At 32.7% G+C, this 57,671-nt stretch carries 53 protein-coding genes and 1 other annotated feature (1 of these 54 running past the window's edge); of the genes, 8 read left to right on the top strand and 45 right to left on the bottom strand.

Annotated features, from left to right (window positions below; translation table 11 throughout):
* Positions 1-104 carry the 3' end of an ABC transporter ATP-binding protein gene (locus CN925_RS12365; protein WP_098846525.1) on the top strand. The gene continues 1,720 nt to the left of window position 1, outside the view, so 104 of the gene's 1,824 nt are visible here — the last part of the coding sequence; its start codon lies beyond the left edge, outside the window; the stop codon is at positions 102-104.
* Between the two features lie 41 nt (positions 105-145).
* Positions 146-1,138, top strand: a complete 993-nt coding sequence (locus CN925_RS12360) for a nucleotidyltransferase domain-containing protein (RefSeq protein ID WP_098846524.1) — start codon at positions 146-148, stop codon at positions 1,136-1,138.
* Between the two features lie 119 nt (positions 1,139-1,257).
* Here the strand turns inward: CN925_RS12360 and CN925_RS12355 are convergent, their stop codons facing one another.
* The 23 genes from CN925_RS12355 to CN925_RS12250 form a co-directional block, all read right to left on the bottom strand.
* Positions 1,258-3,672: a right-handed parallel beta-helix repeat-containing protein gene (locus CN925_RS12355; RefSeq protein WP_098846523.1), complete on the bottom strand. Its 2,415-nt coding sequence runs from the start codon at positions 3,670-3,672 to the stop codon at positions 1,258-1,260.
* Between the two features lie 172 nt (positions 3,673-3,844).
* Complete coding sequence (locus CN925_RS12350; protein ID WP_098846522.1) at positions 3,845-5,392, bottom strand: lipopolysaccharide biosynthesis protein; 1,548 nt, start codon at positions 5,390-5,392, stop codon at positions 3,845-3,847.
* Positions 5,393-5,473: 81 nt separating this feature from the next.
* A complete protein-coding gene (locus CN925_RS12345) occupies positions 5,474-6,658 on the bottom strand; it encodes a glycoside hydrolase family 88 protein (protein ID WP_098846521.1) in 1,185 nt (394 codons plus the stop codon).
* Positions 6,648-7,856, bottom strand: a complete 1,209-nt coding sequence (locus CN925_RS12340; RefSeq protein WP_098846520.1) for a glycosyltransferase — start codon at positions 7,854-7,856, stop codon at positions 6,648-6,650. The genes CN925_RS12345 and CN925_RS12340 overlap by 11 nt, the downstream gene beginning before the upstream one ends.
* Before the next feature lie 11 nt (positions 7,857-7,867).
* Positions 7,868-9,058, bottom strand: a complete 1,191-nt coding sequence (locus tag CN925_RS12335) for a glycosyltransferase (RefSeq protein ID WP_098846519.1) — start codon at positions 9,056-9,058, stop codon at positions 7,868-7,870.
* Positions 9,055-10,227 carry a polysaccharide pyruvyl transferase family protein gene (locus CN925_RS12330; protein WP_098846518.1) on the bottom strand — a complete coding sequence of 391 codons (1,173 nt, stop codon included), beginning with the start codon at positions 10,225-10,227 and terminating at the stop codon, positions 9,055-9,057. The genes CN925_RS12335 and CN925_RS12330 overlap by 4 nt, the downstream gene beginning before the upstream one ends.
* Before the next feature lie 18 nt (positions 10,228-10,245).
* Positions 10,246-11,280 carry a glycosyltransferase family 2 protein gene (locus tag CN925_RS12325; RefSeq protein WP_098846517.1) on the bottom strand — a complete coding sequence of 345 codons (1,035 nt, stop codon included), beginning with the start codon at positions 11,278-11,280 and terminating at the stop codon, positions 10,246-10,248.
* Positions 11,281-11,282: 2 nt separating this feature from the next.
* On the bottom strand, positions 11,283-12,527 hold the full coding sequence (locus CN925_RS12320) for a glycosyltransferase (RefSeq protein ID WP_098846516.1): 1,245 nt from the start codon (positions 12,525-12,527) through the stop codon (positions 11,283-11,285).
* A 12-nt stretch (positions 12,528-12,539) separates the two neighbouring features.
* Positions 12,540-13,277 carry a glycosyltransferase family 32 protein gene (locus CN925_RS12315; RefSeq protein ID WP_098846515.1) on the bottom strand — a complete coding sequence of 246 codons (738 nt, stop codon included), beginning with the start codon at positions 13,275-13,277 and terminating at the stop codon, positions 12,540-12,542.
* A gap of 31 nt (positions 13,278-13,308) precedes the next feature.
* Positions 13,309-13,650, bottom strand: coding sequence for a helix-turn-helix domain-containing protein (locus tag CN925_RS12310; RefSeq protein ID WP_098846514.1), 342 nt, complete (start codon positions 13,648-13,650; stop codon positions 13,309-13,311).
* A 22-nt stretch (positions 13,651-13,672) separates the two neighbouring features.
* A complete protein-coding gene (locus CN925_RS12305) occupies positions 13,673-14,806 on the bottom strand; it encodes a DegT/DnrJ/EryC1/StrS family aminotransferase (protein ID WP_098846544.1) in 1,134 nt (377 codons plus the stop codon).
* Positions 14,807-14,876: 70 nt separating this feature from the next.
* Positions 14,877-15,494 (bottom strand): acetyltransferase, encoded by a 618-nt coding sequence (locus CN925_RS12300; RefSeq protein ID WP_098846513.1) that lies wholly within the window; start codon positions 15,492-15,494, stop codon positions 14,877-14,879.
* Position 15,495: 1 nt separating this feature from the next.
* Positions 15,496-16,095, bottom strand: a complete 600-nt coding sequence (locus tag CN925_RS12295) for a sugar transferase (protein WP_098846512.1) — start codon at positions 16,093-16,095, stop codon at positions 15,496-15,498.
* A 20-nt stretch (positions 16,096-16,115) separates the two neighbouring features.
* Complete coding sequence (locus CN925_RS21770; protein ID WP_483295193.1) at positions 16,116-16,277, bottom strand: YwzD family small protein; 162 nt, start codon at positions 16,275-16,277, stop codon at positions 16,116-16,118.
* 2 nt (positions 16,278-16,279) lie between these two features.
* Positions 16,280-17,359 carry a UDP-glucose 4-epimerase GalE gene (galE, locus tag CN925_RS12290; protein WP_098846511.1) on the bottom strand — a complete coding sequence of 360 codons (1,080 nt, stop codon included), beginning with the start codon at positions 17,357-17,359 and terminating at the stop codon, positions 16,280-16,282.
* A gap of 67 nt (positions 17,360-17,426) precedes the next feature.
* The gene (locus CN925_RS12285) at positions 17,427-18,506 is read right to left on the bottom strand and encodes an EpsG family protein (RefSeq protein WP_098846510.1); all 1,080 of its coding nucleotides are present in this window, start codon (positions 18,504-18,506) and stop codon (positions 17,427-17,429) included.
* Positions 18,507-18,557: 51 nt separating this feature from the next.
* A complete protein-coding gene (locus tag CN925_RS12280) occupies positions 18,558-19,442 on the bottom strand; it encodes a glycosyltransferase family 2 protein (protein ID WP_098846509.1) in 885 nt (294 codons plus the stop codon).
* A gap of 3 nt (positions 19,443-19,445) precedes the next feature.
* Positions 19,446-20,555 (bottom strand): glycosyltransferase family 1 protein, encoded by a 1,110-nt coding sequence (locus tag CN925_RS12275; protein WP_098846508.1) that lies wholly within the window; start codon positions 20,553-20,555, stop codon positions 19,446-19,448.
* Positions 20,540-21,691 carry a glycosyltransferase family 4 protein gene (locus tag CN925_RS12270; protein WP_098846507.1) on the bottom strand — a complete coding sequence of 384 codons (1,152 nt, stop codon included), beginning with the start codon at positions 21,689-21,691 and terminating at the stop codon, positions 20,540-20,542. Before CN925_RS12270 ends, CN925_RS12275 begins: the two co-directional genes overlap by 16 nt.
* A 41-nt stretch (positions 21,692-21,732) precedes the next feature.
* Complete coding sequence (gene galU, locus CN925_RS12265) at positions 21,733-22,611, bottom strand: UTP--glucose-1-phosphate uridylyltransferase GalU (RefSeq protein ID WP_098846506.1); 879 nt, start codon at positions 22,609-22,611, stop codon at positions 21,733-21,735.
* Positions 22,612-22,639: 28 nt separating this feature from the next.
* A complete protein-coding gene (locus CN925_RS12260; protein WP_098846505.1) occupies positions 22,640-24,460 on the bottom strand; it encodes a polysaccharide biosynthesis protein in 1,821 nt (606 codons plus the stop codon).
* 445 nt (positions 24,461-24,905) lie between these two features.
* On the bottom strand, positions 24,906-25,562 hold the full coding sequence (locus tag CN925_RS12255) for a CpsD/CapB family tyrosine-protein kinase (RefSeq protein WP_098846504.1): 657 nt from the start codon (positions 25,560-25,562) through the stop codon (positions 24,906-24,908).
* The gene (locus CN925_RS12250) at positions 25,552-26,289 is read right to left on the bottom strand and encodes a YveK family protein (RefSeq protein ID WP_098846503.1); all 738 of its coding nucleotides are present in this window, start codon (positions 26,287-26,289) and stop codon (positions 25,552-25,554) included. The genes CN925_RS12255 and CN925_RS12250 overlap by 11 nt, the downstream gene beginning before the upstream one ends.
* 529 nt (positions 26,290-26,818) lie before the next feature.
* Between CN925_RS12250 and CN925_RS12245 the strand changes: the two genes are divergently transcribed.
* A complete protein-coding gene (locus tag CN925_RS12245) occupies positions 26,819-27,181 on the top strand; it encodes a group I truncated hemoglobin (RefSeq protein ID WP_098846502.1) in 363 nt (120 codons plus the stop codon).
* Positions 27,182-27,238: 57 nt separating this feature from the next.
* Here the strand turns inward: CN925_RS12245 and CN925_RS12240 are convergent, their stop codons facing one another.
* Positions 27,239-28,159, bottom strand: a complete 921-nt coding sequence (locus CN925_RS12240) for a lipase family protein (protein ID WP_098846501.1) — start codon at positions 28,157-28,159, stop codon at positions 27,239-27,241.
* A 193-nt stretch (positions 28,160-28,352) separates the two neighbouring features.
* On the opposite strand from CN925_RS12240, the gene CN925_RS12235 reads away from it, so the two are divergent.
* The gene (locus CN925_RS12235; RefSeq protein WP_286138336.1) at positions 28,353-28,838 is read left to right on the top strand and encodes a CarD family transcriptional regulator; all 486 of its coding nucleotides are present in this window, start codon (positions 28,353-28,355) and stop codon (positions 28,836-28,838) included.
* Positions 28,839-29,113: 275 nt separating this feature from the next.
* Here CN925_RS12235 and CN925_RS12230 read toward each other — a convergent pair whose 3' ends face one another.
* Complete coding sequence (locus tag CN925_RS12230) at positions 29,114-29,314, bottom strand: cold-shock protein (protein ID WP_056469390.1); 201 nt, start codon at positions 29,312-29,314, stop codon at positions 29,114-29,116.
* A 687-nt stretch (positions 29,315-30,001) separates the two neighbouring features.
* On the opposite strand from CN925_RS12230, the gene CN925_RS12225 reads away from it, so the two are divergent.
* Positions 30,002-31,633 carry a hypothetical protein gene (locus CN925_RS12225; RefSeq protein ID WP_098846500.1) on the top strand — a complete coding sequence of 544 codons (1,632 nt, stop codon included), beginning with the start codon at positions 30,002-30,004 and terminating at the stop codon, positions 31,631-31,633.
* The gene (locus tag CN925_RS12220) at positions 31,611-34,367 is read left to right on the top strand and encodes a DEAD/DEAH box helicase (RefSeq protein ID WP_098846499.1); all 2,757 of its coding nucleotides are present in this window, start codon (positions 31,611-31,613) and stop codon (positions 34,365-34,367) included. Before CN925_RS12225 ends, CN925_RS12220 begins: the two co-directional genes overlap by 23 nt.
* A 104-nt stretch (positions 34,368-34,471) precedes the next feature.
* Here CN925_RS12220 and fabZ read toward each other — a convergent pair whose 3' ends face one another.
* A complete protein-coding gene (gene fabZ / locus CN925_RS12215) occupies positions 34,472-34,894 on the bottom strand; it encodes a 3-hydroxyacyl-ACP dehydratase FabZ (protein WP_056469377.1) in 423 nt (140 codons plus the stop codon).
* A 350-nt stretch (positions 34,895-35,244) separates the two neighbouring features.
* On the opposite strand from fabZ, the gene CN925_RS12210 reads away from it, so the two are divergent.
* Positions 35,245-35,502, top strand: coding sequence for a hypothetical protein (locus CN925_RS12210; RefSeq protein ID WP_098846498.1), 258 nt, complete (start codon positions 35,245-35,247; stop codon positions 35,500-35,502).
* Positions 35,503-35,528: 26 nt separating this feature from the next.
* Here CN925_RS12210 and CN925_RS12205 read toward each other — a convergent pair whose 3' ends face one another.
* The 6 genes from CN925_RS12205 to spoIIQ all read right to left on the bottom strand — a co-directional run bounded on the left by CN925_RS12205 (position 35,529) and on the right by spoIIQ (position 42,180).
* Positions 35,529-36,641: a GerAB/ArcD/ProY family transporter gene (locus CN925_RS12205; protein ID WP_180232944.1), complete on the bottom strand. Its 1,113-nt coding sequence runs from the start codon at positions 36,639-36,641 to the stop codon at positions 35,529-35,531.
* A 17-nt stretch (positions 36,642-36,658) separates the two neighbouring features.
* Positions 36,659-37,840 (bottom strand): Ger(x)C family spore germination protein, encoded by a 1,182-nt coding sequence (locus CN925_RS12200; RefSeq protein ID WP_098846496.1) that lies wholly within the window; start codon positions 37,838-37,840, stop codon positions 36,659-36,661.
* A 2-nt stretch (positions 37,841-37,842) separates the two neighbouring features.
* Positions 37,843-39,366 (bottom strand): spore germination protein, encoded by a 1,524-nt coding sequence (locus CN925_RS12195; RefSeq protein ID WP_098846495.1) that lies wholly within the window; start codon positions 39,364-39,366, stop codon positions 37,843-37,845.
* A 311-nt stretch (positions 39,367-39,677) separates the two neighbouring features.
* Positions 39,678-40,679, bottom strand: a complete 1,002-nt coding sequence (mreB, locus tag CN925_RS12190; protein ID WP_025569003.1) for a rod shape-determining protein — start codon at positions 40,677-40,679, stop codon at positions 39,678-39,680.
* Positions 40,680-40,836: 157 nt separating this feature from the next.
* Positions 40,837-41,106 carry a sporulation transcriptional regulator SpoIIID gene (spoIIID, locus tag CN925_RS12185; protein ID WP_025569002.1) on the bottom strand — a complete coding sequence of 90 codons (270 nt, stop codon included), beginning with the start codon at positions 41,104-41,106 and terminating at the stop codon, positions 40,837-40,839.
* 279 nt (positions 41,107-41,385) lie between these two features.
* On the bottom strand, positions 41,386-42,180 hold the full coding sequence (gene spoIIQ / locus CN925_RS12180; protein WP_180232943.1) for a stage II sporulation protein SpoIIQ: 795 nt from the start codon (positions 42,178-42,180) through the stop codon (positions 41,386-41,388).
* 334 nt (positions 42,181-42,514) lie between these two features.
* Positions 42,515-42,811 (top strand) — a binding site (T-box leader).
* A 51-nt stretch (positions 42,812-42,862) separates the two neighbouring features.
* Here spoIIQ and CN925_RS12175 point away from each other — a divergent pair.
* Entirely contained in the window at positions 42,863-44,482 is a 1,620-nt protein-coding gene (locus CN925_RS12175; RefSeq protein ID WP_098846493.1) for a peptide ABC transporter substrate-binding protein, read from the top strand.
* 232 nt (positions 44,483-44,714) lie between these two features.
* Here CN925_RS12175 and spoIID read toward each other — a convergent pair whose 3' ends face one another.
* From spoIID to CN925_RS12110, 13 genes are all read right to left on the bottom strand, one after another.
* The gene (spoIID, locus tag CN925_RS12170; RefSeq protein WP_098846492.1) at positions 44,715-45,728 is read right to left on the bottom strand and encodes a stage II sporulation protein D; all 1,014 of its coding nucleotides are present in this window, start codon (positions 45,726-45,728) and stop codon (positions 44,715-44,717) included.
* Between the two features lie 278 nt (positions 45,729-46,006).
* Positions 46,007-47,311: a UDP-N-acetylglucosamine 1-carboxyvinyltransferase gene (gene murA, locus CN925_RS12165; RefSeq protein WP_098846491.1), complete on the bottom strand. Its 1,305-nt coding sequence runs from the start codon at positions 47,309-47,311 to the stop codon at positions 46,007-46,009.
* A gap of 32 nt (positions 47,312-47,343) precedes the next feature.
* The gene (locus tag CN925_RS12160; protein ID WP_098846490.1) at positions 47,344-48,063 is read right to left on the bottom strand and encodes a YwmB family TATA-box binding protein; all 720 of its coding nucleotides are present in this window, start codon (positions 48,061-48,063) and stop codon (positions 47,344-47,346) included.
* Positions 48,064-48,143: 80 nt separating this feature from the next.
* On the bottom strand, positions 48,144-48,380 hold the full coding sequence (locus CN925_RS12155) for a DUF1146 family protein (protein ID WP_025568971.1): 237 nt from the start codon (positions 48,378-48,380) through the stop codon (positions 48,144-48,146).
* A 155-nt stretch (positions 48,381-48,535) separates the two neighbouring features.
* Positions 48,536-50,032 (bottom strand): NADH-quinone oxidoreductase subunit NuoN, encoded by a 1,497-nt coding sequence (gene nuoN / locus CN925_RS12150; protein WP_098846489.1) that lies wholly within the window; start codon positions 50,030-50,032, stop codon positions 48,536-48,538.
* A 3-nt stretch (positions 50,033-50,035) separates the two neighbouring features.
* Positions 50,036-51,544, bottom strand: a complete 1,509-nt coding sequence (locus tag CN925_RS12145; protein ID WP_098846488.1) for a complex I subunit 4 family protein — start codon at positions 51,542-51,544, stop codon at positions 50,036-50,038.
* The gene (gene nuoL, locus CN925_RS12140) at positions 51,541-53,397 is read right to left on the bottom strand and encodes an NADH-quinone oxidoreductase subunit L (RefSeq protein ID WP_098846487.1); all 1,857 of its coding nucleotides are present in this window, start codon (positions 53,395-53,397) and stop codon (positions 51,541-51,543) included. Before nuoL ends, CN925_RS12145 begins: the two co-directional genes overlap by 4 nt.
* 17 nt (positions 53,398-53,414) lie before the next feature.
* Entirely contained in the window at positions 53,415-53,729 is a 315-nt protein-coding gene (gene nuoK / locus CN925_RS12135; RefSeq protein WP_025568976.1) for an NADH-quinone oxidoreductase subunit NuoK, read from the bottom strand.
* Entirely contained in the window at positions 53,726-54,244 is a 519-nt protein-coding gene (locus CN925_RS12130; protein ID WP_098846486.1) for an NADH-quinone oxidoreductase subunit J, read from the bottom strand. Before CN925_RS12130 ends, nuoK begins: the two co-directional genes overlap by 4 nt.
* On the bottom strand, positions 54,241-54,660 hold the full coding sequence (gene nuoI, locus CN925_RS12125) for an NADH-quinone oxidoreductase subunit NuoI (RefSeq protein WP_025568978.1): 420 nt from the start codon (positions 54,658-54,660) through the stop codon (positions 54,241-54,243). Before nuoI ends, CN925_RS12130 begins: the two co-directional genes overlap by 4 nt.
* Before the next feature lie 31 nt (positions 54,661-54,691).
* Positions 54,692-55,693, bottom strand: coding sequence for an NADH-quinone oxidoreductase subunit NuoH (nuoH, locus tag CN925_RS12120; RefSeq protein WP_098846485.1), 1,002 nt, complete (start codon positions 55,691-55,693; stop codon positions 54,692-54,694).
* Positions 55,693-56,793 carry an NADH-quinone oxidoreductase subunit D gene (locus tag CN925_RS12115; protein WP_098846484.1) on the bottom strand — a complete coding sequence of 367 codons (1,101 nt, stop codon included), beginning with the start codon at positions 56,791-56,793 and terminating at the stop codon, positions 55,693-55,695. The genes nuoH and CN925_RS12115 overlap by 1 nt, the downstream gene beginning before the upstream one ends.
* Positions 56,794-56,801: 8 nt before the next feature.
* The coding region (locus CN925_RS12110) for an NADH-quinone oxidoreductase subunit C (protein WP_180232942.1) at positions 56,802-57,671 on the bottom strand (870 nt) is incomplete at its 5' end.

Here is a 57,671-nt window from a genome sequence, read left to right as displayed (position 1 = left end):
ATGAACTTATTTCAGTAGAGGGACAATACCGCAAACTGCACGGTACAAAAATTAAACAAAAGCCTAGTGAAAAAAACACATTAAAAATGAAAGCTCAAGTTTAAATCAACATTTTGTATTTCACTATTGAAACGAGGGAATTACCTTGATAATAAAATTGTTAAAGTCAATATATAGCCAGACACCAACGCTACCTATTGAATCAATATCTTATGAACAACTACTAGAAGACATTGAATTTTTTTCAATTTCTGGACAAATCTATTATCTATTGAAAAAACATAATTTACTTGAACAAACACCACTTTTTTTCCAAGAAAGCCTTAAAAAGAACTACACAAAAGTGTTATATCAAAATATTTTTATTAAAAACGAATGGGAAAAAATTGCATCTTTATTTGATAAAAGTGGGATCATAACAATTCCTTTAAAAGGTGTAACATTTGCGGAAAAATACTTTGAAAATATAGGAGCCAGACCGACATCTGATATAGATATATTAATTAAGCCAAATAATATTAACCAGGCTATTGAACTAATAAAATCACTTGGATTTATTATTGATCAAGATCCTATTCCATCTCATTTTCACTGTAGTTTTAGTAAGAGGTTGCCAAATTCTCCGATCCCATTAACAGTAGAAATACATTGGAATATTATGAGGGAGGATACTTCGAGTATAGATATAGAAGACTTTTGGAATAATGCACAACCATTGCAAAACTATAATTATATATATGAGCTATCAGAATATCATACATTTTATATGATTTGTTTACATGGTTGGAGACATAATTTAGATTCTTTAAAGTATTTTCTTGATATTATGCAACTGATCTATATATTAGGCGAAAAGGTAGATTATGAGAAATTGTTTCAAGATGCTGCTTCACATGAGACACTGAAGAGAATGCTTCGTACACTGTCTATTGTTTATGGTTTGTTTCCTGAACTTGATAATATTAAGGAGTTAAAACTTAAAAGATCTACTACTTATTGGAGGTTTGATAATATTAGGTACCCTAAAAATAGAAGGCTAAGTAAGTATGTCGATTTTATTGATTATCAATTTTTTAGTTATGATAAGATTGGACATTCTTTTTTAGAAGTTCGTAATTTTGTATTTCAATCTAATTAAGAAGATATAATCACCTTAATTTAAATCATTTAAATAAGCTAAGGAATTAAGATATTCCTTAGCTTCATTACTCAGTTTTAGATTAGTAGAGATATATTAAGTCTGTTATTATCGTGTAGTTAAGTTAAATTTAAGTTTTCTATTAATACAGTACTTGAATTTGTATCAGTAACTACATTATTAAAAATATTTCTTACTATCGTAAAAGCTTTTACTTTGGTTAACCAGTGTAAGCTTATACTACTGTTTTCTAAATAACTATTGCTAATGGTAGACGTTGCATTATTATCAATTTTTCTAATAATAGTGTTAAAAAATGTACTTCGATTATTTAAAACATTACCGTTGTAATTTATACCAACATTTTGAAATAGACAATTGTCCAATATTATTTTTCTAGTATATTTCACATCGTTAGATCCTAAATTAATATCTCCCCCAATTATTCCAGTTTTAGCTCTTAGAAATTTACCATTACTTAAATTGCAACTTTCTAAGTTTACTCCACCTTCTATTACTGTTAATCCGTCTACTGATATAGGTCGTCCAACATAATTTTGAGGAGAGCGGATGCCTACTTCATAGTTTTTTACTGTTATATTCTTAACAACACCGCCGGTCAAAATAATAGAAAATCCATCCGTTAAAGTATTATTATTTCTCCAATCTCTTTCAACGTAAATATTAGAAATGCTACAACTTCCATAATCGTATCTACTAATATTAAATCCTGTTACACCTGCATCTGTTATTACAACCGGTGTCCCACCTTGCGTTTCTGACACTTTAAAACTATTTGATGTAACATTAGTAGTATAATAAAGTTTATCTATACTAATACCCGAAGGAACCTTTCCAACCCATTGTTCAAAACATATCTTTGCACCATTCCCCATTCCATGTGCAACATTATAAGTGAATGTTCCTGTGGCAATATCTACAGTAGGTGTTCCAAAATATCCGTAAACACTTGAACCATAGAATAATCCATTTTTAATCTTACAGTTATTGATCACTGCACCTTTTACATCAATTAATTTTATATTACCTTTATCAAATAAGGCACCATTAACAATATTGTCACCTTCAACCCATAGTTCACAACTAATGAAAGTATTTTCTAGGTATTTTACATACCAGTTATTCGGATAAGAACTTATCCCTCCTACATTATACCCTTCAAATATGTTGTTTTCTAACGTTACATAAATACCATCAGCATTTACAAAGTGACCTTTAGCGTTATTTAAAATGTGGTTGTTACAAATATAAATCCTTGTGTTTAATTCTAATCCAGGTTGATTTAGTTCTGGCCGCCATGTTGGTATATTACTTTCAGACCACATAGATTCAATATCTATCCCAAACATTGGTGCAGTTCCATCTATTGTCACACCGTCATCAGCATATCCAATTTGGTGTATTTTATTATTTAAAATACACACATCGTTTGACCCCGTTAGTGATATCCCCTGTCTTCGGCAATTGTGTAAGTTGCAGCCTTGTATTTTAATTTTTGATCCCATGTCCTCTTGAGTATAATCAGTAGAATTAGATTTATGCTCTAGCCAGCTAGTTAAAATTGCATCACCAGTGCAATCTTTTATTTCAATATTTTCTATTTCAATATTGTTTGAGCCTGCTATTTCTATACCGTGCCCCCATTCATGTGTATAATTTTGACTATCAACTTTTGCATTTATTTGAGCAATTTGAGAATCAGTTAAAGGTGAAGATGTAATATTGATTACGAATACCATCTTATTACAGTTCTCTATCACATCAAACCACCCTCTACCTGTTGAAGCCGCTGGTGCAAATTGACCATTCGTCCTAGAACCTACTAAAGTGCTATTAGATACACTATTTTTATATTGATAAAAACTATACCCAGTATTTGAAATACCTGGAATAGCCCACAATCTAAATGCTTTTAATAGTCCTGGATTATCATATCTATCAATAATTTCACTTCGTATAAAATTAGGGTTATCATTAAATGAACCATCAGTATTAATTCCTCCCCTTACAAACTTTACATCTAATTGATATATATGAGTTTTTTTATCACCAATAATTTTCCCACCGGTAATTTTTGCATTCTTTACCCCTTTCATTTGGAATACTCTATACCATGGTGAAGAATTAGTCTCCAGTTCCAATACACAATCATCCATCATTTCAAAATGTATACCACTTTGCATGACAATACATGAAAATGATGTACTATCAATGATTAACTTATATATCCCATTTGGGAGTACTATATGATTAAACCCATGTGATTTTGCCCAGACTAATGCATCATTTATTCCTTTTGTTGTAGAGGAAGCATTAGTCCCATCATTTTTAATATTCCATTTAGCTAATTCTATTACATATGAACTTGAATAGTTTTTTATATCAGGAAAAACAGGTGTTTTTGGAATCCATTTTGATTTAGAACTATCGTATGTCAACACATCATTTTCAGAGGGAACCTTTGTAGCGAAATCTAAATCATCAAGGTCTCCAAGCTTAGCATTAATTGCCATTTTTAAATTACACCTCTTATAACTTTCATATTTTATATTAATATAATGCAATAAAAGGTAAAAAAGTTTGGATTATTTAATAGTCAAAAGATACATTTTTTTATATTAATAAAGCTTATTAATAGAAAAAAGCCCACTCATTCAAGATAGAATGAGTGGGCTCTTCTTATTTTTACATCATTAATTTCTTATTTGCTCTATTACGCTCAAGTAGTAAACCTATAATATTTTTTAAAATATCAAGTAAATACTTAAATTCTTCTGATTTATAAAAAATAAAAATATAAACTAAATTAGGAACAACTATGCAAATAATAAGTTTTAATAACAAACTATATATATCGTTTAAAAAGATAAAACCGCATATAAAGTTTGTTAAAAAATATGTTCCAATACCAATGATTAAATAATATACATATTTTAAATAATAAATGTTAACTGATTTATTAAAAACTTTTGTAAAAACTAAATATGGAGTCGTCCAGAAAGGAACAAGCAAAACACTTATAAGCGTTCCAATAAAAACTCCTGCTATTCCCAAATACTTAACTAATATTATAGATGCAATGAGGTTTATAACAGCCTGACACAAAGGGGCATATCGATCTTCGTGAAAAACACCCGCAGTAGTTTTTACGGTTGTAATTGCATTCCTCAAACCTCTTTCATAAAAAATAATCATTAATATTATTAGTACACCTTTACTCATAAGATACTCAGAACCTATCCAAATTTTGATGAACGGTTCAATTACAATAAGTAATAAAATTGAAAAGAATGAATATAACCAAAAGTTTAGCATCATATATACTTTATAAATACTGTATATCCTCTCCACGTTTTCTATTGCTACTAAATTTCCAATACTATGATACATATTATTGAAAATTTGATAAGTAAAATTTCGACAAATTTCAATTAGTAAATTATAGTTGGAGTATAGTCCTACAGCTGCAACGCTAATAAAAGAAGAGATTATTATGTTATCTGTACCAATTACTAAATAATTCCCAATGTTTTGTAATACAATCGCCTTTATATTTTTGATAATTTTATTTTTCGTCTCAAAGTCTAACTTATTTAATACTTTATTTTTTAAGAATGGGTACATTTTATTAACTACATATGTTAATGCAACACTTGTAGTTATCGTAACAATACTATCAATAACCAAGTACAATATATAATTTTTTGTAAAGTAAAGTATACCAATCTTTAAACATGTAGATATAATTGAGGAGATCGTATAAGCGCCTGTTACAATATAACTTTTCTGACTAACATTTAAAAACGATGTCTTATGAAGATAGAAATAAGGTGCAACAGTATTAAGTAAAAATAAAAAATAAATGGTATTAACATTTTCGAGATTCGAATCCTTAATAAAGAACCCCAAAAACGGCATTAGTGAAAGTCCTAGGAGCAATACAATTAAAGCTATTATAAAATATGCTTTTTTGTATAGCTTCATTAGTACATTAATTTTTTCTTGATCATTTTCCGCTACTGGTTTATATAGACTATAAATAATACTAGCCCCTATGCCCGCCTCTGCTAGTGTTAACATTGAAAGTATATTTGTAAGAAGTCCATTTAATCCGAGATATTCAATCCCTAAACTATTTATAAACACCGTTCTTGAAATAAAACTTAAAAGTGTAATTACAATCTGATTTCCCAAACCAGCAAATATATTAATTATAGAATTTTTTATTCTCACTAATATCCTTCTCTCTAGTAAAACTATAAAATCATTAAAACCTAAATAATAATTTTAAGGCTTATTTGGGCCAGTAATTTTTCACGCAACCTTTTTATTATATAAATTTATCATTCTAGTACAAAATCCTTGAGTAAAAGGCAATATATTAAATAACATTGAATAAACGCCAATATCCTTCGTATCACCTTGGGAAAAATCTACTTCGCCATTTCTTCTTGTAACTTTCATTAAGTAGTTAATGGCCCTATCCGCACTGCTTAAACATTCTTTTGAAATTTCTTCGATTTTTCCTGCGTTTAGAATAAACCATCCTAACGTGGCCGTTGCAGAAGAATCAGATCTAGTTTCTTCTCTCGTAACAGTCCAATTCCAACTTCCATTCAATTGTTGATAACTTATTGCTGCTTTTGCAAACTTAATGACACTTTGTTCTAAGATGGTTTTATATTTACTTGTTACTGGTAGTTCATTCCAAGTATCAATTAGTCCAATTGCGAACCATCCAAGACCTCTGCCCCAGCCATATAATCCTAGCGGAGCTTTATTTTCCAACTTATAAGCATGAATTGGTACATACTGTTTTTCTAACATTCCATATTGTTCATACTCAGAAATTTGCTTAATTGCTAATTCTATACACTCAACCTTATTATATTTAGTACCATAGGATACTAAAAAAGGACATATGAAACCAATGGTATCTACATATCTGTAGTTTTCCATCGATTTCCTATATCCAACAGTACCGTCTGTTCCTATATGTTCTTGTATCATTTTCCAAGTAAAATCTAAAGCATTTTTATATTTATTAACATCTATAAACTCTATTTTCAATACCGCATAAGCTAAAATTGCAACATCAATATTAGCTGGTTTTTGTTTCCATTGGCCATTTTGATCGAATTTATCATTTAAATATTTTTTAATACTATTAACAACACTCTTGTCTGGATTAGTTTTTAAATACTCAACTAATCCTAATAATAAGGATGCTTCTTGCCAATGTTGGATAGTGTTTTTAGAATAATTTCCACTTAACATATCCAATACTACGAATCTCGTATTATCAGTGACCTTTATTTTAGGTGTATTATTCAGCCATTTTACACTCTTATTAGTAATTGATTCGCTCCACGTTTTTTTATCATTAAATCTTCCTATATGTATTCTACTTAGCCAATCCTGAAATAATGGTACAATATCTATTAAAATAATTAATATTATTATAGAAAACGTAAGTAAACAAATTAGTTTAAATAACATTGACTGATTCCTTTCTATCTTCTAACATTACATATAATTTTTCAATTTCTGATTCTGTGCCTAACCGCTCATTAGATAAATTATTAATTAATTTATTTCTTAAATTAGCATCGTCAATTAGTTTTTTTATACCATCTGATATCGATATTGCCTCCATCTTAACTATGATCCCATTCTCATAATTTCGAATTTGATCTTTTACAGTACTAAAATTAGTAACAACTATAGGCTTTCTTAAAATTTTCGCCTCATCTATTGCGATTGATTTCCCTTCAAACCTGGATGGTTGAATATATATATCTGCATTTCTAATATAGGGATAAGGATTTGTTTTAATACCCAGAAGTATAAAACTATCATGAAGTTTATGTTCCTCAATAAGTTTTTCTAACTTCTTTCTTTCTTCTCCCTCTCCAATAATATACCACTTAACTTTATATCCACTTTCAATTAAATTTTTACAGGCTTCTATTGCCATATCAAACCCTTTTTGATTGTTTAATCTTCCTATTGAAACCAGCGTTATTCCTTTGAAATTTAATTCAATTTCTTCATTAGACATCTCATTAATCATCTTTGGAGATACAATATTATGCATTACTTTAACTTTATTTTTATACATCGGAAATCTTTTCTTTAAAACATTACCGCACTCTGTTGATACTGTCACAATATTATCTAGCTTTTCAAAGTAATATTTATCAATTTCAGGGTTCATTCCAAGCTTGTCATAATCATTATGAATAAACCCTATTTTTTTTCTAGCAATTACTTTATCTATACAGAAATACACAGGATTATTTTCAAGATAACCTATTGCTACATCATATTGCTTATTTAAGGGAATAAATGCATTTGATAAGTATTTCCACACTCTTTGATCACATCTAACTCTATTTTTTTCAGTTTTAAAAATAAAGCCTGCCTTTATCCTTGAAAAGGCTAATTTATATTTTCCTAATTTAAAACATTCTTTGATAGCTTTTTTTAATGGCATTTCAAAGTACCTATACTCTGGCATTTCATTTATAATATTTACTTGATTTGGTACTTTTGAATAAAATATTCCCTCATGCTTAAATAATAATAAGTCAACACTATAATCTTTATAATTCATTGTTTCTAACAAAGAAATAAGGGCTTTTTCTGCTCCACCACAGTTTAAATTACTCATAATAAATAAAATATTTTTTTTCAAAAATTTCACCCCTATATCAGTTTGTACAATTTTTCTATCTCACCTTCAGTCCCTAAATCTTCTTGGGATAAGTTCTTTACAATCTTATTTTTTAATTCTACATTTTTAATTAGTTTTTCTATATTATCAGCGATTGAATCTGGATTCATCTCCGCTATAAGACCGTTTATTTTATTAGATATTTGGTCTTTTGCTGTACTATAATTTGTAACAACTATAGGTTTTTGTAGTATCTTAGCTTCATCAATCGCTATGGATTTTCCTTCGAACCTTGATGGTTGAACATAAATATCAGCTTGTTTTATATACGGGTATGGATTAGCCTTTAACCCTATTAATTTAAAATGCTCTTCTAGATTATTAAATTTTATGAGTTTTGTTAAATTCTCTCTTTCTTCTCCTTCTCCTATAATATTCCATTTAATCTTGTAACCTTTGTCGATCAATATTTTGCATGATTCAATAGCAAGTTCGAAACCTTTGGAATAATTTAATCTGCCAACCGATAGTATCTCAATTTCTCCTTCGTTTTTATCATATAATTTCCCACTATCATGACTAGCCATTTCATATATTGTTTTTGGAGATACAATATTGTATATGACTTTTACTTTATTCCTTTGACCCGGAAATCTTTTCTTTAAAACGCTTGCGCATTCTTCAGAAACAGTAACAATATTATCTAGATCATTAAAGTACTTAATATCAAAGTTCGGATTCATACCTAACTTGTCATAATCAGTATGAACCCAACCAATTTTTTTTAGAGCTCTTACTTTATCAATAACAAAATAGTTTGATGTTTTCTCTAAAAACCCTACTGCTGTATCATATGTTTTATCTATTGAAGCTATTGACTTAGACAAGTATTTCCAACTATATTGTTCTCCAACAGATGAATTACTACTGATTTTATTCATTATAGTGAACATAATTCTATTAAATACTAACGATATTTCTCTTTTAAATAATAGTTTCTGTATAGATTGAACAAGCGGTAATGAAAATAGATTATAGGTCTCTGATAATGGCAAAACTTTTACCTCACTAGGTAAAACTCCCATAAATATTCCCGTATGATTAAATAAAAAAAGATCCACGTTATATCTATCAAAATCAATTTGAGATAATAAATTTACTAAGCTTTTTTCTCCACCACCAGCAGATAGACCTGGCATAACAAATAGTAAGTTCTTCTTCATTTAGCACCTATTTTTATTACTTCATTAAGATACTCTACTGCTTTATATGACATTTTTTTTATGTTTGGGATGCTCTGTTTTAGTTGCTTTCTAATTTCATCTTCTTCATTTACCATTTGTTCAAAATTATTAATGAGTTTTTGACTATCTGACATTTCATTAAGTCCTAAAACTAATTTCTCTTCCCCAAATAGGTCCCTAGCAATCCCTTTTGATTTTATACTGTATCCTAAAACCATAGTTGGAACATAATTTGAATATGCGGCAATAGTTGCGTGTGTCCTTGCCCCTATAAAAAATCTCATACGAGCTATATAGCCTTTATACTGAATCGCATTTAAATTATCTGGTAATATGATTACTCTTTCGGTATGTTTAAATTCTTTATAGTAATTATATAAAATATCATAGTCATTATTCCCATCCTCAATTACATGAGGAGTAAGGGCAATCGTCATATCGGTTGTATCTAATATATGGTTTATTAGATTTCTTATTGAGAACTGGGAATCTTTATTTTTTGACCAGACAAGAGGGCTGAAATTAAGTCCAACTGTATTTCCTACTTGCCATCCTACGGGCAATTCCAATTCCTCTTTTTCCATTGTAAATGCTGGGTCCGCACAAAGTTTTACATTTTGAAGTCCATTCCTTTTAAGCATATTATACGTAAGTGTTTCGCGAGCCAATATTAAATCAAATAATTTTAAGTCTGCTAATTTTCTATCAGACATATCCTCTTCACCGATTGAACATCCCCATAAAACTAACTTCTTACCTTTCGCCTTAATTCTTCTATCTATTTCATACCATCCTGGCTGTTCCCCATAACAGTAATTATCTCCACCAATCGATAAACAAACATCGACATTATTTATATGCTTAATTATATTGTTGTGGATTTTTCCTAAGGCATAGGACTCATCATTAAAAAACTTAAATTTAAGTGAGGAAAGAATCCAATCATAAGAATATTTCTTAATACTTTGGCTAGAACCATCATATATTCCATCCAACATGGTAATTATTCGATCCGTTTCGGGCTTTCCAGATGCTAAGTAAACTTTAGATTGATTTATTCTTTCCTTAATTAGGTTAGTAGTTGAACGAACGATAGCCTCACATCCTCTGTTTAGGCTACCATCATGTGCAAACATCATAATTCTCACAATAATTCCCTCCCAAAATTATTTATTTCTGAATCTACTGTATGCTGTTAGTATATATAATCCAATAATTGACTTATTTTTAATTAGATTTAATATAAACTTTTCATATCTACCTAAGGAACAGTAATTATTGCTGTTAAGATATAGAGCTAGTGCACTTTTAAGGTCCTTATTATATACCATACTCTTTACGTATCTATATCTTTTTCCAATACTCATTTGTTTGGAAGGTGTAAAATATATATGTATGTATGAAAATACACTATTTACTAGTTTTATTGACTTTAGTTGCCAGATTTTTGCATTCTCTACTTTATCTGAATATATCTCTGGTAATTCGGATTGATATACTTCTAATGCACGTTTAAAATAATCTTTTTCTGATATATTTCTAGTAGCACTACCAATTACTTCTCTATAATAATATCCAGTATAATCAATATATTGCATAGTAGTTGCATTACTAAAAAAATGGATATTGAACATCCCATCTTCACCTAAAGCCATTTTTTCTGGGAACTTTACATTGTTTTGTTTTATTACTTTATTCTTATAGAGTTTATTAACTACACTATTCAGGTGTTCAGATTCAAGAAAAAAAGGCAATATTACCTCTTCAATATACTTTTGATCAAGAACAGTATTTATCAAAAATGGATATCTAATAATAATCCTCTTTCCCGTAATCTCACTTTCAAAATTAGATAATACAACATCACAGCCGCTTTTTTCTGCAGCGTTTAGCAATACTTCATACATATCATCTTTTACATAGTCATCAGCATCAACAAATCCTACATATTCACCAGTGGCCAATAACAACCCATTATTTCTAGCAATGCTTACTCCTTGATTCTCTTGGTTAATTAGTTTAATTCTGTCATCTAAAGATTGATAATTTTCAATTATTTTTCTACTATTATCTTGCGATCCATCATTTATAAAAATAAATTCACAATCTCTTAAAGTTTGTTGTAGAAGGGATTCAATACATTCGACAATATACCGTTCAGAATTATAGACAGGTATAATTATACTCACTCTAATACCCAAGATTAAATTGCTCCCTTACTAAAAAATTTCTGATTACTTATACTTGTCTCATTTTCATCAATAATTTTATATAACTTATTTAATTCAGCGTAATTGTTGTGCGTTTTTTTTGCACAATTTTTTACTAGTTCCGATCTAAGGACAGGGTCCCTGTAGAGACTCTCAATTCCTTGTGAGATTCCTTCAATTGTCATTTCACAAATAATTCCATCGACCCCATCAAATACTTGACTTTGTGCGGTCGGATAATTAGTTATCATGATAGGTTTTGATAGTACTTGGGCTTCTGTTACAGTTACTGCTTTACCTTCATATCTAGATGGCTGTACGTATAAATCACTGGCCTTAATAAAAGGGTATGGATTAGTTTGCTTACCTAATAATATAAAGCTATCTTCGAGTTTAAATTCTCTTATCAAATCTTTGACCATAGCCTCATCTCCGCCATATCCAACCACATACCAAGCGACATCTTTGTAGCCTTTATTTTTTAACAAATTTAAAGCTCTAACAGCATTATCAATACCTTTAGCATGTGATAATCTAGCTACTGTCACAACTTTAAATCTATTGTCACTTATCATTGGATTATCTAGATCAACTTCAGCCATTTTACGAATAAAATCTGGAGATGTGATATTTTCTATAACTATGACTTTATTTTTTAGAACACTATATTTTTTTAAAAATGATTCTTTACAAGCCTCTGATACAGCTACGATATAATCAAATTTATTCCACATCTTTACATCCATTTTAATATTTAGATCTATGGTAGAATAATCCGTATGAATCCAAGCTATTTTTTTCTTAGCCTTAACTTTTTCGGCTATAAAATAATGTGGCCATAGGTAACTAATGGCCACGTCATATTCTTCATTAATATTAGGTAAAAATGGTGCAGCATACTTCCACATTAATTGCATTTGGTAATATCCTGGTTCTACAATTCTTCTTATTCTTGCTACTATCTCAGTATTTACCTTAGATAATATTCTTGCAAGTCCTATACCATATTGTTTATCCTTTAGGGTCTCAGCAATAGATTTTCTAAATGTTGTGTATTGTAAAATTTCATCTAGCAACTTTACTTTACTGTTTACTAAATTCATAAAATCACCTTGGTGCTTATATAAAAACAAATCAATATTATTGTTTTCATAATCAAAGTTATCAAGCATACTTATAAGACTTCTTTCTACTCCACCAACTTCCATATCAAATGAGGCGATTAGTATATTTCTCATTCTTTTTGCCTCCTATGATCTTGATACCAATTTTCTTATTCTAGCTATATTTTCTCCACCAATCACTTTAGATGCAAAGAGTTTAATATTACCTTTAAGTCTCTGTTTACTCGGTAACCAACTTTTATAGAAATGATGCATAGCATAAGTGTTTTCAGTAATAAATTTTCTACAATTAATATAATCATAGGGGGAAAAATAGGTCTGAGGATAGAAAGCCCCCATGCCATCTAACTCCTGGTATTCTCCATTGGTTTTTAGCCCATTGTTTTTTAATAGATCAGTTACAATTGCAACATTCGTTAATTGATTCTGGCTACCATCTTCACTAATAAAACTTTTATCCATATACGAATCTAAAAATAATTTAATTAACGGATTATCTTTAACTGATCCAATCGTACTTGTAGCAATAAAGTTTTCTTGTTCAAATCCCCAAAAAGAGTCGTGATGTAACAAATCATTAAATGATTTAAAGACTTCTACATCTGTGTCTAAATAAATACCACCAATTTCATATAAGACATGTACTCTTACATAATCACTAACAAAAGCAAATTTTTTTGACTCATATGCTTGGCTAACATATTTATTGCAATTTATGTTAAAGTTTCTTTCATTCCACTCAATTATTTCATAATCGGGTAAAATAGTTTTCCAGCTTTTTATACATTTAATAACAATATCTGGCTTTTCTTTTCCACCAAACCAGCAGTAATGAATAATTTTTGGAATTTTTGTTTTACTCATCTTCAATTTTCTCCTTATGAATAAGCACTCATTATGAATCTTTCATATAACCATTCTGCCATTTAATAAATTCAAAAACCTTCCTATATTCATGAAGTTTTTCAATTTCTATCCCATAATTTTTTAGCTCTTTTACTAAATTTAGAGCCTCCTGATCTGGTAGAAATGGTACTTCTGACTTTGGTTCTAATAAAGCTTTCAAATCTACACCTAATACCTTCGTAATTTTTTCCATTACCTGTATTGATGGATTATCATTTAATTCACGCTCAATATTACTTAAATATGACTTAGAAATATTTGCCTGTTCAGCAAGTTCCGATAGCGTAAAGCCCTTTTCCTTGCGCAATTTATGTATATTTTTCCCAATCATCCAAATATACCTCACACTTCTGTCATACAATGCCTTCTTTACTCATGCTTTGATGAATTGCATGTTTCAGACAATTTATGACTCTATATTGTTCTTCTTCCGAAAGATTCGATCCAGATGGTAGACATAGTCCTGTTTGAAATAAGGACTCAGCTACATTCAAGTCCTCAGAGTGGGAATAATAGAGATTATCTTTGAATAGAGGCTGCAGATGAAGTGGTTTCCACACATGTCGGGCTTCAATATTATTCTCGTTTAATATTTCTAACAGTTTACTTACTGATATACCTGTTTCCTTTTCATTTATCGTAAGAGTAGTAAGCCATCGATTACTTCTTGTATTTTCTAGTTCAGGCATAAATTTAATTCCTGGTATTTCCGCCAATTCTCTGTAATACCGATCAAAAATTTGCCTTCTAATGTTTACGCGGTCCTCAATTACTTGTAGTTGAGCTCTGCCAACGCCTGCTAGTAGATTACTCATCCGATAATTATAGCCAGATACAGAATGTTGATAATACGGTGCCTGGTCTCTAGCCTGGGTTGCTAAAAATCTAGCCCTCTGAATTGCTTCAGTATTCTCAGAAATAAGCGCTCCTCCACCTGAAGTTGTAATTATTTTATTTCCATTAAAGGAGTAGATTCCAAAACTTCCAAAGGTTCCACTTGCTTTTCCCTTATAAGTAGAACCCAATGATTCAGCAGCATCTTCAATTATTGGAACGTTATATTTATTACAAATAGCAAGAAGTTCATCCATTTTTGCACTTTGACCATATAGATTTACTATAATTACTGCTTTAGGTAATTTCTGAGCAATATAAGCTTCCCGTAATGCTCTTTCTAGTGCACTTGGAGACATATTCCATGTATCTGGTTCTGAATCAATAAAAACTGCTTCAGCTCCTTGATAGATGATAGGATTTGCACTCGCAATAAAGGTAAGACTTGAACAAAACACTGTATCTCCTTTTTTTACATCTAATAAAGAAAGAGCCAAGTGAATCGCTGCCGTACCTGAATTTACGACAATAACTTCACTGGCTCCAACATATGAGGCAATTTCTTTTTCAAAGGCATCAACATTTGGGCCAAGTGGTGCAACCCAATTTGTATCAAATGCATCCTGTATATATTTTTGTTCGTTCCCACTCATATGAGGTGGAGATAGATAGATTCTGGATTGATTCACTTAATAACAACCTCCTTATCCATGTCATTTTTACTTACTTATTGAGAATTCTCGCAGGGCATCCAACAGCTTTTTTATATGGTGGTATTTGGTCAATGACCGTTGAACCTGCTCCAATAATTGACCAGTGCCCAACTTTAATACCTGGAATTATAGTTGCAGAAGCTCCAACATGTACACCTTCACCCAATGACACATTTCCTGTTAACGTTGCATTTGGTGATACATGTGTATAATTGTTAATCGTATTATCATGTTCAATGATAGCACCCGTATTGATAATACAATGTACCCCAATTTTTGCATTTGCGTTAATTACCGCCTTAGGCATAATAACCGTTCCATTACCTATATTAGCCGATGGGCTTACTATCGCTGAGGGATGTATCACTGATAGGTATCTTTCTATACTTATATTTATTGATTTAGAGATTTGATTTCTACTATTATTATCTCCAATACCTATTACAACCTTTGTACGATCATCTTGTAATCTATTAAGATATGATATAGGTGCATAAACTATACCATTTTCTATCATTTGCTCATTACATTTATCATCAAGTATTGCAATAATTTTATAATCTAATATCGTTAACATTTCTTGTATTACTTTACTATGTCCGCCATTTCCTATAACAATTACGTTCATGCTACATCACTTCATTTGATCCATTAAATTTTTCCATTGTTACCTGCCCTTGTTGAGAAATTCCTTCTTTTTTTGTAACCTTTATAGCTGTTAATGTTAAGATTTTTAAGTCTAAAAGTAGACTTTGGTTCTTAACATACCATATGTCCAAATTAAACTTCTCCTCCCATGTAATTGCATTCCTTCCGTTTACCTGAGCCCATCCGGTTATCCCAGGTTTAACATTGTGACGTTTCATTTGGTCCTCCGTATAAAGTGGCAAATATTCCATTAAAAATGGTCTAGGACCTACTAAGCTCATTTCTCCTTTTACTACATTAAGTAGCTGTGGAAACTCGTCTAAACTATATTTTCTTAGCAACTTACCAAACGATGTTAAACGTAATTCATCCGACAAGGGATTCCCTTGACTATCTCTTAAATCTTTCATGGTGCGAAATTTATAAAGATAAAAGGGCTCTCCATTTAATCCAGGTCTTTCTTGGGTAAAAAGAATTGGTGATCCCATTTTAAACCTTACTAATATGGCTAAAATAATTATTAAAGGGGATAATAATAATAAGGCAACTAAAGAAATAGTTAAATCTATTACTCGTTTCATAAGCCTTTACTCCTTATATTCTATTTAGAATTAATTGTATTAGTCTTACAAATTCCCTCAATAGATTGAATCATCTCTTTTACAAAATCTTTTGTTTTTATTTCAATATTCTCATTACCTTTTTTATAATGCATTTTTAGTATCTCCAATAGCTGTAATTGTGTTAAATTTAGTGTTTTCAAGGTTACACCTCACTTACCGCTATTGCATTTACTAGTTTTTCATGTTTAATATTACCGTTATTTTTAGTTTCTATTTGATAACCATTTGGGTTATTTTTCTGCCATCTCCAAGTATCTTCGCACATTTCTTCTATACTTCGACTAGCTTGCCAACCTAATTCCTTTTGTGCCTTAGTAACATCAGCAAAACAGATTGCAGCATCACCTTGACGTCTTTCTTTCACTTCATAAGGAACTTTTCGATTGGTTGCATCTTCAAATGCTTTCACTACCTCTAATACACTATATCCTCTACCTGTTCCAAGATTATAAGCATCTATGCCATGACTTTCCTGTACTCTTTCTAAGGCTCTCAGGTGTCCAATCGCTAGGTCCACAACATGTATATAATCTCTTATACCTGTTCCATCTATAGTAGGATAGTCGTTTCCAAACACACTTAAAATTGGTAATTTTCCAACAGCTACTTGTGATATATACGGCATAAGGTTATTTGGAATTCCTTTTGGATCTTCACCAATAAGTCCACTTTCATGAGCTCCGATTGGATTGAAATATCTTAATAAAGCAATACTCCAAGATGGATCAGAATGAGCTAAATCTCTTAATATTTCCTCAATCATTAGTTTCGTACGACCATATGGATTTACTGCCCCTAATTGGCTTTCTTCAATAATGGGAACTTGGTCTGTCGATCCATAAACTGTAGCAGACGAGCTAAATACAAGCTTTTTCACTTCATACTTCTTCATTATTTCACAAAGTATAAGAGTCCCGGTTATATTGTTATGGTAGTATTCAATTGGATACATCGTTGACTCACCAACTGCTTTATATCCAGCAAAATGGATTACTGAGTCAATATTATGATTAGTAAATACTTCTTCAAGATCATCTTTATTTAATAAATCGGTATTATAGTATTCAAATGATTTTCCAGTAATTTCAGCAACCCTTCTCAAGGCCTCTGGTTTACTGTTTGAAAAATTATCTATGACAATAATTTCATAACCTTTATTAATCAGTTCAACGCAAGTATGACTCCCAATATAACCTGCTCCTCCAGTAACAAGTACAGCCATTTCTTATTTCCTCACTTTCCTAATTAAATAAAAAAAGTAACTTTGGTCTTTACCAGAGTTACTTTTTTCAATTTAAGTAATTACTTTCATAGATAATATTTAAGCTGACTACGCTTTCGTAATAATAATATATAAAATAAAAAACGATTATTCCGTAGTAAATTAGTTTCTGATCTTTATCTTTAAATAACTTAATAATCCATGAGATTAAGATTAGTTGATACAGACTAAAATAAATAGAAAATCTTGCAAATATCCAGTTTTGAGTCGCTATTATCATAAAAATAAATCCGAGCAATGTCATATTTACAACTATATCGCTCTTTGGGAAAATTTCTCTTAAATAATCTCTGCCTAAATATGCTATAAGAAGAGGTACCGCATTCACAACCACTCTTATTGAACTAGCTCCACCCTCATTAAAGTTTTGATATCCTCCATATTGGGTTTCTTGTATTGCTGAGAATAATATTGAAGAAAATTGACTATAGCCAATTACAATTACAATTGACAAAAGTACTAAAGCAATTGTTATTTTCGACCATGCTTTAAAACGAACTATAAAATAAATTGGTATGAGGATCAATGCACTTTGATGAAATAATGAAGCTAGAAGAATTATGGGAATATACTTTTTCCAACTTCCCTCCATTAGAAACTTTATCCCTGTAAAGGCAATTGACGCTGCAAGAACTTGCCTAATACCATTCATTGATACTAGGAAAAGCCCACCAGTAATATAAACATACATACTGATTTCAAAAATTCTTGAATAATTGTACAAAACTGCAACAATCAATATATTGGTAATCATAGCTGTAATAAAAATCATAATCTGTGGATCATCTGAATAATGTTTTAAAACCATTTGAAATATACCAAATCCAATATCTTTTTGGCTTAATACGTAATCCCAAGTAAAATCGTACATTTTATAAATATGAGCATAAAAATATGTATCGCCAATATTTGATCTTAACCCTGAGATCAACACAAGTGACAATAGTGCACCAAATACTAATATCTTATTGGGTCTAATACTAACTGGCGTATATTTTAACTCATAAGAGAAATTTGGAATTGCAGCATACCTTGCAAAAAATGAAAAAACAAATACTAAAGCAAGATTAATCCATAAAGGAGTCATATTATATTTTTCCTTCCAGAAGAAAAACAATTTCAACTAAAAGTAGATAAATTATATAGTCTTTGTTTTTCTTATAATATAAAAATACAATGATATTCCTAAAGGTATAGCCAATATCGTTAAAATTTTCTTGGGTGTCTCTTTTAGGAAATTTTTATTTCTACTTATGAAACTACTAGATACATAGTGGATAGCTTGTCTAAATTTGAATGTGATACTAGCAAATGGTAATTTCATCATTTCCTTTCTATAAAAAGCAAATCCATTGGGATTTTTTTTATACTGATTTAACATATTATGCGAAGAACCATCCAGAAGATATTCAACGCAACACAGTACCTCATTCATTAATAACATTTCGTACTGTTTATCAAGCATATGATATTTGTACGCTAGCCCAACGTACCTCTCGTTTTCAAATAGTGGGTATGGAAATAACTTTGTTAGCTCAGTGCGATAAACTAGTTTTTTATCTCCTGTTACCCTATGTTTATTATATAAATCAAATAATCTTGATTGCTTCAAATTAACGGGCAATTTTGTACCAATCACTTTACCATCTGTATAAGAATCTAAACCTATGATTCCACTTACATTTTCATTACCATATTGATTCCAAAAACAAATAATTTTTTCTACTGCATCTAAGGGCATATAATCATCTGAATCAATGCACACATTTAATTCTGTATTAATTTGCTCGTAAGCAGTGTTATGAGCACCATGCATTCCCTGATTTTCTTGCCAAAAATACTTTATTTCAATTTCATTTTCTTCCATCCACCCTTCGACTAATGCTTTTGTTTCGTCAGATGAACCATCGTCAATTATTAACCAAATAAATTCTTTACAAGTTTGATTCTTTAAGCTCTCGTAACAGTTATGAAGGCAATATGCTCGATTGTAAGTTGGAGTAAATACAGTTAATTTCTTCATATCCTACCTCCCTAACGAGATATATGTCTTTTGCGTAATCTCCGCTGTTTTTCGAATATCATAACCTTTTTGGTACAAAGCACTTTCTGCATTTTTCCTAGGATAATTTTTTTGTGCCTCTTCTAAGATTTTCTCAATCCATCTTTCTTTATCAGATAAAGAGCAATACTGTACTAAGCCGATTTCCATATCTACTTCCTTTGTAATAGAATCTGAGATAATACATGTTAAACTGGCACCTTGTGCTTCAATTAAAGTTACAGGTAAGCCTTCATGCAAAGATGGAAATACAAATACGTCCATTGCCTGTAGAACTAAATGAATATCCTCTCTTATTCCGAGTAACTTTACGTTTTTCTCTATTTCTAGTTCTTTTATTTTAGCTTCAATTTTTGTTTGAAGTGCCCCACCACCGACCAAGATTAGAACTGCATTGGGCATCTTTTTTAATAGTCCAGCAAAAATCTCTAATAAGAAAAGATGATTTTTTTGATGGTTAAACCTTCCAATGTGACCAACTACAAATGATTTTTTAGCAATATTTAACTCTTCTCTAATTTTTTCTCTTGACTGCAGTGAAAAAAGAAACTTATCACTTTCAATTCCATTTTTTAGTAGGAGTGATTCATTTGTTCGTTTAGAAAACAACCACTTACTCGCAGCCTCCGAACAAGCAAATAAATGTGTGGCATTAGGTGTAATTTGTTTACCCGCATACCATTTATATAATTGTGAAGCGAACCCACCTTCACTTTTTGTATTATGACTATGTGCAATTCGCACAGGAATATTAGCTTTCTTTGCTGCTCTTAAAACTAGTCCACTCATTTTATCCATATGAGAATGAACTATTTTATAATTAGGATTTAACCTGAAAAATTTATCTAATTTTCTTATATAACCTAAGTGGCCAACATCAGTTACATAAGGGATCCGATGAATCTTTCCTCCCATAGCAACTATTTCAGCATCAAATACTCCTTCTTTACACGTTAAAAAGTCGAATTGTACTTTAGATCGATCAATATTACGATACAAGTTCATAATCAGTGTTTCAGCACCACCCCGGTTCATATTAACGACCGAGTGTAAAACTCTTAAAGGGTTGCCCACGTAATATCCTCCGTTTCATTCATATACCTTTTATACACCTTACTTTTTTTCTCAATTACTTTATCAATACTGTATTTGCTCAAAATTATTTTTCTACTATTAATTCCTAGCCTTTCTTTAAGACCTTCACTTTTCACTAGATGTTTTAATTTCTTAGCAAAATCAGTTTCGCCATCACTCTTTACTAACCACCCATTATTATCATCCATAACAAGCTCTCGATGGCCTCTATTATCAACTGCGATTATTGGTAAACCACAGGCCATGGCTTCCATGATATTGACTGGTAACCCTTCACGTAAGCTTGATCCAACCGCAACATCGCACATTGGAACAATTTCTTTAATATCTTTTCTAAAACCTAAAAAGTTTACCATATGCGAAATTTCTAATTTCTTTGCTAATTGCTTACATTCATTAAGTAAAACTCCTTCACCAGCAAGTAAAAGCTTTACATTCGGCAGATCCTCTTTAATTAAAGCTAATGAATTCAGTAAAAATTTTTGGTTTTTATTTTTATTAAATTCAGCTGCATAAAAAAGTAAAAAGTCATCTGGTTGATATCCAAATGACTCTTTCAGTGCTTTTTTATTCAATTCATCGATTGGTTTAAAATCTTCCGTATTTACTCCAACACCGTGTATATACTCGATTCTTTTGACTTTTAACTTATTTTTAGATAGTTCATAGTCTTCATTATTAATTGTTATTAAACAATCAGTTAGATGTGCCATGAATTTTTCAATGGGATAATATAATAACCAGTTAAGTAAAGGAGCACCTTTACAAAAATGGAAACCATGAGCAGTATAAATAACTTTCGTTCCATTAATCCTAGATTTTCGCGCAGCAAGGCGGGTAAGAATACCTCCCATTGGAGTATGACAATGTATGATTTCGTAATTATTCTGCTCAATAATGTTTTTTAGATCTTTTAAAGCCTTAATATTTTTAAATTTAAAAGGTGATCTTTGAATTGATACATTAAATTTTTTGTCTACGTATGGGATGTGGATTTCTCCATTTGCAGCTATATGTACTTCCCAGCCGTTTTCCTTGAACCATTTTATATATGGCATATGAAATGCTGTAAAATGATAATCTACAGTTGCACAAAAAAGTACTTTTTTAGCCATTTCTTTCACCTATTAATATCATTTTCGAATTATTTTGTTTATTAATTAATTAATTCTTTTTTCATTAATTCTGTTAAATAATCTAGAACACTATTTCTTAAATCCTCTCGGTTAAGAGCAAACTCAAGTGTTGTTTTAATAAATCCTAATTTCTCTCCTACATCATAACGTGTTCCTTCGAACTCATAAGCATAAACTGCTTCATACTTGTTAAGTTCCGCAATTGCGTCAGTCAGTTGTATTTCATTCCCTGCTCCTGGCTTCTGGCTACTTAAAATTTCAAATATTCTAGGGGTTAGTATATAGCGACCTAATATAGCTAAGTTTGAAGGTGCGTCATCTTGATTTGGTTTTTCTACTAAATTATGAACATTGTAAAACTGATTATCGACTAGACTTCCGTCAACGATTCCATATCTAGAAACCTCGTTTTCATTGACAGTTTGTACACCCAAAATGGAAGCGTTATACCGATTATACTGATCAATCATTTGCATTAAACATGATCTATCAGCTTTAACGATATCGTCCCCCAATAATACTGCAAATGGTTCATCACCTATAAATTTACGTGCACACCAAATTGCATGCCCTAAACCTTTTGGCTCTTTTTGACGAATATAATGAATATCTACCATCTTTGATGATTTCTGAACTTCACTTAATAATTCAAATTTACCTTTTTCTAACAAGTTTTGTTCCAATTCAAATGAATGATCAAAATGATCTTCAATTGCTCTTTTTCCTTTACCAGTAACGATAATAATATCTTCAATTCCTGATTCTATTGCCTCTTCTACAATATATTGAATTGTAGGTTTATCAACAATTGGCAGCATTTCTTTAGGCATAGCTTTTGTTGCTGGAAGAAATCTGGTACCTAAACCTGCAGCTGGAATAATCGCTTTTTTTATTTTCATTTCTTGCCCCCCTTTTTGAATTAATAATTTATATTACCGGACTTTGTTGAGTGACCATGCGGTTATTTGCTAGGTTTATTATTCTTTCTTTCAGAGTATTTTGATCCAATGTTTGATAGTTATTAATGATTTCGTCAATCTCATTTATGTATAAGTTAGTTGATTTTCCGATATAAATCTTTGGATAAATTTGTTCATCATGTACTTCGTCTTCCTTTAATAGTTCCTCAAATAATTTCTCTCCAGGTCTCATACCTGTGTATTCAATTCCAATTTCATCAACTGAGTTACCAGATAATAGTATTAAGTTTTTCGCAAGATCTACTATTTTTACCGGTTCACCCATATCTAACACAAATATCTCGCCACCCTTTGCAAGAGCGCCAGCTTGTATGACTAATCTCGATGCTTCCGGAATTGTCATAAAGTAACGTACCATTTCAGGATCAGTAACCGTTACTGGTCCACCTTTTTCAATTTGTTTCTTAAATAACGGAATCACACTACCTCGGCTACCCAACACGTTACCAAATCTTACTGCCACAAATTTTGTGTTACTATTTTTATCCATATCTTGAATTACCATCTCTGCAAGTTTTTTTGTAGCCCCCATTACACTTGTAGGATTAACTGCCTTATCAGTTGAAATCATGACAAAGGTTTCAACACTATGCCAACTAGCTGCTTTAGCAACATTCATTGTTCCGATCACATTATTTTTAAAAGCTTCTTCAGGATTTCGTTCCATTAAAGGTACATGTTTATGCGCCGCAGCATGATAGACAACGTTTGGATTATATCGATCCATAACATCCATCATTTTCTTTGTATCCTGTAAATCAGCAATTTCAGTAATAAACTCAATCGGCGAGTTTTTAAATCGTTCTTTTAATTCCATTTCAATTGTATAGATGCTATTTTCACCATGACCTAGTAGGATTAGCTTTTTGGGATTAAATTCTGAAATTTGACGCGAAATTTCAGAACCAATCGATCCACCCGCACCTGTAACTAGAACTACTTTATTCGAAATTGAATCCGATATACTTTCAATATCCATCATGACTGGATCTCTACCAAGTAAGTCTTCAACTTGCACATCACGAAAATGATTTACAGAAACTTTCCCAGTTATGATATCTTCTATCATTGGAAGTATCTTTGTACTGGCCTTAGTTTTTGAACATTCTTGAAAGATTATATTTAATTCTTTTTTACTTAATGAAGGTATTGAAATGATTATATTTTCAATAGAAAGTTTACTTACTAAGCTTACTATTTGATCTACTCCCCCTAAAACAGGAATTCCTAAGATATCTAGATGATGTTTCTTTTTATTATCATCGATAAACGCAACCGGAAGAAGATCTGTATCATTATTTTTTAATAATTGCCTTGCAACCATTGTTCCCGCAGATCCTGCACCTACAATTAATGTTCTTTTTTTATTATCAGTCCTCTTAGCAATGGAGTCACGATATAGCCTCCAAGTAAACCTTGACCCACCAATTAATAAAATATGTAGAAGCCAAGTTACAGAATAAAGTCTAAAACTTACTTTTTGCATGAAAATTAAATGAATAATCATCGAGCTCACAATAGAATAGTTAACAACTTTAAAAATAATCAAAAGTTCACCTATACTAGCGTATTCCCATGCTTTCTTATATAACTTGAATAGAATAGAATAAGTATAATGGCTTGCTAAAATTATGAGAGAACTAATAATCATTGAGAATGAGACAACATAAATAGTTCCCTCTACTAAAAATCTACTAATAAAAATTGCTGACAGAACGATGCATGAATCGATTAAAATGAATAAAGATAGTCTTTGCCTATAAGTCACTTACCTACACCTTCCTTGTCCCCATTTAATTAAAGATCTATTTTTCTACAAATCTATTGTGCAATCCAAATACTTCTTAATCTCCACTAGTTGATCTAAGGTTTGCATCCTGATGTATAAACAAATTGTATCTTTGACACTTTAGGTGGACCATACTAAGTTTTTATCATATAGACATCTCCATCCCGTTTTGTGTTAAAGTATTTATGTTAATGCTTTTTAAAAAAAACACTAAAATAAATACTTTATAAATAAATCGGGCATCTAACCCACCCTCACACCACACTCTTGACGACTCGCGTCTAAGGTTATTTCAACCCACAGCATGATCGAGTGCCTACATTTGATAATGGCAAGTAGACATCACCGTTAGTTCTTAATAAAGAACAAAAAGCTAAGAATACCACATTTCTGATATCCTTAACATAATTACTAATAATGTTTTTTATATTTCATTAAAGATTGCCCCAACTAAATTTCCATGGGCAAGGTCGATTACTCTTCTTGCTTCTATTAGATTATCAGTTTCAGTTCTTCCACGATTAACAACTAGAACAACTCCATCACAATGATTTGCTAACACCCTAGACTCGGTGAATTCCAAGATTGAGGGAGAGTCGATTAAAACAATATCATAAGTATTAACTAGTATTTTTAATAAATCTTCTACAATTTCATTAGCTAATATCTCAACAGGATTAAATGAAACTGTGCCACTAGTTAAAATATCTAAATTCCCGATACCTGATTGAACTACCGCTTCCTCAAGGTTTACTTGTTTTGTTAGTACATTTGTTAAACCAATGTTATTTTCTATTTTAAAAATTTTATGTATATTCGAATCTCTTAAATTGGCATCAATTAAGAGCACCTTTTCCTTTTGCTGTGCCATAGAGACGGCTAAATTTGCTGTTATTGTCGATTTCCCCTCCCCGTTTTCTGGCGAAGTAATAAGTATGTTACGTTTTTTCTTCTCTTCCGTTAAAAAATTTATATTCGTACGAATCATACGGAATTGGTCTGAGATCATCGAATCTGGGTGAGTAAATGTGATTAGAAATCTTTTTTTTACATTTTTTTTATATCTTTTTTTAAAAAGCATTTGTTTCACCCTTTGAAATTGTAGTTTTATATTTTTTTCTCTCACGCAATAACTTTTTCTTGTTCATATTTGATACTAAACCAATAACTGGAACATCTAATATTTCTTCAATTTCACTTTCTCTTCTAACAGTTTCGTCTAAGGAATCAAATAAAAAAGCTATTCCAACTCCTAAGATAATACCGATAACAATCGTATACTTTATAATATTATGTTGTTGTCCATTTATGAGAATAACATTTTCTTCAGCTTCTGGAATCAATTGGACTTTGTCAAATTTTAAAAAATCAGCCATCTGATTTTTTGATGCAATAGCTGTTTTATTTACAATCTCAGTAGCCATTTGGGGATTGGGATCATCTACTGTTATCTCAAAAACTTTTGATTCATCTATTCTAGCAAAATTAATTTGATTGATTAATTCATCAGTCGTTCTATTTAAACTTAATTCATTTTTAACTTTTTCAATAGTCATAGGTGATTTAATCATAACTGTTAGAGTTTTTAAGTTTTCATTATCAGCATCAATTAATATTTGTCTAGATGCTCTATAAATCGGTACATCTTGCTTGAAAAATTCATTATATATTAAGCCCATAATTGACGTTAGTACAGTAACAGCTAAGATTAACCAGATTCTTCTCTTTATTACCTCGAAGTACTCTTTTAAATCAATCTCTTTCCTTTTTACATTTTTTATTAAAGCATTTTGTTTATTTAACCCCATTACTGCCTCCTCAATTTTTAAAGAAATAACTGAACAGTACTAAAGCACTAGTAATTCTATATAACGAACAAACACTTAAAAAAATAAAATCTTCTTTTTCTCTAAAACGAACTCAAAACTACTGAAAATAAGTATTATGAAACCATTTTAATTCTTTATAAAGAACAAGTCAACGATAGTTATCCTTTATTGTAAAATAATTTTAAATTTTAAAAAAATAATAAGATTTATTAAAGTGTAAATTATACTTAAAAGTTTAAATTAGTAAGCACAAATACTCATCTTTTAATTAATTTTCCATTTTATAGAACAATTCTTCATTACAAATCCTTTATTTCTTATTAATAAATGTATGTAACACTATTTGAGATTTTTCAAGTTAGGTCAAATTTTAATTTTTTTCCTTCCACTTTTTCTATTAGTCTTTTATAAATTATTATTAAGAAGGTCAATTACTGTAAATAATTTGTTATATTTCACCAATTTTGGGGGATTCTACTCATATCCTACATTGAAAGGAAGCTATTATATGGAACAAACTCTTTATGAAAAATATGGCGGAGAAGAAACAGTTGGAAAAGTAGTTGATTATTTTTATGATGAATTAGTACTAAAAGATGAAACAGTTAATCATTTCTTTGATAAAACGGATATGGACAAGCAACGCCGTCATCAAACGAAATTTATTAGCTTTGCTTTAGGTGGACCAAATAAATATACTGGTAAATCTATGTCAAAAGCCCATGAAGGAATGAATATTCAACCTGAACATTTTAATGCAATTGCTACCCATCTCCATGATGCTTTAGCTCACTTTGGGGTAAGCGAGGCAGATATTGATCAAGCCTTAACGAAGGTCGAATCACTTAGAGATGACATACAATATAAATAATAACTTCATTAAAAAAGCTACTACTTTTACAGGTAGTAGCTTTCTAATTGTTCATTTTTATTTCCAAAACGCACCCTCAAACTCAACCAAATCGTGATATGGGTACAAAGGTTTCAATAATCTTGCTTTTGTCCATAAATCTGTTGTTTTTTCTAAAGCCGTTAAAGACGTTTTGTAATTCTCATCAACTGTAATATATTTTACATTACCTAGATGCTGGAGTGAGTACCCAGTAATTTGTTTAAAGAAAGTTTTATTGGCGTAGTCCAGTGGATCACCCTTTACAATGTAGTTTGTAAATAGTGGTTTAAACGTTTTTTGGACCTTTTGTGACTTTGCATGAAGTTTTTTCGAACCATCATCTAAAAGTACACCTAATGAGTTAAAAGTAACGCCCTGTACAAATAGATGATTTTTCAATTTTTTATCATTTTTCAGCTGATAACCTACAAATTGAGCTAAATAACCTCCAAAGGAATGTCCAGTAACATATACACTTGAATGGTTGTTCTCTTTTTTAGTTAATATTGATGTAACCCAATCATATGCTTGCTGAGCTTGTTGGTCTACGACAATTGGTGAACCATTCTCTGGGGTCTCAAATTCAACTAATTTTTGATAAATATCTTGTAAATTGATTTTCTTTAATCCACTAAATGCAAATAGTAAACTATTATTTTTATTGTTTTTTAATGCTATTGCTGAAAATCCAATATTACCTGATGTAATAGAAACAAGTCGATATTCGCTAAGATTCTCATGGACTTGAGTAAGTAATGGATCTACAATCCCTTTATGTTCTCTTAAACTTTTGCCTATTTCTTTATTTAGAAATGCTTCATAAGATAGCTCGGATGCCGCTAGTAATACGCCAACTGGAAGTTTCTCTAGCTCTCTTTGCTCTTGTTGGCTACATCCGGTGGTCGTTGTAAAAAAAGTAAGTACTGTAACGATAAAAATAACTACACGAAAATTCATTAGTAACCTAACCTCCTTTCGACAGTCTCTTTCTTATATTATGTCCACGACCATCTGACATGTTCATCTTATCCCCAAAAAAGTAAAAAAATATACATAAAAATTATTGACAGGTTTATTTTATAGATGATATCATATAAATTTTGATATTTCATTTTTTAATGTTATACTTAAGTTATAAGAATTTTCGGAGGTGGGTACATTGTTCAAAATTGGCGATCAAATTATTTACCCAATGCAGGGAGCTGCAGTAATTGATTCCATCGAAGAGAAAGTTATACAAGGTGTAACACAACAGTACTACATAATCAACATACCATCCAGCAATTTAAAGTTGATGGTCCCTCAAGGTAAAGTGTCAAATACGAAAATTCGTTTAGTTGAAGACAAAGAACATTTAAATAATGTTTTAGATGACTTCTCAAATGGTCTTCCCGACGATTCCTTATCGTGGAAACAAAAATATGATTTAAATATGAAAAAATTAAAGTCTGGCGAATTGCTCGCTGGTGCTCAAGTTGTACGTGATTTAACACTACAAAGTAGGGAAAAACCTTTAAATCCAAGTGAAAGAGAAATGCTAGACACGGCCAAACGCATGTTTGTTGGTGAACTTAGCTTAATTAAAGGCATTTCGCAGCTTGAAGCAACTGAATTAATCGATTCTGCATTAAAATAAAGATTTACTTAGAAAAGGAGCTTAACTTTAAGCTCTTTTTTTATTGGTTTTTAAACTTAACAGTAACTTTCCCTGGATACTTAGAGGGAGAAGATTGATTCTATCCCATTATAATAAAAAATTGGAAGAATTTTTCATATTTGACAGTTTTATTTACAGCTTTGAACATTTTATTTTTTAGTCGAATTCGTTTCCACTTTACATCTCCAAACAAATAAAAAAAAGACTGCTAACAAAAATGCTAGCAGCCTTTTATTTCACTAAAGAAGTGAAAATTATAATTTAACTACGTTTTCAGCTTGAGCGCCACGGTTACCTTGAGTGATCTCAAAGCTTACTTTTTGGCCTTCTTCAAGAGATTTGAAACCTTCGCCTTGGATAGCTGAGAAATGTACGAATACATCGTCTCCACCTTCAACAGCGATGAATCCGAAACCTTTTTCTGCATTAAACCATTTAACTGTACCTGTGTTCATTGTACGAACCTCCATTTATACCTGTTTTTTTACACTTAATGAGTATTGTTAAGAAAAAATACACACATTAGAACAGGATGAAAATTCGTCCCTTTTAACACATGAATTGAATTAACCAATTTCTTATTAAGTATGTACCTATGGTAACATAAAATGAAATGAAAAACAAATTGTGCACGAAGAATAATTAAATTTTATAAGTTTTATTAAAAAATGACCTTATTTTTTACTGTCGTTAGAGGTTTAAACCAACCGATCATTCTTCTCCTAATACTACTAAAGTAACTATTTTGTAAGGTGTTTTTGCTGCAATATACCTGTCTTTAATCCACCGTGTCCTCCTTTTACGGGAGTGAACAAGCTATATTTCTTTTATTTGATCATTTTGTAGCAATTGCTTTACACTTTCCCCCATCCATATTACTTTATTTAATTTAAATAGGTATGTTTTCATAGAATTTAGTTGAAACTATGAGGATTTTACATATTAGAGCGATTTATTTTTTGAATTTATTCAGTTCGTTGGTTTTTATTTGAGATTCCTAGACCCCTTGCTTTTAATTTTTATTCCTATAATAGTATTAACAATCTATATCAACTTTTACTTTTTCCCTTTTCGGCTATGTGTATCGTATTTGTTTGGGGTATAATTACCAATAAAGAATGTTTCGAGTAAGGAGGCATCGAATGCTTCAGCGTGATTTAAGTAAAGATATTATTTATGAACTTTCATATTCACTTTTTTCAAAGCTTTCTCCTCAAAATACGAGGGACGCCGAGCTTGTTGATACTGGCCTGCAGTTGTATCGTTTAGGTCAAGTATACAATGTGTCGGTACGTGAAGGCCGACTAGTTGGTGTTGTTGAAGAAGGTGATCAAATCCATTTACCAATTCTACATATTGAAAATCATGATCAAAATGGATGTGATTGCTACGAAGCTCCTCCGTGTCAACACCAAATTGCACTACTTTGCTATGCTGCCGCTTCGTTTTCTTTAGTCGGAGATATTATGAGGAAGTTTAAACAGTCTTCTTTAAAAAGAATCCCAAATATCATGACTGGACGCCAACTATTGGATCAAATGAGTATGCTTGAGCAGGATCGACCTAAAGAGACAGTTGCGTTGTTTGAGCAAAAGTATAAGGAATATATCGAACAGCAAAGAACCTCATTTTACCAAGATGTTTATTTTGTTTATCCATTATATGAACGGTTTTATCATGGATTATTGAATCAACAACCTCGTCAAGAAAAGGAAAAACTGCAATACCAGTTACTTGCATCAATTTTTACAATGAATAAAATGGTCGGTCAAATCGAAATTCAAAGTACAGTTTACGACAATGCGCATTTACCTCGCGAAATGACAATGTTAGAAAATCAAATTGATGCAGTAAGTAGGCAGTTACATAATTTAACTGGGGGTTCTGTTTCTATTCAATACGAAGAGGTTCTTCGTGAGCAGTTGCAAGCTCTTTTACTAGAAAGAAACCTTTGTATAGTTCCTCGATATAACGCTTTTCGTTATGTATATAAAGAGTTATTAAATAATCCAAAGATTTTATATAAGGATTTAGAAACTTTATCAAAGGTTGAAGACAGTTATTATGCAGATTTAGGAAAAGCCCATCTATATTTTTTATTAAAAGAAGATGAAACAATGCTATATTTAATAAAGCAATACAGTAATAATGAACGTACTCTCTATTGCTTTACTTACTGGATAGAAAGTCTTCGAAAAAATAATGAAACAGATCGACTAACATTATTTTTGCCATTATATTACGAAATGCTTTTACACTTTTTAAAAATTGGCGATGATGAATATGCAAAAACTGCTTTCGCGAAACATTTCCTTACTAATTATGAGTACAATAGTTTTTATACGAATGAAACGTCCGGACTAGAGGTAGTTTATCAAGCACTTCTTCCATATAGTGTAATGCAGTATACTGATTATTTAATGCATAATCGAGAATACAAACGATGGGCTGAGCTACAAATGCAATTATATTCTTACAATCCTGATTACATTGATAAACATGACCTTCAGGAAGTACATAAGTACTCACCTCAATCTGTATTACCAATCTATCATCACTTAGTTATTTATTACATTGAGTTAAAAGGCCGAGCAAACTATAAAATAGCTGTTCGATATTTAAAAAAACTAAGAACAAATTATAAAAAATTAAAACGTATGAATGAGTGGGAGTTCTATATACAGTATATTGAATCTCAATTTATTCGTTTACGTGCACTTCAAGAGGAATTAAAGAAAGGAAAATTAGTCAATGAAGCGACTAGCAAATCTTAGTATTGCCGTAAAATGGGTCGAGCGAAAAGGCTTGCTCATTTATGGAATGCAAAGTCACGGTGTCATTTTACCGGTAACAGCATGGAAGCATCTAGTGTTTCAATGGCATGAACCTTCATATTATGGGACATTATTGCAGCCGACCCGAGTCGGTCAGATTGAAGGAATTCTTTTAACTCCAATCGAAGCACTTACTTTTTTTAGAGAACATCAAGAAAACTCATTAGTAGAGATTACTTATTTAGATGAAGCTAATGAGTTTCATTCGGTAATTTCACGATTATATGATGATTTTAATGAGGGACACGTTTCGCCAAGTTTTGCTCATTATCAGTCTGGCGAGGAGTTATGGAAAGTTGATGGATATGAACAATTAGAACCAACTCTACAGGAATTGGTTTCTTCTGCAATTAAACAGCAGTTTGAAATAGAATCATTACAGTCTAAACGATGGGATATTGCTAGGAGCTTGTATCACAATCCAAGTTATATAAAACAACAACTCACACATAGTATTGATGAAGACGATTGGCACGTAAAAATCGGGCTACGAGACGATGACGTTCCATTTTCAATTCGATTAGTACTTGAAGAGCCAATGAGTGAACATGATGATTGGAATTTACGTACCTATTTAATAGACGAACGAAAAACGATAAAACCATATGAATATAACGGACATGAATCATTACATAAAAAGCATTCATCTTATGCTGAGTATTTGGATCGAACATTCCAAGGCGTAGGTTTATTAGCACCAAACTTAATCGATGATGATAAGCCAAAGGAAGTTTTAAGTGAACAGGAAGCTTGGACATTTTTAACGGAAGATAGTGAAAAAGTACTTTCTGCAAATATTCAAGTTCTTTTACCAAGTTGGTGGCAAGCTTTAAAACAAAATAAGATGACCTTAAAAGCAAGTGTAAAAGGTAAGCCTGCCGGAAAATCATTTTTTAATATGGAAACATTAGTTGATTTCAACTGGCGAATATCCACAAATGGAATGGAGCTTTCAGAACAACAATTCCAGCAATTTGTTGAAAATCAAAGACGTTTAATTCAGTTTAACGGTCAGTGGATTGCACTTGACCCTGCTTTTATTGCACGTATGAAGAAAATGATGGCAAAGGCTGAAAAGCAAGGCCTTAGATTTCACGAAGTCCTTCAACATGAGCTACTGCAAGGGACTGAACAACCTGAGGACGATCATTCACCTTTTGCCGAAGTTGAAATTGAAGTAGATGATGTATTCAAAGAACTAACGAAACGATTAACATCCATTTCGGAAGTTCCTAAGCTTAATGTTCCTCATGGTCTGCAAGCAACATTACGAGCATATCAGCAAAAAGGATTCGAATGGTTAGTTCATCTAAAAAATATGGGATTTGGTGCACTACTTGCTGACGATATGGGGCTTGGTAAAACAATTCAATCGATCTCTTATTTGGCTTATCGCAAAGAAAACGAAGAAAAACGAGGGGCGTCATTGATTGTCTGCCCAACTTCTGTGATCAACAACTGGAAACGAGAAATTGAATTATTTTATCCTGATTTAACTGTACACGTTCATTATGGAGGTAACCGTTTAAAAGGTGAGGACTTATTTTCTATGATAAGAGATGTCGATATTGTCATCACTTCCTATGCTTTAAGCGTGTTAGATTATGAAGACCTAGAGCAATATGTTTGGAAAAGTATCGTTCTTGATGAAGCTCAAAACATAAAAAATCCAATGACAAAACAGTCTCGCGCAGTTCGTGGTTTAAAAGCCGAGCACCGCATTGCTCTCACTGGTACTCCAATGGAAAACCGCTTAACTGAGCTTTGGACAATATTTGATTTTATTAATAGAGGATATCTTGGTTCATTAAACCGTTTCGCTAGCAATTATGTAAACCCAATTGAAAAAGACCGAGATGAAGAAAAGATCAATGCTGTCCATCGTTTAATTTCACCATTCTTACTAAGAAGAACAAAGCAAGACGAAGATGTCGCTTTAAATCTTCCACCAAAACAAGAACAAAAGATGCTTTGTCCTTTATCAGTTGAACAAGCTGCATTATACGAACAAGTTGTGCAAGACAGCTTAAAACAAATCGACACATTAACTGGTATCGAACGTCGGGGCCGCATTTTATGGATGCTAAATAAATTAAAACAAATCTGTGATCACCCTTCTTTATTCTTAAAAGAATCACAGCTTGTTGAATTCGAAGAGAGATCAAGCAAAGTTGAGCGCCTATTCGAACTAATTGACCCAATTCTTGAACAAAAAGAAAGCTGTCTAATCTTTACTCAATATGTGAGAATGGGTGATATGCTTAAAGAAGCAATCCAAGCAAAATTTGGAGAAGAGGTATTATTCTTAAATGGTAGTGTGCCTAAAACTGCTAGGGATAATATGATTTCTCGCTTCCAAAACGGCGATGTAAAAGTGTTTATTCTTTCACTCAAAGCTGGTGGAACTGGATTAAACTTAACAGCTGCAAACCACGTAATGCACTTTGATCGTTGGTGGAATCCAGCAGTTGAAAACCAAGCAACTGACCGGGCTTACAGAATCGGGCAAACAAAATTCGTTCAAGTCCATAAATTTGTAACGATTGGAACGCTAGAAGAAAAAATTGATGAAATGCTACAACGGAAACAATCACTTAACGATACAATTATAACGAGCGAACAATGGATTACAGAATTGTCCATGGATGAACTTGTTGAGTTGTTAGGTGTTTAATAGGAAGAAAAACTGGGATTATTATATTGTGATAATCCCAGTTTCAATTTTTACTTAATAAAAGAAGCCTATTTTTTCAAAAAATAGGCTTCTTTTTTATTCACTTATTTAAGTGCAAATGTAAGTTCAGCTTCGCAAGCAATTTGTCCGTCAACTGTTGCTACTGCTTTACCTTTACCAATTGGTCCACGCATTTTCACTAGTTCAACCTCTAGTCTTAGCTGATCACCTGGTACTACTTGTCTTTTAAAACGGCAATTATCGATACCAGCAAATAATGCTAATTTTCCTTTATTTTGTTCAAGGCTTAACGCCGCAACTCCTCCAACTTGTGCTAGAGCTTCTACAATTAGTACACCTGGCATTACAGGATAATCAGGGAAATGACCATTAAAAAACTCTTCGTTAGCTGTTACATTTTTAATACCAATTGCACGTTTACCTTCTTCATGCTCAATGATACGATCTACTAATAAAAATGGGTAACGATGAGGAAGAATTTCTTTAATTGCTTTAATATCTAACATTTTATGTAGTCCTCCATTTGTAAAGATTCATTCTGTTAATAAAAAAGAAGCAAGTCTTAAGACCAGCTTCTATGCGCTATAAATATAATACTATCTTATTTTGTACCTTAACGCAAACCAATAATGAAACAGCTCAATTGCTTACCTGTTTTACTCCCATTACTCTATGTGAGCTGTAACGGTAAGTTTCTTAATCAACTATTCCCCACTTTCTTTCCTTGTTTTATTAGCTGAATTTTAAAAATAGAAATTCATAGACTTTTCTTCCAATCCCCTTAACTTTCCGTATATTCCATGCCATCGAATACCAAAATAATAGTAATTAGTCATTATAAATGAGGTGCTGTGCATTGAAGGTGTTTTGGGTCTTTCTATGTTTATTTATACTAGAGATGTGTTTATTGGAAGGGATCGACTTATATAATGGCGATCATTTTCCTCATCTACTAATGAATATAAAGCTTAGCAAAACAGAGCTAGTAGGTGAAGATTATGTTTTAATTTTCTTTTTTACTGTACCATTCGGAGTTGCTAAAATCGTCCTATCGTATATGAAAAAACTAAAAAAGAAACGAAACCAAGAACAAAATCAAAATACTTCTAATTAAAACGAAAGAGAATGCAGTTAGCGTTTCTATGCTGCATTCTCTTTTGTTTTTGCTTTTTTTTGGATAATTGCAATGACCAACAGAACAGTTGGAATAATGATTTGTAATGGGATATGTAGATAGTAAGGCACAATGTCGAATCCCTCTTTATAATGCTCTAAATAATCGGGTGCCATCCATACAGAACTAAGTAATATGATTACTGCAATTGGATAAGTAAGGGTATCCGATTTCTTTATTTTAAATAAATCTGCTGCTCCAATGACTGCACAAAAGAAAAACACCGTAATCTTAATAAATCCCCCTACAGCAATAATAATGACAATGATTGAATCAAGTCTTTGAATAAAATCGGCAATATTGATGTAACTTATTGCTGTTAAAATCGGATATGTAGCTCTCTCTACCGTGTTAGCTCCTAAAATGCATATGTTTAGCATCGTTACTAACGTTAAAACCAGGCCTGCAAAAATTAAACCAGGAACGCCGATCTTCCACGCATATTCCGCTTTCTTTAAATAAGGTAAAATCATTGTAAATACTATCGTTTCACCAAATGGAAAAGTAACGGTCAAAGGGTATGCTTCTTTTATTATGGTCTTCCACCCCGTCTCTAGTACGGGTCTTAGATTATCAGTTTTTATGATCCCTGCAATTACTTCAAAACCAATTAATGCTACCGTTATGAAGATGATTACGAAAAACACAAACTCACATACCCTGCCGAATACTTCAAATCCTTTAAAGACTGCATACATACATAAGAATAAAAATAAAATACCGATTGAAATATTTGAGGACGCGTTGTAAAGTGTAATCACTAGTAATTCTTCAAAATCTCTAAGAACTCGGGCACCTATATAAATAAAATAGAGAATATAAACCATTGCTAGTATTTTGCCTGCAAACTTCCCCAAAATAGATTGAATATATCTTGTAAATGGTAATTCGGGATATAGATCAAATAATTTAATGTAAACACACAATAGTAAGCATCCCGTAACCAAGGCGGTTAAAACACTAATCCAAGCATCCTGCATTGCACCAGATGCAAGTCCTACTAATGTAGCGCTCCCCATTTCAAATAAATATAACATACTAAAGAATTGGTAAGCACCAATTGATAATTTTCGATTCATTAGCATTCCCTTCTTTTCTAAAATGGATAAGCTTTTTTTCTCATACCTATATTATTTATTTGAACATCTACATTAACTTTCACTTTTGCTTTTTGAAATTGTTCATTCCAATTTTTCTCATATTTTTTAAAAACCTTTGGTTCTGATAAATGAAGTTTATCACCAAATCCAAAAATATCTGACCCATACCCTTGTGCTTCTTTAATCCCTTTTCGTATTACTTTCTTTAACTCTTTCTCACTTAATAACTCATATTTTTCTAGCGTTTTGGCTTGATCGAAATTGTCATAACAAAGTACTTCATCAATAACAGCAATGGCTTTTACAGTTATGGTAATTCTTGGTACCTTATGTTTCATTTTAACCTTCGTGTCCGTTTTTACCCGTGTAAGCTCCATCGAATCAAATTCATTTTTGCCACATTTTATCTGTAAATTCGATTCCTTTATTGTATTATCAACTATTTGTACCGATTTTGCTGGAGGACCATCTAACCATCCAACTAACTTTCCTTTTTTAATAATCCCTAGCCCTTCAATTTTGTTATAAGATGATTTCACATTTGAAAAATTTTCAAGCGTTTCAGAATCCTTCGTTTCATGTTCTAAAACTGCACCATTAACGACCGGTTCTCTACCACTGCTTGAAAGAGCTGCTATTACTTGGCGCATTTGTATTTGTGGATTTTCGCCTAAAAGAGCTGACGTATTATTAATTTTTCCTACGATTGACTTAGCCGGTAATTTATCAAGTGCTGGCAAATTATTCATTACCTTATAAACACTGTCATTCCTTGCAATAATGACCGGAATATTAACACGTATTTTGGAATCCCTCTCAAATACATCAAATATATAATTTAATGATTTTTTTTTTGCCAAGTTTTCCCCAATGACAACAAGTGCAACGTGAGAATAAATATTCGATCGAGAAATACTTTTTGTTACATTTCGTGCTGCTTCAGAAATTGTTCTACCTTTTTGTTCTAAGGATACGATTGGCGTACCGATTGAACCAGTCAAACTTGCAATTGCACTCGGATTAACGACTTGAAGTACCATATTGTATTGATTTTCTTCTGGTATATAGTCTATACCCATGGCTACCACGATTGAAACACTGTTTAATTCTTTATAATTAGAACAACTTACCAAAAGTAAACTTGTAATTAGAATTAAGATCATACTTTTTCTTTTCATACTTATTCTCCAGATCTTTGTTCTTTAACAGTTTTGGTATTCCCTTGACTAGGTACAACTAAAATAGTATCTTTTTGGCTTTTTATACGGAATGGAGCAAATGGTGCAAAATATGGCTCTCCAAAAGATCGTAGGCTACACATATGTAATAATATAATTAACCCACCGATCAAAATTCCAAATAAACCAATATAAGCTGCCGCCAATAATAATATAAACCTAAGAATCCTAGCGGCGGTTGACATATTATAATAAGGGATCGTAAAGCTAGCAATCGCTGTAATGGATACGATAATTACCATTGAAGCAGATACAAATCCTGCTTGTACAGCTGCTTGCCCCAAGATTAAGGCTCCAACAATAGAAAGCGCCTGCCCAACCGCTCTTGGCATTCGAATTCCAGCTTCACGTAATACTTCAAAAATTAGCTCCATACCAAGCGCTTCAACAATTGCTGGCAAAGGCACACCTTCACGCTGGGCCGCTAAGCTTACTAATAATACTGTTGGAACGACAGCTTGATGAAATGAAGTAATTGCAATAAAAATTCCAGGTGCAAACAAAGCAGTCCAAAAGGATATATAACGCAGCAATCTTAAAAAAGTACCAATATATGAGCTTTGATAATAATCCTCGGGGGATTGAAAAAACTGCGTAAATGTAGCTGGTAAAATTAAGACAAAAGGTGTACCAGCTGTAAAAATAGCAACGCGTCCTTCCAGTAAGTTACCTACTACAGCATCAGGTCTCTCTGTATTAATGATTGTAGGGAAGATGGTTTTTTGGTCGTTTTGAATATAGTTTTCAATATAGCTGGATTCTAAGATTTCATCTGCATTAATAGCCTCTAAACGATGTTTTACTTCCCTTAATAACTCTTCATCTACAACTCCTTTTATATACATTATTTCTACGTCTGTTCTAGTTACTTCGCCTATTTTCATTGCATCAATTCGTAGCGCTGGGTGTTGTATTCTATTTCGAATTAGCGAAGTATTTGTACGTAAGCTTTCTGTAAAACTATCCTTTGGCCCTCTGATTACAGTTTGCGTTGAAGGCTCTGATATACTTCTAGATTGAACCATTTTTGTACATGCAACCAAGAAGTTACTATCATGGTCTAAAAGAATAACCGTATCTCCAATCAATAAAGCTGATAAGAGATTTGTATAGCTTGATTGTGATTTTAAACTTGAAACGGCGATTATACTTTTTAACCCATTCTCTAAATCTGTTAATGAAAGAGTTGTTTCTTTTTCTGAATTAATTTTGACGATTTTTTCAACGATTCCCTCATTCACTAATTGCTCATTTGAAATTCCATCAATATGAATCGTCGCAAAAGAATACTGCATACCTTCCCCTAGTGTTTCATGACGAACCACAAGGTCGGAGCTATCCCCAAAATCATCTTTTATTCTTTTGATATTTTCTAAAATGTCTTTACTTAAAGAACGAGATATATTATTTTGAAATGGAATTTTTTTATTAGTAGCTGCACTATTGGTTTCTTTGTAATTTAACATTTTTTCACCGCCCCATAATCATGGCTTATTATTCTTATACTTTTTCCAAAATATTTCATTTAATGTATTGTTTTCTAAGTTGTTTATTTTACAAACAAAAAAAGGCTGTCTTATGAGACACCCCTCTTCACTTTTGTTATAAGAATTTTTAATTTTCCCCTCTAGAGTGCGTGATCTTTTAAGTGCCGTGTCTACAAACATAAACACTTTTTTACAAAGTTACCTGCCCATAATAAATTCCAAACAAAAAAATCCCAAGCTCTATTTGCTTGAGATTTCAGTGTGTAATCAAGCTACAAAGCTTGAGCCTTTTATTTTAAATAACGACTTGGAATCTTATCAATATTTTCTAACATAATTCCAGTACCTACTGCAACACACTGCATTGGATCTTCAGCAATGAAAACAGGTACTTTTAATTCTTCAGCAAGTAAAATATCTATTCCATGAAGTAATGCACCGCCACCAGTTAGAATAACTCCACGATCAATAATATCAGCTGACAATTCAGGTGGTGTACGCTCTAGTACTGTTTTTGCAGCTTGTACAATTAAATAAACCGGTTCACTTAGTGCTCTTTGAATTTCATCAGATTGTACAGTAATTGTACGAGGTAATCCAGTTACCATATCACGTCCACGGATATCGATTGATTCATTTCTAGCACCAGGGAAAACAGTACCTACTTCAATTTTAATTTGTTCTGCAGTACGTTCTCCAATTAGCAGTTTGTATTCACGCTTGATATAGTTTAAAATCTCCATATCAAACTTGTCCCCTGCCATTTTAATTGAAGAGGCGGTGACGATATCTCCCATCGATAAAACTGCGACATCGGTTGTCCCACCGCCAATATCAATTACCATGTTACCACTTGGTTGGAATATATCCATTCCAGCACCGATTGCAGCAACCTTTGGCTCTTCTTCAAGATAAACTTGTTTACCGCCGCTTTTTTCAGCAGCTTCACGAATTGCTTTTTGTTCAACAGAAGTGATGTTTGTTGGACAACAAATCAAAATACGCGGCTTTGACATGAATCCCTTTACATCTAATTTATTTATAAAATGACGTAGCATAGCCTCAGTAATATCAAAGTCAGCAATTACACCATCTTTTAGTGGACGAATCGCTACGATATTACCAGGTGTACGACCTACCATGCGACTTGCTTCTTCCCCTACTGCTAATACTTTTCCGCTACTACGCTCTATTGCAACTACTGAAGGTTCGTTTAATACGATTCCTTTACCCTTAACATGTATTAAGACATTGGCTGTACCAAGATCTATTCCGATATCCTTAGAAAACATTCCTTTTGGCTCCTCCTTATTCACTATACTCATGAGCAGTTCCCCGAATACGTTCCATACCAAAATATAATTTTACCATAAAGAACTACATTTAGTAATTAATATTTGTGAACAGGAGGTTAAATATTTCTAATTTTGTTTTCAAGGCTCAGAAACCCTATTTAGTTACTTTCTCAACGTCTTCTTTTTGATACTTTTGCTTTGTAGCCTCTCCACCGCGTAAGTGACGAATTGATTTGTGATAATCCAAAATTTCTTTTACTTCATTTGCCAAATCAGGATTGATTTCAGGTAGGCGTTCTGTTAGATCTTTGTGTACAGTACTTTTTGACACACCAAACTCTTTAGCTATTACGCGTACTGTTTTCTTCGTCTCCACGATATATTTCCCAATCTTGATCGTTCTCTCTTTGATGTAATCGTGCACACTACTCTCCTCCTCTAAATGGATGTGAGAAGCATGAAATGAGACTCGTTTTGACTGACTAAGCTGCTCTTTTTCCTGCTCTGACTGACCTGCTGAGGTACATTTATTTTGACTAGGTAGAAAATCCACGATTCCTCACCTCAAACACCTCTTTGATGGGTTTATAACATTGTATTAGCAAAGGCGTCTAACTATGCACAATTATCAGAAAAAAACAAGTGCCTAACACATATGGGGTATGATTCCCACGTGTTAGGCACTTTGTGAATTACTTAATTATTATTGTTGAATTTTATTTCCAGCTGAATCAGTATTAGAAGAATCTTCTTCATGATCATCTGATACATTACCAGAAGTATTCATTGTATTAGATTTTTTTGTTTCACTTTTTGAATTTTCAGAACTAATAATAGATGAAACATCTTGCCCTTGGTATTTCTCTGGATTAATAGCTACACCATCTTTACGTAATTCATAATGAACATGAATGCCATTTTCTTTGCCAATTAAAGCTGTTCCAGCTACACCAAGAACTTGTCCTTGAGAAACTTTTGTTCCTGGTTCAACACTTACAGATTTTAAGCTTTGATAATATGAAACTAATCCGTTACCGCTTTCTACTACTACTACATATCCTAGCTCAGCATCTTTTTGAGCTTTTGTAACAGTACCACTAAGAGCTGCAGTTACATCAAATTCTTTTCCACTTTTATCAACTAAATCCATACCAGTGTTAATCGTAAAAGTATTATTGTCCATTTGTATTAATGATGCTTGTTGCTCATTTTTTGAAGCAGTATCATCGTAATAATGACTCTTAACTTGAACTGTTGCCTCTTTAGAAACTGGATAAGTTAATTTTTCTTCTGGCTGTGAAGCTGGGATTGCTTCAGGCTCTCTCGTATCAACTGTAGTTCCAGTTTTTGTTGGAGTTGGAGCATTACTGTATTGATACCATAACGCACCAGTTAAAATTACTGCCGCACTTACTAAATAAATTGCTGGTACTACCCAACGCTTTCTTAACATTTTAATAACTTTTTGAGAAGTTTTTTTGTTTTGTTCCTCTCTCATCCTTATCACCTCTGCAATCATTGTCAACAAATTTCTGGAATTATATACGCAATTTAGAAAATTTTAGTTCGACAAAATTCTTATTTTTCCACACAATTTCAAACTAATTCACATTAATCCACAAAATACTGAAAAATATTAACAAATGAAAGCGATTTATCCACAATTCCACAAAGTTTATACACAATATTTGTGGATAAGTTAATAAAGTCCCGTTATGAAGTTAATAAAATATTTTTCTTGCATTTTTCTTTTTTACAAAATATAATCGCATTACAAGCTTGTACGATGTATTAAAAACTTAAACTTAAAAGATTATTTCAGTCATTATATATTTTTTGCGATGATGAAGAAGAGTAGATTATATGAAAGTTTCAGAGAGCTGACGGTTGGTGCAAGTCAGTACGGACATATTTTTGAATGGGCTTCTGAGCAATCAAACCGAACCATATTTATATATGCAGTAGGCTTTGGCGGACGTCTCACCGATAAAAGAGACAGGTATTCAAACTCATGTTTCGATACTGCTTTTTGTCACAAGGTAGTTCAATTCATTTGTTTTGATACTGCAAAGTGAGTCTAACGTTTTTAGACTAATTAAGGTGGCACCACGGGAGTCCTCGTCCTTTTTATAAGGCGGGGACTCTTTTTTTGTACCCAAAAATAAGGAGAGAAAAATAAAATGATATTTACTAAGAAAAAATTCGTATCAATTAGTTTATTACTCACATTGGCACTAACAGGCTGTGGACAACAATCAAATCAGACAGTTTCTAAGTCAGATGATCACACACTACATTTAATGGATACTTCAGATGTTGTAAGTCTTGATAGTTCACTAGCTTTAGATGGACCTTCATTAAACGCACTTAATAGTGTAATGGAAGGTCTCTATATGCCAAATGAAAAAGGAGAATACGTTCCCGCTGCTGCTTTGTCACATAAAGTTAGTACAGATGGCAAAGTTTATACATTTACATTAAGAGATGCCAAATATTCAAACGGGGACCCTGTAACAGCAAAAGATTTTGTTTTTGCAATGAAACGTGCAATTGACCCAAAAACTAAAGCTCAGTTTGCTTACGATTTATACGATATTGAAAATGCAAAAGAAATTAACCAAGGAAAGTTGCCAGTCGATAAACTCGGGGTAACTGCAATAGATGATAAAACATTACAAATTAAACTTGAACGCCCGATCCCATATTTCATTCAACTGACAAGTTTACCGATGTTCTTCCCGTTAAATGAAAAATTCGTTAAGGAGCAAGGTAACAAATATGGTCTAGAAGCAAATACAACTTTATATAATGGCCCTTACGTTGTAAGTAAATGGGAACATGAAGCTGGCTTTACAATGGAAAAAAATCCACAATACTATGATAAAAAGAATGTCCATGTAAATAAAATCGACGTGAAAATCATGAAAGAAACAACAACTGCAGTTAATCTTTATGAAACTGGTGAACTTGACCAAGCGATTATTGATTCTAATGTGATCGATCGTTATAAAGGGAATAAAGAATTAAACAAATTAGCTATGCCAATTGTCTCTTATATCAGCTTTAATCAAAAAAACCCATTTTTATCAAATCAAAAAATGCGTAAGGCAATCGCAAACGGTTTTAATAAAGAGGACATTAGTACAACGCTATTAAACGATGGTTCTATTCCTACTGATCGAATTATTCCTAAAGGTTTAGTAAAAAACTCTAAAGGTGTGGATTTTGTTAGCTCAACATCTCATCCTTCTACAGTAAGTCTAAAGGAGGCAAAAACACTATTTAAAGAAGCTTTATCTGAGCTTAGTAAATCAGAGGCTACAATTTCATTACTAGTAAGTGATAACAATACTTCGCGTAAAATCGGTGAATATTTAAAATCACAATTAGAAACAAATTTAAAAGGTTTAACAGTGAATATTGTCGTACAACCTGCACAACAAAAATTTGAATTACGTCAACAAGGAAACTACGACCTTTCTCTAGATACATGGGGTGCAGATTATCCGGATCCAACGACTTATTTAGAATTGTTTACATCTAAATCAGCTTTAAATGTATTAAACTATCAAAACGCTCAGTATGATCAATTTGTTCAAAAAGCAAATACAATCAGCTTACAAAACGAATCAGAACGTACTCAACTGCTTCATAATGCTGAAGACCTTTTACTAGATGATGCTGCGATTGCTCCAGTTTACCAAGCTGGCTACGTATACTTGCAAAAATCAAATGTAAAAAACATAAAGGTACGTCCATTTGTTGGCTATTTTTATTATAAATATGCCCAAAAGCAATAGGAGCTAAGGAAAGAAGTCGTATTGAAGAAAAACTTATGTTTCGTAACGAACTAACTTTCGCAACTGAAATAGAACCAGTATGTTGCAATACCAAATCAAAAAACACTCTAAATGGACGAATCTTAGTTCAATTTAGAGTGTTTTTTAGTTGTTTTCTTCTTTTTATAAAAAATAATCTTAGCAATTAAACAAAAAAAAGACCCTTATGAGGTCTGTCTTAAAATATCTTCTCTCAAAGCTTCTCCAATCCATCATAATCTTTCTTACTAAGCTTCTTTATGCTGATTCCCTTGTAATAATACTTAACAATCTCATCAAAAGTTTTCCCTTGCTTTGCAAGCTCGTTTGCCCCATATTGGCTCATACCTACTCCATGACCAAAACCTTTTGTAGTAATAATGATTTCATTACCAGAACGCTCCCACGAAAAATCCGTTGAACGTAGGTTTAGTTTTTCCCTAATTTCTTTGCCCGAGAGTGTTTTTTTACCAAACGCTACTTGTTCTACTCGTTTACCTTGCGTTCTTGACGTGACTTTCCCTATGTCTGACTTATTAATTTTTACATTAAGTTTCCTTTCAAACTCACTTATTGTAAATGACTTTTTTGATATATAGTCTGGAGCAACAAAATCCCAAGGACTCGGTACGCTTTTCAAATATGGTACACTATTTTTCCAATATTCTTCGGAGTTTTCTGTGTATCCATTGCTTGTGGAAAAGAATGAAGCAGTTATAGGTTGTCCATTGTAAGTTAATATTTGTCCTTCAGTTGCTTTTACAGCTTTTTCAATTTTGGCTATATTTTTATCGTATTGAGCGCCATATCTTTTCTTCAAGTCGTCGCGATCTTGGAAGACTTGAAAATTAACTGTATCATCTACAATTCCACCTTCTTCAAGCGGTTTTCCTTCTTTCAATCGTTTGATGATAAATGTTCTAGCACTTAAACTTTGTGCTTTTAGTGCTTCTAATTCAAATTTTGCTGGCATTTCTGATGCTACTACTCCCAATACGTATTCCTCGATTGGAAGTTTTTCAACTTTTTTTGTTTTTGTTCTAAAAACTTCAATACTTAGATTGTCATTTTTGTTCGCTGCTGCAACTTGGTTTGCTTTTTTCTGTAGCTGATCAACCAATCTACCATCTGTATGACTATGAAATGGTAGAACAAGCAATGTAGGGATAATAATAACGACTGAGCAAGTAGTTAATCCTGCAGTGATTAATGTTTTAAATGACTTCATATTTTCCTCCTATCCATTTCAAAACAACTTTAAATGACAATTTTCAACTAATTGCCCTTTCTAAAGATAATTTATGTATATGGACAAGCATTTAGAACAAATATAGTATGATTTCAAATTAGATTCTTTTAACAAATTGTATTATTTTTTTATTATTTTTAGAATATTTTAGCTGGTTTCTGTCTATAACTGATAGTAGAAAGTTGCATGAAAATGCAAAAATGCCTGACTCAATGTGGGGTAACACAAAGTGCCAGGCATTTGAATTAGTTTTTAGTTTACGCTTGTAAATCTTTAAGTGTTTCTTCCTCTACAGCTGTGCTTGGTTCGTTTACACGTTCAATGTCCGCTCCAAGTGCAGCAAGCTTTTCATGGAAATTTACATAACCACGATCTAAATGTTTCAATTCAGTAACGCGTGTATATCCATCAACAACTAGACCAGCCAGGATAAGTGATGCAGCAGCGCGTAAATCCGTAGCAGCTACTTCTGCTCCTTGAAGATCATTTGGTCCATGAATAATAGTTGATCGACCTTCGATTTTAATATTCGCATTCATGCGACGGAATTCTTCCACATGCATAAAACGATTTTCAAATACTGTTTCAGTAATCATGCCTGTTCCATTAGCTTTTAATAGAAGTGCCATCATTTGTGATTGCATATCTGTTGGGAAGCCTGGATGAGGCATTGTTTTGATGTCTACAGGTTTTAAATTATCAGTACCAATTACACGAAGACCTTCTTCCTCTTCGATAATTGTTACACCCATTTCACGCATTTTCGCTACAACTGAGCTTAAATGCTCTGGAACTGCATTTTCAATTAATACATTTCCATTCGTAATAGCTGCTGCTACCATAAATGTTCCAGCTTCAATACGGTCTGGAATAATGTGATGAGTTGTACCAAATAATGTTGGTACACCTTCAATTCGAATAGTGCCTGTTCCAGCACCACGAACTTTACCACCCATTGCATTAATGAAGTTTGCTAAGTCAACAATTTCAGGTTCTTTTGCAGCATTTTCAAGAATTGTTGTTCCTTCTGCAAGTGCAGCTGCAGACATGATATTTTCTGTCGCACCTACGCTTGGGAAATCTAAATAGATTTTTGCCCCTTTTAAACGACCGTTTGATTTTGCTTCTACAAAACCATTACCAACCGTAATTTGAGCCCCCATTGCTTCAAATCCTTTTAAGTGTTGTTCAATTGGTCTAGATCCAATCGCACATCCACCTGGTAACGCTACACGTGCATGACCATTTCTTGCTAAAAGTGGTCCCATTACAAGAATAGATGCTCGCATTTTACGAACATATTCAAATGGTGCTTCAACATGTAAATCTTTTGAAGCGTCAACTGTTACTGTATTATTTTCGAACCCAACCTCTGTATTTAAATTACGAAGTACTTCGTTAATCGTGTAAACGTCAGATAGAGTTGGTACGTCATGAATTACATTTTTTCCTTCACTAGCTAGTAGCGCTGCAGCAAGAACTGGTAAGACAGCATTTTTTGCACCTTCTACACGAACTGTGCCTTGAAGCTGTTTCCCGCCACGGACAATGATTTTATCCAAACTTTTCCCCTCCGTGTCCTAATATAGATCTATCAATATTCTACTGTTATAATCGGTGTGCCAATAATAATTGTCGTTGATTTATCAACATTGTTTTCACGTATTGCAATTTGTAAATTAATTTTTTTGCCATTTGCAACCAGAGCGTCATTCCACTGTTCAGTATATGCTGAAACAGAGACGAATGCCCCTTCTTTTATTTCTTCTATTTTTGTTGCTTTAAAAGTCTCCAAAAAATTATTTTTTATACCCTGCAAAACACCTTCAAGTTTACCACCCATTGTCCCCTTTATACAAGTAAAAAAAGTAGGTTGTTTACTAAAAATATTTTCCAATGAGTCTTTTATCAGTTTATTTGTTTCTTTTTCTGTCTGATGGTCCCATTTAGTCCCACTGAGCTCATAAATTACATAACTATTGTTATTGTCAGTAGATGTAACAACGATTCTCTCTGTGATTAAATTATGGTTAAATGTACCAATTATTTTATTACCATTATCAGCTTTCGTCCACTTAAATTTTTTAAATCCCGCTTTATATTTCCCGACTATTTGGGACACCGAAGTATTCATTTTAGCTTCTCTTGCGTATAAATTCCAACTTGTAACCGAAATGTCTTTTTTATTTAATAAGTCTGCAAAGCGGTTCAATTGACTTACACCTGTGTTAGCCATACCAATCTTACCCCAATTAAAAAATAGTGCAGAAGCAAAAGTAATCGTAATTAAAAATAAGTACATTGTCTTTTTCATAATTAATCCCCTCTCTTACTTCCATTTTTCACAGGTAGAGAGGGGTTTATACGATACATTGATACATACTTTTTGACAAATTATTTCAATAAATATGTAATGTTTTTTGTATATTGTAGATAGTCTAAGAAAAAACTACTTACAGCAGAAGAAATTGTAATCGTCAGTAGTACCATAAAAAGTCGAATTTGGGCAACATGACCTTTTTTCATAATACTCTCCCACTTAATTGCAGTTAAAGCCCACCAAGTTAAAATAATGAAAAATAAATGGACAATTATTGCTAATAATGCTTCTGTCCCAACTAAAGCTTCCATTTTTCACGTCCTCTTTTCGGTTGATTATGATAAAAAAATTTTCAAATTGCAAAGTTGGATTTTTAGCCCATAATTTATTAGAAAATCAAATTTTATACTTTTTCTACAAATTAAAAAGTGCAGGAAACATCCCACACTTTTAAGTTAAATCTATTTTACGCCATAAAGAAGTCTTTCACAATGTCTAGCTTATGAAATACATCTAAAGCTAAAGATGGTTTAATACCTAATACAATTGTTAGGATAGCACATACCAATATAACGAAAAGATGTGTCTTTGGAAGTACTATTTTACGTTCTTCACCACTTCTAAAGAAGATATTTTGAAGGATGCCGAAATAGTAAAAATAAGATACTACTGTAGTTAATAGTAGAATTCCACCTAGTACATAATATCCTTTAACTTGGACAAAAGCTCCCAAGAAAATATTTAACTTTCCTATAAACCCTGCAGTTAATGGAATACCTGCTAGCGATAAAACAAATATTGTCATTGTAATCGCTAAAAATGGATTTGTTTTAATTAGCCCTGCAAATGATGATAAAGAGTCAGATCCCCTTTGTTGTTGTACATTGTAGACGATTGTTAAAGTACCAATTGTCATGAATGTATAAGTTAATAAATAAAACCAGATCCCCTCAAACATGAATGGTGAAATACTTACAAATGCGACTAGAACATAACCTCCATGTGCAATACCTGAGTATGCAAGTATGCGCTTTAGACTGTTTTGTTTTAAAGCAATTGTATTACCAATAATCATCGATAACGCAGCCAATGTAGCAACAACTGGTTGCATTACTTCAAATACAGATTTTTGTTCCTTCATCAATAATGCACCAGTAAAAATTGCTAAGAAGATGCGAAGTACGATGATAAACCCACCTGTTTTTGAAACTGTTGCTAAGAATGCTGTTACAGGTGTTGGTGCGCCTTCATAAACATCTGGCGCCCACATATGGAACGGAACAGATGCAAGTTTAAATGATAATCCTACAAATACTAACACAAATGCTATGATCATAAGAAACTCATTACTGCTTGGAATACCTTGTTGAAGAGCCAAATTCATTTCAGTAATGTTTGTTGTTCCTGTTAAGCCATAAGTATAGCTTAATCCGAATAATGTTATTGCAGTTGATATACCACCGTTAATTACATACTTAAGTGCTGCCTCGGAAGAGCCTTCTCTTCTCTTTTGAATTCCAACTAGAATATAGGATGAAATCGAAAGTAACTCTAATCCAACAAATAATGTAATTAAATCACTACTTGAAGCCATATACATTGCTCCAATTAACGCTGTAATAAACAATGTATAGTACTCTGAGCGCTCTGCAATTGCTTTATCTCCTAGAGCAAGTAATAAAACTAAGATTGCTCCGATTAATAAAATAGTTTTAAAGAGAAGCCCAAATGAATCAAGCTTAAACGATCCCGCTAATAGACTTATTGGTTCATGTGAATAAAGTGTGAATAACCATGCAAGTGATCCAACAACGCTTAATAAACCAACCCAACCGACTATTTTACGACTCGCATTTTTAGGTAGTAAGAGTTCAAGAGTTAATAGAAGAAGCGCAGCAGCTACTAGAATAATCTCAGGACCCATTGTTCCCCATTGAAATTCAGATAATGCTTTCCATGTCATCTTCTATACACCTCTAATCCCTTGAATGATAAAATCCACTGATGACACAATCATATCATTTACGAAAGCTGGGTACACACCAAGCAGGACAATCGCAAATACTAAAATAACTGAAGCGATTGCTTCGCGTTTTGACAAATCAGTGAAGGATGAAATAAATTCGCTACTTTTACCGAAGCTTAATTGTAAAATTGCTCTTAATATATAAGCTGCAGTTAAAATAATTCCTAACGTACCGACAGTTGCAATTGCTTTATGAGATTGGAAAAGACCAACAAACGATAGCCATTCTCCTACGAATCCTGATAGACCCGGTAAACCTAACGAGGCCATACCACCAAAAAGCAATAAGCCTGCTAGTCTTGGAGCTGATTTTGAAAGACCTGAAATACGGTCAAAACTAGTAGTATCACCTCGGTTTTCTAACATGCCAACTATTAAAAATAGAAGTGCAGCAATTAAACCATGAGATACTGATTGTAAAATCGCTCCCGAAATTCCAGCGCTATTCATTGCTGCTAATCCAATAATAACAATTCCCATGTGCGAGAAACTTGAATACGCCAATACAGAACGTAAGTCCTTTTGGATTAAAGCAATATAAGCCCCGTAAAGTAAATTAATAACACCAATAATCGCAAGAGCTACCGACATTTTTTCAAATTGCTCTGGGAATACCCCTAAAGCAAAACGAATTAAACCGTAAGTTCCAATTTTTAATAGGATACCAGCGTGAATGATTACTACAGCAGGATTGGCTTGTGTATGAACATTCACCATCCATCGATGGAACGGGAACAATGGTAGTTTGATTGCAAATGCAATTAATAAGCTAACTAGTAGAAGCATTTTTAAATGCTCTGAAATTGGACTAATTGTTTGTTGTCCTGTTGGTATGATGTTTGCTAAAACTTCATAATTTGTTGTGCCTGTACGGGCAAATAGGACAGCTATAACAAATAATAAGAATGCAGATCCTAATCCGTTATAAATTAAGAATTGGTATCCAGCACGTTCACTATCAAATCGGCCCCATTTACCAATTAAAAAGAACATTGGAACTAGCGTTAATTCAAAGAATAAGAAGAATAACACTAAGTTCTGAGCAGCAAATACACCAAACATCCCTACTTGAACAATAAATAGTAGCTGATAGAAGCCTTTTGATCCTTTATTAATTGAGTAACCTGCAATTACAGCGATTAATGAGATAATACCAGTAAGTAAAATCATCACTAATGAAAGACCATCTACTCCAAGCTCAAATTTAACTTGGAATAATCTAGTTGATCCAGCGAAAAATTTTCCAAATGAAAACCAATCATATGAAATATTCAAATCTGTTAAACTAGAATGGGTTTGACCTGCTATATAAGCAAGTATAGTAACTGCAAATGATAAAATCGAAGTCAATAATGCCCAAAGCTTATAAGAATTCTTTGGCGCAAAAGAAACTAGTAATAATCCCAATAAAGGTGAGAAAACAACCCATAATAAGAAATGAGACATCATAAGTTGTACCCCCCTGTCACAACGATTGCTAATAAGATTAGGGCAAGACCAAGTAATGTGATAAATCCATACGTTTGGACTTGACCACTTTGAAGCCTTGAACCCATTCCACCGATACTACTTACAATTCCTTTCACAAGAACTGCTAGCCCCTCTATTACAAAACGCTCAATTGCAGACATTACATGTCCGATTGCAAACATACCTTTTACGATTGAACCGTTATATAATTCGTCAATATAGTATTTATTAAGAAGAATATCGTAAAACAATCCATTTTCTTCTTGTTTCGTTTGCTTTTCTTTTCTTCCATACATATTGTAAGCAAGCGTTATACCAGCTAAAGAAACAAGCGTTGCTACGACCATAATCCAAACCGGCTCATGAGCATGCTCAGCAATCGTAAATGGAGCTCCATCTAATAAAAATTCATTTAAATGGCGACCAAAGAATGGTGTATTAATATAACCTGCAAATATAGCAAGGATTCCTAATAATGACATTGGAAGAATCATTGACATTGGTGACTCGTGAGCACCTTTTGTCTTTTCTTCTCCAGTGAACACTAAGAAAAATAATCGGAACATATAGAAAGAAGTAAAGAATGCAGCAATTAAACCAACGATGAATAAAACGTAATTTCCATTTCCCCAAGTGGCAGCTAAAATCTCATCCTTACTAAAGAAACCAGATAGTAATGGTACACCTGTAATAGCTAATGTACCAATTAAGAATAGTGTAGATGTCCATTTCATTTTCTGACGTAATCCACCCATTTTAAAAATGTCTTGAGTGTGTACGGCATGAATTACACTACCTGCAGCTAAGAATAACAATGCTTTAAAAAACGCATGAGTTGTTAAATGGAAAATACTTGCTGTATAACCACCTACACCTAATGCAAGCATCATATAGCCCAACTGACTAACTGTAGAATATGCTAATACTCGCTTAATATCTCTTTGAACAAGTCCAATACTCGCTGCAAAAATCGCTGTAAATCCACCGACAATCGCAACTACCGTTAAAGCAGTCCCACTAGCAATAAAGATTGGATAAGTCGTCGCTACTAAGTAAACACCGGCTGCTACCATCGTTGCTGCGTGAATTAATGCAGAAACAGGTGTTGGACCTTCCATCGCATCAGGAAGCCATGTATGAAGTGGGAACTGACCTGATTTACCCATTGCTCCTATGAAAATCAAGATCGCAATAAGTGTTAACATACCTGTGCTCACTTCTCCACCTTGGATTACATTGAAAATTTGATCGAAATCAAAGCTCTTTGTTTTCCAAAATAAAAGTACCATCCCAATAAATAAACCAACGTCCCCTATTCTAGTCATAATGAACGCTTTTTTAGCCGCTGCTTTAGCTTCCTCTTTATAAAAGTAGAAACCAACAAGTAAAAATGAACCTAACCCTACTAACTCCCAGAATACATAAAGTTGTAGAATGCTTGGTGAAATGACAAGTGCTAACATCGCAAATGTAAATAAGCCTAAATATGCGAAGAACACTGTAATTCGGTCATCCTCTTCCATATAAGCTGTTGAATAAATATGTACTAATGTACTAACAAACGTAACGATTACTAGCATTAACGAATTTAGCGCATTTACTACATATCCAACATGAATATCGATATTTCCAATTGTTAACCAATTGTATAGTTTCTGCACTGTATCCCCTTGTAGACGGTCAAATAAGACGAACAAGGAGATGATGAATGAGATTCCTGTTAAAGTTGCTCCTAAAATCCCGCTACCTTTCTTTCCTCTTGTACCAGCTAATATAAGGATTAGAAAGGAAATTAGCGGAAGTACCGGAACAAGCCAAGCATACTGCATCATCAAATTCCACCTCCTATTTATCTTTTCAATGAATCAGCTTCATCGATATTGACTGTCTGACGATGACGATACCATGCAATAAGAATTGCCACGCCAACTGCAGCTTCAGCGGCTGCAACTGAAATCGTAAATAATGAAAAAATTTGTCCTGTTAACGACGGTGCTACACCAAGCTTACTAAATGCTACTAAATTAATATTTGCGGCATTTAACATTAACTCAATACAAATTAACACGATTACTGTATTTCGTTTTGTTAATGCACCATATAATCCGATACAAAATAAAATTAGCGCTAAGAGAAGATAAGCATTAATTGGAACTGAACTCATTCCTTCGTACCCTCCTCTTTTGAATCATCTGATTTTGCTAAAATGATTGCTCCGACTAAAGCAATAAGTAATAATACAGACATTACTTCAAATGGCACAATATGATCTGTAAATAATTGTAAGCCAATATTTTTCGTATTGTTTGTTGCTAAATCAACATCTGTTGCGTTAATTGAAAGTCCGTTTACACCTAAAAACATAACGACTCCAAATGCAACGATACCGATTAATGCAGCAATATTTCTCCAATTTCTTTTTGGGTTTTCACTTTCAATATCATGTTTTGTTAACATGATTCCAAAAATCATTAAGATCGTTACTGCTCCAGAATAAATAAGAATTTGAACAACAGCTACGAATTCAGCTGATAAAAGGACATAAATTCCTGCAATACTAATGAATGTTAAAACAAGTGAAAGCATCATATGCATAACTTTCGTTGAGTTTAGCATCATTACGCCACCTAAAATGGCTGATAAAGAAAGAAGAAAGAAAGCAACTACAAAACCACTCATGCTTTATTCTCCTTTCGAATGTTTTGGTCGTTTTCATCAAGCCATTGAAGGTCTTTAAATAATTCATCACGTGAATATTCAGCAAGTTCGAAGTTATTTGTCATAATAATCGCTTCTGTTGGACAAACTTCTGTACATAAATCACATAGAATACAAATTTCGAAATTTATATCGTATGTGTCAATAATTTTCCCTTTTTTCGTAGGATCAGGGTGTTTTTTCCCAGTTAATGTAATACAGTCTGTTGGACAAATTGCTGAACATTGATTACAAACAATACATTTTTCTGGATAAAACTTTTGAATTCCACGAAAACGATCTGGTAACGGAATCGGCTGATTTGGATAATCATACGTCACTTTCTCGCGCGTTAAATTTTGAAGAGTATATTTTAAACCTTTTACTAACCCAATCATGACTCACACCCCTTTAGATTGGTCTATTTGTTTAGAAGAATAAGCTTTTTACTAATGCAGTTATTAAAATATTAGCTAACGAAACTGGTAATAATACCTTCCAACCAAACTCCATTAATTGGTCAGCACGTAAACGTGGGAATGTTACACGGAACCAAATTAATAAATATAAAATTACACTAAATTTTAAAGAGAACCAAACAGCTCCAGGAATAAAGTCTAGACCTGCAATTGGATTCCATCCACCTAAAAAAATAATCGTAATTAACGAACACATTGCAAAAAAGTAAACATACTCTGAGAGCATAAAGAATGCCCAACGGAAGCCTGAAAACTCTGTATGATAACCTGCTACTAGTTCTGACTCAGCCTCTGGTAAGTCAAAAGGCGTACGATTTAATTCAGCTACAGCTGCAATTAAGAAAACGATAAAAGCAATCGGCTGAGTTACAATGAACCATACATTTTCTTGTGCATTAACAATATCATTTAAATTTAAGCTTCCAGTTAATAAAATAACACCTAATACGCTCATTACTAACGGAATTTCATATGATATCATCTGTGCCGCTGCACGCATACCACCAATAAGGGAGTATTTGTTATTTGAAGCCCAACCTGCCGTAACAACCCCAACTGTTGTTAATCCTGATACAGCAATATAGTAAAGTAATCCAACACCTATATCAGCAAACTGTAAGTTCTCTGTAAAAGGTAGAGTTGCTAAAACCATAAAAGCTGGAGCAAATGCAATGACTGGTGCAAGTATAAATAATGGTTTATCTGCCGCTTTTGGAATTGTATCTTCTTTTAAAAGTAGCTTTAATACGTCAGCAACTGTTTGAAGTAAACCAAAACGTCCACCAACTTGGTTGGGTCCAATACGACCTTGCATGAAACCCATGACTTTACGTTCTGATAGGATTCCAAACGTAACAAAACCTAAAACTACAAATAGAAAAATAACGCCTAAGCCTAAATAGATGAGAAAATTTATCCAAGACGGTGTACTTTGTAGAAGATTTTCTATCATTATCCGTCTACCTCCCCAAGTACAATATCAATGCCACCTAAAATAGTAATTAAGTTTGCGATGTTTTCACCTTTTAATAGTTTTGGAAGAATCTGGAGGTTATAAAAGGATGGTCGTCTAAACTTCAAACGATACGGCTCTTTTTTTCCATCACTTGCAATATAGCAACCGATTTCTCCACGCGGTGACTCGATTCTAACGTATCCTTCACCTTTAGGAGCTTTTATGATTTTAGGAACTTTTGCTAAAATATCACCTTCAGCAGGGAATTGTGCAACAGCTTGTTCTAAAATCTTTAGGGACTCTTCAATTTCTAACATTCTGCACATATAACGATCCCATGCATCCCCAACTGTTCCCACTGGAACATCGAAATCAAAGCGATCGTAAATAGAATATGGAGCATCTTTTCGTAAATCATATTTAACACCAGTACAACGAAGATTTGCACCACTTAATGAAAAATTAATGGCATCTTCTTGTGAATATGCACCAATACCTTTTACACGATTAATAAAGATTTCATTACCAGAAACTAAATCGTGATATCCTTTTAATTGCTCTCTCATATAAGGAATAAACTCTTTTACTTTTTCAATCCATCCTTCAGGAGCATCCCACTTAACCCCACCTACACGCATGTAGTTAAAAGTCAATCTCGCTCCACAAAGTTCGTTTAGTAGATTGATAATCATTTCACGCTCACGGAAAGCATAAAGGAATGGACTTACCGCCCCAATATCTAGTAGGTTTGTACCCCACCAAACTAAGTGACTAGCAACTCTTCCTAATTCCATCGAAATAACGCGTAAATACTCTGCGCGATCTGGAACTTTAATATCCATCATTGTTTCGACTGCATGGCAGATAACATAGTTATTAGTCATTGCTGATAGATAATCCATTCGGTCTGTATATGGGATAATCTGTGTATATTGAAGATTTTCAGCGATTTTCTCTGTACCACGGTGTAGATAACCGATGACTGGTGTCGCCTCTTTAATGATCTCTCCATCAATCTTTAACACAAGACGAAATACACCGTGTGTACTTGGATGCTGAGGTCCGACGTTTAATAGCATTTCTTCCGTACGAATCATGGCTTATCCTACACCCCCTCATCAAATTGAACGTAATCTTTTCTTAGTGGATAGCCAACCCAATTATCTGGCAGTAATATACGCTCCAATTTTGGATGTCCTTCAAACTGTATACCAAGTAAGTCGTAAGTTTCACGCTCTGGCCAGTTTGCACCTTCCCAAATTGGAGTAATACTATCAACAATAGGCTGATTTCGGTCTGCTCTTACTTTTAAAGCGATTCCATGTTTACGTTTATAAGAATATATGTAAGAGTAAACTTCCATGTAATCAACAAAATCAGTTCCATGTAATCCAGATAAATAAGTAAATTGTAGTTGTTCATTATTCTTTAAGAACTGTGCTACTTTAAAGTAAGCATCCTTTTTAATTGTAAAAGTTGGATCATGTTTAGATAGCGTATTAATAATTGCTTCCTCAATAACTTCCGCTCCAAACTCTTTTTCAATTAGTGCTTTTACTTCATCTAACAATGGTTGATTGTGCGAAGCTTTTACTTCTTCAACTGGAGCCTCTTTAACACCTTCTGTTTTACCTTTCGCTTTTGCGGCTGCCGCTGCTTTTGCCTTCGCAATTGCAAGTGCTTTCGCTTTTGCTTTTGCCGCTTCATCGTCAGAACCAGCAGTTGCAGTGTCTTCTCCACCCGCTGCTTTTTGTTTTGCCAATGCCGCTGCCTTTGCTTTTGCTGCTGCTACTGCTTTTGCCTTTGCTGCTGCAAGTGCTTTCGCTTTTTCATCGTCTTTACCTTCTGCGGGAGCCTCTCCTCCTGCTGCTTTTTGCTTCGCTAATGCTGCTGCCTTTGCTTTAGCTGCTGCTACTGCTTTTGCCTTCGCCGCTGCTAAAGCTTTTGCCTTATCATCTTCAGAAGTCACCTCTGG

The sequence above is a fragment of the Bacillus sp. AFS055030 genome (genome assembly GCF_002574545.1).
In the GTDB taxonomy this organism is placed as follows: Bacteria; Bacillota; Bacilli; order Bacillales; family Bacillaceae_G; genus Gottfriedia.
The sequence above is the reverse complement of the archived record's forward strand: the minus strand, read 5'-3'. Positions and strand labels throughout refer to the sequence as shown.

Coding starts and splice junctions, on each gene's coding strand:
- CN925_RS12115 (WP_098846484.1), bottom strand. CDS start 56,793: ATGATTCGTACGGAAGAAATGCTATTAAACGTCGGACCTCAGCATCCA.
- nuoL (WP_098846487.1), bottom strand. CDS start 53,397: ATGATGCAGTATGCTTGGCTTGTTCCGGTACTTCCGCTAATTTCCTTT.
- nuoK (WP_025568976.1), bottom strand. CDS start 53,729: ATGAGTTCAGTTCCAATTAATGCTTATCTTCTCTTAGCGCTAATTTTA.
- CN925_RS12305 (WP_098846544.1), bottom strand. CDS start 14,806: ATGAGTGGGAACGAACAAAAATATATACAGGATGCATTTGATACAAAT.
- CN925_RS12240 (WP_098846501.1), bottom strand. CDS start 28,159: ATGAATTTTCGTGTAGTTATTTTTATCGTTACAGTACTTACTTTTTTT.
- mreB (WP_025569003.1), bottom strand. CDS start 40,679: ATGTTTTCTAAGGATATCGGAATAGATCTTGGTACAGCCAATGTCTTA.
- spoIID (WP_098846492.1), bottom strand. CDS start 45,728: ATGAAGTCATTTAAAACATTAATCACTGCAGGATTAACTACTTGCTCA.
- CN925_RS12345 (WP_098846521.1), bottom strand. CDS start 6,658: ATGTTATTTAAACTAATTTGTTTACTTACGTTTTCTATAATAATATTA.
- CN925_RS12255 (WP_098846504.1), bottom strand. CDS start 25,562: ATGCTTTTTAAAAAAAGATATAAAAAAAATGTAAAAAAAAGATTTCTA.
- CN925_RS12310 (WP_098846514.1), bottom strand. CDS start 13,650: ATGATTGGGAAAAATATACATAAATTGCGCAAGGAAAAGGGCTTTACG.
- CN925_RS12315 (WP_098846515.1), bottom strand. CDS start 13,277: ATGAGTAAAACAAAAATTCCAAAAATTATTCATTACTGCTGGTTTGGT.
- CN925_RS12285 (WP_098846510.1), bottom strand. CDS start 18,506: ATGACTCCTTTATGGATTAATCTTGCTTTAGTATTTGTTTTTTCATTT.
- nuoN (WP_098846489.1), bottom strand. CDS start 50,032: ATGACATGGAAAGCATTATCTGAATTTCAATGGGGAACAATGGGTCCT.
- CN925_RS12205 (WP_180232944.1), bottom strand. CDS start 36,641: ATGAATCGAAAATTATCAATTGGTGCTTACCAATTCTTTAGTATGTTA.
- CN925_RS12300 (WP_098846513.1), bottom strand. CDS start 15,494: ATGAACGTAATTGTTATAGGAAATGGCGGACATAGTAAAGTAATACAA.
- CN925_RS12195 (WP_098846495.1), bottom strand. CDS start 39,366: ATGTTAAATTACAAAGAAACCAATAGTGCAGCTACTAATAAAAAAATT.
- CN925_RS12270 (WP_098846507.1), bottom strand. CDS start 21,691: ATGGCTAAAAAAGTACTTTTTTGTGCAACTGTAGATTATCATTTTACA.
- CN925_RS12335 (WP_098846519.1), bottom strand. CDS start 9,058: ATGAAGAAGAACTTACTATTTGTTATGCCAGGTCTATCTGCTGGTGGT.
- spoIIQ (WP_180232943.1), bottom strand. CDS start 42,180: ATGAGAGAGGAACAAAACAAAAAAACTTCTCAAAAAGTTATTAAAATG.
- CN925_RS12245 (WP_098846502.1), top strand. CDS start 26,819: ATGGAACAAACTCTTTATGAAAAATATGGCGGAGAAGAAACAGTTGGA.
- nuoH (WP_098846485.1), bottom strand. CDS start 55,693: ATGATAGAAAATCTTCTACAAAGTACACCGTCTTGGATAAATTTTCTC.
- CN925_RS12130 (WP_098846486.1), bottom strand. CDS start 54,244: ATGAGTGGTTTTGTAGTTGCTTTCTTTCTTCTTTCTTTATCAGCCATT.
- CN925_RS12295 (WP_098846512.1), bottom strand. CDS start 16,095: ATGAAACGAGTAATAGATTTAACTATTTCTTTAGTTGCCTTATTATTA.
- CN925_RS12155 (WP_025568971.1), bottom strand. CDS start 48,380: ATGGAAGCTTTAGTTGGGACAGAAGCATTATTAGCAATAATTGTCCAT.
- CN925_RS12145 (WP_098846488.1), bottom strand. CDS start 51,544: ATGATGTCTCATTTCTTATTATGGGTTGTTTTCTCACCTTTATTGGGA.
- CN925_RS12175 (WP_098846493.1), top strand. CDS start 42,863: ATGATATTTACTAAGAAAAAATTCGTATCAATTAGTTTATTACTCACA.
- galE (WP_098846511.1), bottom strand. CDS start 17,359: ATGGCTGTACTTGTTACTGGAGGAGCAGGTTATATTGGGAGTCATACT.
- CN925_RS12200 (WP_098846496.1), bottom strand. CDS start 37,840: ATGAAAAGAAAAAGTATGATCTTAATTCTAATTACAAGTTTACTTTTG.
- galU (WP_098846506.1), bottom strand. CDS start 22,611: ATGAAAATAAAAAAAGCGATTATTCCAGCTGCAGGTTTAGGTACCAGA.
- CN925_RS12220 (WP_098846499.1), top strand. CDS start 31,611: ATGAAGCGACTAGCAAATCTTAGTATTGCCGTAAAATGGGTCGAGCGA.
- CN925_RS12250 (WP_098846503.1), bottom strand. CDS start 26,289: ATGGGGTTAAATAAACAAAATGCTTTAATAAAAAATGTAAAAAGGAAA.
- nuoI (WP_025568978.1), bottom strand. CDS start 54,660: ATGATTGGGTTAGTAAAAGGTTTAAAATATACTCTTCAAAATTTAACG.
- CN925_RS12230 (WP_056469390.1), bottom strand. CDS start 29,314: ATGAACACAGGTACAGTTAAATGGTTTAATGCAGAAAAAGGTTTCGGA.
- CN925_RS12225 (WP_098846500.1), top strand. CDS start 30,002: ATGCTTCAGCGTGATTTAAGTAAAGATATTATTTATGAACTTTCATAT.
- fabZ (WP_056469377.1), bottom strand. CDS start 34,894: ATGTTAGATATTAAAGCAATTAAAGAAATTCTTCCTCATCGTTACCCA.
- CN925_RS12355 (WP_098846523.1), bottom strand. CDS start 3,672: ATGGCAATTAATGCTAAGCTTGGAGACCTTGATGATTTAGATTTCGCT.
- CN925_RS12280 (WP_098846509.1), bottom strand. CDS start 19,442: ATGAAGAAATTAACTGTATTTACTCCAACTTACAATCGAGCATATTGC.
- CN925_RS12160 (WP_098846490.1), bottom strand. CDS start 48,063: ATGAAAAAGACAATGTACTTATTTTTAATTACGATTACTTTTGCTTCT.
- CN925_RS12320 (WP_098846516.1), bottom strand. CDS start 12,527: ATGAGAAATATACTAATCGCCTCATTTGATATGGAAGTTGGTGGAGTA.